Origin of the sequence: Photobacterium swingsii (assembly GCF_024346715.1) — a bacterium.
Lineage (GTDB): Bacteria > Pseudomonadota > Gammaproteobacteria > Enterobacterales > Vibrionaceae > Photobacterium > Photobacterium swingsii.
This window is the reverse complement of sequence record NZ_AP024852.1, coordinates 2,422,084-2,479,754: the sequence shown is the minus strand read 5'-3', so window position 1 is coordinate 2,479,754 and position 57,671 is coordinate 2,422,084. Positions and strand designations below refer to the sequence as shown.

General features: G+C 43.4%; 44 protein-coding genes (1 of these 44 running past the window's edge). 22 read left to right on the top strand and 22 right to left on the bottom strand.

Annotation, left to right across the window (positions count from 1 at the left end; all coding sequences use genetic code 11):
* Positions 1-172: 172 nt before the first annotated feature.
* Entirely contained in the window at positions 173-1,006 is an 834-nt protein-coding gene (locus OCU77_RS11310) for a pirin family protein (RefSeq protein WP_048899511.1), read from the bottom strand.
* A 308-nt stretch (positions 1,007-1,314) separates the two neighbouring features.
* Here OCU77_RS11310 and OCU77_RS11305 point away from each other — a divergent pair, with 308 nt between their 5' ends.
* The 3 genes from OCU77_RS11305 (at position 1,315) to ydiJ (ending at position 7,771) form a co-directional block, all read left to right on the top strand.
* The gene (locus OCU77_RS11305; RefSeq protein WP_280523522.1) at positions 1,315-2,772 is read left to right on the top strand and encodes an NAD-dependent succinate-semialdehyde dehydrogenase; all 1,458 of its coding nucleotides are present in this window, start codon (positions 1,315-1,317) and stop codon (positions 2,770-2,772) included.
* Positions 2,773-3,062: 290 nt separating this feature from the next.
* Positions 3,063-4,577, top strand: a complete 1,515-nt coding sequence (locus OCU77_RS11300; protein ID WP_107302526.1) for a bifunctional NUDIX hydrolase/phosphatase PAP2 family protein — start codon at positions 3,063-3,065, stop codon at positions 4,575-4,577.
* Positions 4,578-4,690: 113 nt separating this feature from the next.
* Positions 4,691-7,771 (top strand): D-2-hydroxyglutarate dehydrogenase YdiJ, encoded by a 3,081-nt coding sequence (gene ydiJ / locus OCU77_RS11295; protein ID WP_107302525.1) that lies wholly within the window; start codon positions 4,691-4,693, stop codon positions 7,769-7,771.
* A 126-nt stretch (positions 7,772-7,897) separates the two neighbouring features.
* On the opposite strand, the gene aqpZ is transcribed toward ydiJ, so the two are convergent.
* Both aqpZ and OCU77_RS11285 read right to left on the bottom strand, forming a co-directional pair.
* Positions 7,898-8,593, bottom strand: coding sequence for an aquaporin Z (aqpZ, locus tag OCU77_RS11290; protein ID WP_107302524.1), 696 nt, complete (start codon positions 8,591-8,593; stop codon positions 7,898-7,900).
* Positions 8,594-8,760: 167 nt separating this feature from the next.
* Positions 8,761-9,651 carry a LysR family transcriptional regulator gene (locus OCU77_RS11285; RefSeq protein WP_048899514.1) on the bottom strand — a complete coding sequence of 297 codons (891 nt, stop codon included), beginning with the start codon at positions 9,649-9,651 and terminating at the stop codon, positions 8,761-8,763.
* Between the two features lie 165 nt (positions 9,652-9,816).
* Here OCU77_RS11285 and OCU77_RS11280 point away from each other — a divergent pair, with 165 nt between their 5' ends.
* Complete coding sequence (locus tag OCU77_RS11280) at positions 9,817-10,509, top strand: cation transporter (RefSeq protein ID WP_048899588.1); 693 nt, start codon at positions 9,817-9,819, stop codon at positions 10,507-10,509.
* 145 nt (positions 10,510-10,654) lie between these two features.
* Here the strand turns inward: OCU77_RS11280 and OCU77_RS11275 are convergent, their stop codons facing one another.
* The gene (locus tag OCU77_RS11275) at positions 10,655-11,134 is read right to left on the bottom strand and encodes a LabA-like NYN domain-containing protein (RefSeq protein ID WP_048899515.1); all 480 of its coding nucleotides are present in this window, start codon (positions 11,132-11,134) and stop codon (positions 10,655-10,657) included.
* Positions 11,135-11,273: 139 nt separating this feature from the next.
* On the opposite strand from OCU77_RS11275, the gene OCU77_RS11270 reads away from it, so the two are divergent.
* On the top strand, positions 11,274-12,026 hold the full coding sequence (locus tag OCU77_RS11270; protein WP_048899516.1) for a YggN family protein: 753 nt from the start codon (positions 11,274-11,276) through the stop codon (positions 12,024-12,026).
* Positions 12,027-12,217: 191 nt separating this feature from the next.
* Positions 12,218-12,373 carry a hypothetical protein gene (locus OCU77_RS11265; protein ID WP_160314723.1) on the top strand — a complete coding sequence of 52 codons (156 nt, stop codon included), beginning with the start codon at positions 12,218-12,220 and terminating at the stop codon, positions 12,371-12,373.
* 95 nt (positions 12,374-12,468) lie between these two features.
* On the opposite strand, the gene OCU77_RS11260 is transcribed toward OCU77_RS11265, so the two are convergent.
* Complete coding sequence (locus tag OCU77_RS11260) at positions 12,469-14,838, bottom strand: YgiQ family radical SAM protein (protein WP_048899589.1); 2,370 nt, start codon at positions 14,836-14,838, stop codon at positions 12,469-12,471.
* Positions 14,839-15,336: 498 nt separating this feature from the next.
* Here OCU77_RS11260 and OCU77_RS11255 point away from each other — a divergent pair, with 498 nt between their 5' ends.
* Positions 15,337-16,044 carry a spondin domain-containing protein gene (locus OCU77_RS11255; RefSeq protein WP_053111840.1) on the top strand — a complete coding sequence of 236 codons (708 nt, stop codon included), beginning with the start codon at positions 15,337-15,339 and terminating at the stop codon, positions 16,042-16,044.
* Between the two features lie 752 nt (positions 16,045-16,796).
* On the opposite strand, the gene dcuC is transcribed toward OCU77_RS11255, so the two are convergent.
* Together dcuC and OCU77_RS11245 are read right to left on the bottom strand one after the other, a co-directional pair.
* On the bottom strand, positions 16,797-18,155 hold the full coding sequence (dcuC, locus tag OCU77_RS11250) for an anaerobic C4-dicarboxylate transporter DcuC (protein WP_048899518.1): 1,359 nt from the start codon (positions 18,153-18,155) through the stop codon (positions 16,797-16,799).
* 330 nt (positions 18,156-18,485) lie between these two features.
* Complete coding sequence (locus tag OCU77_RS11245) at positions 18,486-19,358, bottom strand: LysR family transcriptional regulator (RefSeq protein ID WP_048899519.1); 873 nt, start codon at positions 19,356-19,358, stop codon at positions 18,486-18,488.
* A gap of 101 nt (positions 19,359-19,459) precedes the next feature.
* Here OCU77_RS11245 and OCU77_RS11240 point away from each other — a divergent pair, with 101 nt between their 5' ends.
* Positions 19,460-20,686, top strand: coding sequence for an MFS transporter (locus OCU77_RS11240; RefSeq protein WP_048899520.1), 1,227 nt, complete (start codon positions 19,460-19,462; stop codon positions 20,684-20,686).
* A gap of 18 nt (positions 20,687-20,704) precedes the next feature.
* On the opposite strand, the gene OCU77_RS11235 is transcribed toward OCU77_RS11240, so the two are convergent.
* Positions 20,705-22,591, bottom strand: a complete 1,887-nt coding sequence (locus OCU77_RS11235; protein ID WP_048899521.1) for a methyl-accepting chemotaxis protein — start codon at positions 22,589-22,591, stop codon at positions 20,705-20,707.
* 241 nt (positions 22,592-22,832) lie between these two features.
* Between OCU77_RS11235 and OCU77_RS11230 the strand changes: the two genes are divergently transcribed.
* Positions 22,833-23,903, top strand: coding sequence for an agmatine deiminase family protein (locus OCU77_RS11230; RefSeq protein WP_084711819.1), 1,071 nt, complete (start codon positions 22,833-22,835; stop codon positions 23,901-23,903).
* Positions 23,904-23,977: 74 nt separating this feature from the next.
* Here OCU77_RS11230 and glpC read toward each other — a convergent pair whose 3' ends face one another.
* The 4 genes from glpC to OCU77_RS11210 form a co-directional block, all read right to left on the bottom strand.
* Positions 23,978-25,189, bottom strand: coding sequence for an anaerobic glycerol-3-phosphate dehydrogenase subunit GlpC (glpC, locus tag OCU77_RS11225; RefSeq protein ID WP_107302523.1), 1,212 nt, complete (start codon positions 25,187-25,189; stop codon positions 23,978-23,980).
* Positions 25,186-26,520: a glycerol-3-phosphate dehydrogenase subunit GlpB gene (gene glpB / locus OCU77_RS11220; protein ID WP_107302522.1), complete on the bottom strand. Its 1,335-nt coding sequence runs from the start codon at positions 26,518-26,520 to the stop codon at positions 25,186-25,188. The genes glpC and glpB overlap by 4 nt, the downstream gene beginning before the upstream one ends.
* The gene (gene glpA, locus OCU77_RS11215) at positions 26,517-28,283 is read right to left on the bottom strand and encodes an anaerobic glycerol-3-phosphate dehydrogenase subunit A (protein WP_107302521.1); all 1,767 of its coding nucleotides are present in this window, start codon (positions 28,281-28,283) and stop codon (positions 26,517-26,519) included. Before glpA ends, glpB begins: the two co-directional genes overlap by 4 nt.
* A gap of 464 nt (positions 28,284-28,747) precedes the next feature.
* On the bottom strand, positions 28,748-29,926 hold the full coding sequence (locus OCU77_RS11210; RefSeq protein WP_162845610.1) for a GGDEF domain-containing protein: 1,179 nt from the start codon (positions 29,924-29,926) through the stop codon (positions 28,748-28,750).
* A gap of 238 nt (positions 29,927-30,164) precedes the next feature.
* Here OCU77_RS11210 and OCU77_RS11205 point away from each other — a divergent pair, with 238 nt between their 5' ends.
* On the top strand, positions 30,165-30,830 hold the full coding sequence (locus OCU77_RS11205; RefSeq protein ID WP_107302537.1) for a hypothetical protein: 666 nt from the start codon (positions 30,165-30,167) through the stop codon (positions 30,828-30,830).
* Between the two features lie 43 nt (positions 30,831-30,873).
* On the opposite strand, the gene OCU77_RS11200 is transcribed toward OCU77_RS11205, so the two are convergent.
* Complete coding sequence (locus tag OCU77_RS11200) at positions 30,874-31,491, bottom strand: PEP-CTERM sorting domain-containing protein (protein WP_048899525.1); 618 nt, start codon at positions 31,489-31,491, stop codon at positions 30,874-30,876.
* A gap of 219 nt (positions 31,492-31,710) precedes the next feature.
* Here OCU77_RS11200 and OCU77_RS11195 point away from each other — a divergent pair, with 219 nt between their 5' ends.
* Positions 31,711-31,899: a DUF4250 domain-containing protein gene (locus OCU77_RS11195; protein WP_048899526.1), complete on the top strand. Its 189-nt coding sequence runs from the start codon at positions 31,711-31,713 to the stop codon at positions 31,897-31,899.
* Positions 31,900-31,985: 86 nt separating this feature from the next.
* On the opposite strand, the gene metR is transcribed toward OCU77_RS11195, so the two are convergent.
* The gene (metR, locus tag OCU77_RS11190; RefSeq protein WP_048899527.1) at positions 31,986-32,897 is read right to left on the bottom strand and encodes an HTH-type transcriptional regulator MetR; all 912 of its coding nucleotides are present in this window, start codon (positions 32,895-32,897) and stop codon (positions 31,986-31,988) included.
* A gap of 233 nt (positions 32,898-33,130) precedes the next feature.
* Here metR and metE point away from each other — a divergent pair, with 233 nt between their 5' ends.
* Positions 33,131-35,458, top strand: a complete 2,328-nt coding sequence (gene metE, locus OCU77_RS11185) for a 5-methyltetrahydropteroyltriglutamate--homocysteine S-methyltransferase (protein WP_048899528.1) — start codon at positions 33,131-33,133, stop codon at positions 35,456-35,458.
* A 183-nt stretch (positions 35,459-35,641) separates the two neighbouring features.
* Entirely contained in the window at positions 35,642-37,252 is a 1,611-nt protein-coding gene (locus OCU77_RS11180) for a CHASE domain-containing protein (protein ID WP_107302519.1), read from the top strand.
* Positions 37,253-37,378: 126 nt separating this feature from the next.
* Here the strand turns inward: OCU77_RS11180 and OCU77_RS11175 are convergent, their stop codons facing one another.
* Entirely contained in the window at positions 37,379-37,807 is a 429-nt protein-coding gene (locus OCU77_RS11175) for an META domain-containing protein (RefSeq protein ID WP_048899531.1), read from the bottom strand.
* A 270-nt stretch (positions 37,808-38,077) separates the two neighbouring features.
* A complete protein-coding gene (locus tag OCU77_RS11170; protein WP_048899532.1) occupies positions 38,078-39,769 on the bottom strand; it encodes a mechanosensitive ion channel family protein in 1,692 nt (563 codons plus the stop codon).
* 408 nt (positions 39,770-40,177) lie between these two features.
* Here OCU77_RS11170 and OCU77_RS11165 point away from each other — a divergent pair, with 408 nt between their 5' ends.
* Positions 40,178-42,133 (top strand): SEL1-like repeat protein, encoded by a 1,956-nt coding sequence (locus OCU77_RS11165; RefSeq protein WP_048899533.1) that lies wholly within the window; start codon positions 40,178-40,180, stop codon positions 42,131-42,133.
* Positions 42,134-42,367: 234 nt separating this feature from the next.
* The gene (locus OCU77_RS11160) at positions 42,368-42,724 is read left to right on the top strand and encodes a VanZ family protein (RefSeq protein WP_048899534.1); all 357 of its coding nucleotides are present in this window, start codon (positions 42,368-42,370) and stop codon (positions 42,722-42,724) included.
* Between the two features lie 123 nt (positions 42,725-42,847).
* Here OCU77_RS11160 and pstB read toward each other — a convergent pair whose 3' ends face one another.
* The 4 genes from pstB to OCU77_RS11140 all read right to left on the bottom strand — a co-directional run bounded on the left by pstB (position 42,848) and on the right by OCU77_RS11140 (position 46,310).
* Positions 42,848-43,597, bottom strand: a complete 750-nt coding sequence (gene pstB / locus OCU77_RS11155) for a phosphate ABC transporter ATP-binding protein PstB (protein ID WP_107302518.1) — start codon at positions 43,595-43,597, stop codon at positions 42,848-42,850.
* A gap of 17 nt (positions 43,598-43,614) precedes the next feature.
* Positions 43,615-44,481 carry a phosphate ABC transporter permease PstA gene (gene pstA, locus OCU77_RS11150; RefSeq protein ID WP_048899535.1) on the bottom strand — a complete coding sequence of 289 codons (867 nt, stop codon included), beginning with the start codon at positions 44,479-44,481 and terminating at the stop codon, positions 43,615-43,617.
* A 5-nt stretch (positions 44,482-44,486) separates the two neighbouring features.
* Positions 44,487-45,395: a phosphate ABC transporter permease subunit PstC gene (gene pstC / locus OCU77_RS11145; protein ID WP_048899536.1), complete on the bottom strand. Its 909-nt coding sequence runs from the start codon at positions 45,393-45,395 to the stop codon at positions 44,487-44,489.
* A 90-nt stretch (positions 45,396-45,485) separates the two neighbouring features.
* The gene (locus OCU77_RS11140) at positions 45,486-46,310 is read right to left on the bottom strand and encodes a phosphate ABC transporter substrate-binding protein (RefSeq protein WP_048899537.1); all 825 of its coding nucleotides are present in this window, start codon (positions 46,308-46,310) and stop codon (positions 45,486-45,488) included.
* Positions 46,311-46,714: 404 nt separating this feature from the next.
* On the opposite strand from OCU77_RS11140, the gene OCU77_RS11135 reads away from it, so the two are divergent.
* The 4 genes from OCU77_RS11135 to OCU77_RS11120 all read left to right on the top strand — a co-directional run bounded on the left by OCU77_RS11135 (position 46,715) and on the right by OCU77_RS11120 (position 51,607).
* Positions 46,715-48,343, top strand: a complete 1,629-nt coding sequence (locus OCU77_RS11135) for a methyl-accepting chemotaxis protein (protein ID WP_048899538.1) — start codon at positions 46,715-46,717, stop codon at positions 48,341-48,343.
* 92 nt (positions 48,344-48,435) lie between these two features.
* Positions 48,436-49,374, top strand: a complete 939-nt coding sequence (locus OCU77_RS11130; protein ID WP_048899539.1) for a LysR family transcriptional regulator — start codon at positions 48,436-48,438, stop codon at positions 49,372-49,374.
* A 271-nt stretch (positions 49,375-49,645) separates the two neighbouring features.
* Complete coding sequence (locus OCU77_RS11125; RefSeq protein WP_048899592.1) at positions 49,646-50,866, top strand: NupC/NupG family nucleoside CNT transporter; 1,221 nt, start codon at positions 49,646-49,648, stop codon at positions 50,864-50,866.
* A gap of 465 nt (positions 50,867-51,331) precedes the next feature.
* Positions 51,332-51,607, top strand: a complete 276-nt coding sequence (locus OCU77_RS11120) for a hypothetical protein (protein WP_048899540.1) — start codon at positions 51,332-51,334, stop codon at positions 51,605-51,607.
* Positions 51,608-51,631: 24 nt separating this feature from the next.
* Here OCU77_RS11120 and OCU77_RS11115 read toward each other — a convergent pair whose 3' ends face one another.
* On the bottom strand, positions 51,632-52,438 hold the full coding sequence (locus OCU77_RS11115) for a family 16 glycosylhydrolase (protein WP_053111842.1): 807 nt from the start codon (positions 52,436-52,438) through the stop codon (positions 51,632-51,634).
* A gap of 112 nt (positions 52,439-52,550) precedes the next feature.
* A complete protein-coding gene (locus OCU77_RS11110; protein WP_107302517.1) occupies positions 52,551-54,107 on the bottom strand; it encodes a DUF3131 domain-containing protein in 1,557 nt (518 codons plus the stop codon).
* A 290-nt stretch (positions 54,108-54,397) separates the two neighbouring features.
* Between OCU77_RS11110 and OCU77_RS11105 the strand changes: the two genes are divergently transcribed.
* The 3 genes from OCU77_RS11105 to OCU77_RS11095 form a co-directional block, all read left to right on the top strand.
* Positions 54,398-55,060, top strand: a complete 663-nt coding sequence (locus OCU77_RS11105; RefSeq protein ID WP_053111848.1) for a hypothetical protein — start codon at positions 54,398-54,400, stop codon at positions 55,058-55,060.
* 84 nt (positions 55,061-55,144) lie between these two features.
* Positions 55,145-56,878 carry a type I secretion system permease/ATPase gene (locus tag OCU77_RS11100; protein WP_048899541.1) on the top strand — a complete coding sequence of 578 codons (1,734 nt, stop codon included), beginning with the start codon at positions 55,145-55,147 and terminating at the stop codon, positions 56,876-56,878.
* A protein-coding gene (locus tag OCU77_RS11095) for an HlyD family type I secretion periplasmic adaptor subunit (RefSeq protein WP_239686015.1) crosses the window boundary here: on the top strand, positions 56,871-57,671 show its 5' portion. It continues 507 nt past the right edge of the window; only the first 801 of its 1,308 coding nucleotides appear in the window; the start codon lies at positions 56,871-56,873; the stop codon falls past the right edge of the window. Before OCU77_RS11100 ends, OCU77_RS11095 begins: the two co-directional genes overlap by 8 nt.

Genomic DNA, 57,671 nt, shown 5'->3' with positions numbered 1-57,671 from the left:
TTTAAATCCACCGCTTTATTAAGGGCATACATGCGATATAAATATAAATAAATACTCAAAAGGAATTTAAAGTGTATTTTAATTATTATGCTGGAAAATTTCATTCATAAAGGTGTTGAAATTGAGTCTTTAATGACACATTTGTTTTGTTGGGTACTTGTTATTACGATTGTTAACTTTCGACTTTTTTTAATAATTGTTTGATATGTAACGCTGAGTGTTGCTGGTGAGTAATGGATGAGTGAACAGACGTGGAAGTTGCAATAATCGGCTGTTCAAGAGGTTCGCCAATTGCGAGCAAAAGGCGACAGCCGTAATAGCTGGTTCTAATTTCAATTTTGTCTTCAGAGGGCGTGAATATTGCCATTTGGTTTTTGTTTACTTCAGTGTTACTGATAAAAGCCTTTCCTGAATGTACAAACACAAACCCTGAGCTGAGTTTTTTATTTGGCAGCATCTCCCATTGACTATAAGGAGCGATAGCAATGTCGAGCACTAGTACAGGTGAGGGTGATGTGATTGGGCTTTTTATATTATCAATTTCGCCAATGAGGACTTTTGCCACTACGTCATTTTTTTCGACAAGCGGTAGGTCACTTGCGGTGAATTTAAAGCTGGTTGCATCAGACATTTCACCGTTTGTTGCAGGGAGTAAAACCCACAGAGCAAAGGTTTCAACAAGTCCATCTATTGGCTTTAAGGTATCTTTGTGTATGACGCCATTACCCGCCAGCATCATTTGAACATCTCCAGGCGCAAGTAGAGTTTGGCTCCCTGTAGAGTCTACATGGCGTAAGTTGCCACAGATTGGATAGGTCAGGGTATTGATGCCTGAGTGGCCGTGAAAATCTAACCCAACGGGTTGGCAGACATTTTTAGCCTGATAATGATCCCACAAGGCAAACGGATTGAGTTCTTTTATATCGCCACTTTGTATGTAGGCTGTCATAGATCCTGATTTCAGACCGTAGCGAATTTTTTTGATTGTTCTTGTTTTTGCTGCCATGGCTGCTTCCCATGAAGGTGTACTTATACAGAATAGACCTAGGTCTTAACTTCCTCCATGCGAAACTGAGAATTTATACTAGCGTTTACTGTTCATCATATGGTCGCGAATCCCAATTGAGTGATGGCTTTAAATATTCTATTTGTTTGAAAAACAGGCAGGGGGCGTTTTGGGGAAAATAAGACGGGTTGAATAGGATGAGCTTGTGCCTGAAAAGTATTCTGAGAAGTATTTTGGACCTTTTTACACTGGCTATATAGTGTTTATGGAGTAATATATTTGTATAACAAATAAAGAGGGTGACGCAGGTGAAACAAGTAAATCTACAACAGCATGCCATATTTAAACAGCAAGTTTATGTGGCTGGTGAATGGTGTGATGCCGACTCACATGCCAAAACGCCTGTTTATAACCCTGCAGATGAAAGCATACTTGGTTATGTGCCTGAGTGTGGCGCAAGTGAAACGCGACATGCCATTGATGCCGCTGAGATTGCGTCTAAGTCATGGAGAAAAACGACGGCAAAAGAAAAGGCGTTAATCCTACGTCGTTGGTTTGACTTGATCCAACAGAATACTGATGCTTTAGCTGAGATTTTAACTGCAGAGCAAGGTAAACCGCTGGCTGAAGCAAAAGGTGAAATAGCCTATGCAGCTAGCTTTATTGAGTGGTATGCCGAACAAGCTAAGCGAATTCAAGGGGAAATTATCCCCAGCCATAAGTCTGATGCGCGGATTTTAGTGAGTCATGAGGCTATAGGTGTCGTTGGGGCGATCACACCGTGGAATTTCCCAGCGGCGATGATTACACGCAAATGTGGACCTGCTTTTGCTGCTGGCTGTAGCGTGGTCTTAAAACCTGCACCAGACACCCCTTTTACGGCATTAGCCTTGGCTGCGTTAGCTGAGCAGGCCGGATTACCCAAAGGCTTATTTAGTGTGGTAACTGGCGATGCTGTCGCAATAGGCAGTGAGTTAACCAGCAATAAAAAAGTACGCAAAATATCCTTTACGGGCTCAACGGCAGTAGGCAAGTTGCTTATGGCACAATCAGCGGCAACAGTGAAAAAAATGTCGTTAGAGCTCGGTGGTAATGCCCCATTTATTGTATTTGAAGATGCCGATTTAGAAAAAGCGTTAGCGGGCTATATGGTGGCTAAATTCCGCAACGCAGGGCAAACTTGTGTTTGTGCTAATCGCTTGTATGTACATGAAAAGGTCTACGATAAATTCATGAATATGCTGGTGGACAAAGTGTCATCGCTTGTTATGGGAAATGGCTTTATTGATGGGGTGACGATTGGTCCTATGATCAATCACGCTGCAGTGCAAAAAGTGGAATCACATATTGATGACGCTTTAGCCAAAGGAGCAACCTTGTTATATGGCAGTGAAGACAAGTCATCGACACATTTTGTGCAGCCAGCTGTTATTCGTGATGTGAGCGATGAGATGTTAGTGGCAACGGAAGAAACTTTCGGCCCTTTAGCCGCCGCTTTTTCCTTTAGTGATGACGACGATGTTATTGCCCGTGCAAACAACACTGATTCAGGCTTGGCCGCTTATATTTACACCCAGTCCTTATCAAAAGCATTCCGCATGAGCGAAGCCTTGGAATACGGCATGGTCGGCGTGAACGAAGGGCTCATTTCAACTGAACTCGCTCCGTTTGGTGGTATTAAAGAGTCAGGCCTTGGCCGTGAAGGTGCAGCTCAAGGTATTGATGAATATTTAGAAACCAAGTACACCTTGATGGGGGGCTTGTAGATATTAAATTATGGCGATTTAAATCTATTTCAGTGTAGGTAAGGGAGCTCTCGCAGATTAACTCTGTGAGGGCTTTTTTGTTTAAGGGCATTCTCTATTTGGCTGATAAATGGTGTATAGAAATAATGCGCTGCTATTGATGGATATTAGAAATAGGTAGTAAACCGCAATAATATTCTTTTTACTGGCTGCTATTCCTTATATGGTTTATTTTAACCTAGAGTGGTTTTCTAATTGCATGTTAAATCGGCAATAAACGGCAAATATATCAAGTTAAAGTGAGTGTGCGGGTGGGTAGTATCCAAAAGATCATGGCAAAAATCATTCTTAGTTTGTTTTCATTACTTTTCGCTAGTGCCTTGTATGCGACCCCAGCTAATGCGGTAAAAACTGATCAAGTTGAGCGTAGCGTAGTGGGTGCCGTTTGTGTTATCCGTGCTGATGATAAACTAGTTATGCTGTCAGAAGTCATTACTAAAAAAATATCATTGCCTGGTGGCTACATAGAAGCGAACACGACGCCGGAAGAAAGTGCTGTTCGTGAGGCTTTGGAAGAAACCGGCATTCATGTTGAGGTCGCGCATTTAATAGAACAACGTGAGCGAGCCGTTATTTATGCTTGTGTCGCAAAAGATCCAATATTAGTGTCGACGACAACAGACTCTTTAGGGTATCCCGTTGTCGAATCATGGTTTGCTGAGCATTTTGGTAAAGAAGTGCGTCGTGTTTATTTAATTGGCCCTGATGAAATAGCTGCATCCGATTACCGTTTCCCGAAAGATAAACCATTCTTAGCACAATGGTTAGCAAAAACGCCTGCAAGTCAGGTTGATTATTACTCGGATTTAAGCAATCGCGTTAATTTACTGCATCAATATGAATTACAGTTGATTGGTCAATTCCAACAATGGGTAAAGAGCGGGTCTCCAGAGCAGCAATCTCGTTTTGAAATGTTAATCACCGTCTTAAATTTGCCTGGTGAAGTGGCATTTATCACCGTTTTACTTGTTGTTACTGCCACCTTATTCGGCGCTAAAAGTGTACTACGTTTAGCCATTATACTATTGAGTATTACCTATATTGCCTCAATGCTGAAATTAGGCATAGGTTCGCCACGTCCTTTCTATATTATCCCTGCATTAAAGCAAGCGAATGCCTATGGCTTTGGTTTTCCGAGTGGACACACCTTGATGGCAACGGTTTTATGGGGGCTAACTTGGTATTACTTCTCTCGCCAACGCGGGTTACAGATGATGTTTCTCTTATTGCCGATTGCGTATTGTTTGGCATTTGGGCAAGCCATTGCGCGAGTTTGGTATGGTGTTCACTTTATAACTGACACTATTGCGAGTCTGATCCTTGGGACGGGCATGGTAGCGATTTATATTGCGTGGCTGAATGCAGAAAATTACTCTTTAGATGATTGCATTGTCAGTAAGTGGTTCTGGCTATCGATGTCCTTGGTTATAGGGGTCACAGCAAGTATTAGCCACGCACCAGAACATGTTTATTTGTTTGCGGCCTCGTTAGGCGTATTTTTAAGTTTAGATTACGTGAACTGGGCGCCGTTCTCTTTTCAACAGGTTACAAGCCGACAAAAGGTCGGAGTCATTATTTTTTGTGCTGTTGGCTTGTTATCTGTGGGGGGCTTAATTGCTTGGGTAACGCATTGGTTGGCATATCAATCGACGGTTAGTTTGATAGTACTTTCTATTCGATCGGTCGGTTACTGCGTGGGAGCTGTATGGTTAGTTGCTGGTACTACCCTGATCCGAAAAGTAATTTCAACAAGGTTGGCAATATAATTGGCTCTACCTCACGCTTTAGTTTATGCAAAGCGTGAGGTAAAGTGATGGGTAATAATGATTGAGATAACCAGATGCCGTAGGATTCGGCAGTAAACTGGAAAAGGAGAGCAATGTTACCCGCACTGACGACTCAGAGCAGTATCGACAGCGTCGTACTGGACTACCTGAACGAACTCGACCAAGCCGGCTTTCTTGGTGATATCGAAACCACTTATGCTAGCAGGCTTGCTGTGGCCACAGATAACAGCGTTTATCAGCAATTGCCACAAGCCGTGATATTCCCTACTAATATCGACGATTTATCTTTAATTGGTCAGATTGGCGCATCTGAACTTTTCCGTACTGTGACTTTTTCTCCCCGTGGTGGTGGTACAGGCACAAATGGACAGTCTTTGACTCAAGGTGTGGTGGTGGATATTTCACGCCACATGAATCAGATTCTAGAAGTGAACCCGGATGAAGGCTGGGTACGAGTGCAAACTGGTGTTATTAAAGATCAGTTAAATGATGCGCTACGTCCACATGGTTACTTTTTCTCGCCTGATCTCTCAACCAGTAATCGCGCCACGATAGGCGGTATGATTAACACCGATGCCTCTGGCCAGGGATCACTTAAATACGGTAAAACCTCGGATCATGTCTTATCGCTGACTGCGGTATTAGCGGATGGCTCTGTGCTGAATACGGCGCCTATGTCGGCCGACGAGGTTGCTGCTCAAACTGCACTAAATACACCTTCTGCGGATTTTGCCACTCAAGCCCTACACGTGAGTGAGCAAGTCTGTCGTGATAAGCGGTCGCAAATTGTTAATAAATTCCCACCGCTGAACCGCTTTCTGACTGGGTATGATCTTAAAAATGTGTTCAATGATGACCTTACTCAGTTCGATATCGCTCGTTTGTTATGTGGTGCAGAAGGGTCATTAGCATTTATTGCCGAAGCAAAATTGAATATCACGCCAATCCCGCAAGCGCGCACCTTGGTGAATATTAAATACAATAGTTTTGATTCTGCTCTACGTAATGCCCCTATGATGGTTGAGGCGAACGCCTTATCAGTAGAAACCGTGGATTCTCGTGTTTTGAATTTAGCTAAACAAGACATTGTGTGGCACACGGTAAGTGATTTGCTAACGGATGTACCTGGTAAAGATATGCAGGGCATCAACATGGTGGAATTCGCTAATCACTCAGTGGCGGAAAACCAAGAGCAAGTCACTGAGCTTTGCCAGCGTCTTGATGTATTGATTGCCAATAATGAGCAAGGCTTGATTGGTTATCAGGTGTGCGATGATCTTGCGAGTATTCAAAAAATTTATGCGATGCGTAAAAAAGCGGTGGGGTTATTAGGTGCGGCAAAAGGGGCGAAAAAGCCTATCGCGTTTGCTGAAGATACCTGTGTTCCGCCTGAAAATCTCGCAGACTTTATAGCTGAGTTCCGTCAGCTATTAGATGATAAACAGCTGAATTATGGCATGTTTGGCCATGTGGATGCGGGGGTTTTACATGTACGCCCTGCTTTAGATATGTGTGACCCTGAGCAAGAAATGTTGATGAAAACCATTTCTGATCAAGTGGTCGCGTTGGTGGCAAAATATGGCGGTTTGATGTGGGGCGAGCACGGCAAAGGTTTTCGTTCTGAATATGGCCCCGCGTTTTTTGGTGACGAACTGTTTACAGAGCTGCGCCGAATAAAAGCCGCGTTTGACCCTGATAACCGGATGAACCCCGGCAAGATTTGTACGCCCATTGAGAGTGATGCGGAACTGGTTAAAGTCGATGGTGTGAAGCGAGGCTTTTACGATCGACAGATCCCAGTAAAAACCCGCGATAGCTTCAAACAAGCGATGGAATGTAACGGTAATGGGCTCTGTTTTAACTACGATACTAGCTCTCCTATGTGTCCATCGATGAAGATCAGTGCTGATCGTCGCCATTCACCAAAAGGGCGAGCAGGCTTAGTGCGTGAGTGGTTACGTCAACTGGCAGAACAAGGCGTTGATCCTCTTGTGTTAGAGCAGAAGCTGCTTACAACGACACCGAGTATCAAACAAATTATTGATAGGTTGAAAAATACTTATGGTAGTCAACGTGCCGCTTACGATTATTCGCATGAAGTAATGGAAGCGATGAATGGTTGTTTAGCGTGTAAAGCCTGTGCCAGCCAATGTCCAATCAAAGTCGACGTTCCAAGTTTTCGTTCACGCTTCATGCATATGTATTACAGCCGCTATCAGCGTCCTGCCAAAGATTATTTAGTGGCGTATGTTGAGAGCTATCTTCCTGTGATGGCAAAAGCCCCTGTTATGTTTAATGCCGTGATGCGGCCGCAATGGTCAAAAACCTTGACTGAAAAGACCATTGGTTATGTTGATATGCCTGCGCTGTCTGTTCCAACGTTGCAAGAAAGATTAGATGGACATCAAGCCACACGTTTTGATTTAACTTGGTTGCAGGCGTTATCAGCGCAAGAACGTCAGCACTATGTACTGATAGTGCAAGACCCTTTCACGTCTTTTTATGACGCGGATGTGGTCAGCGATTTTGTCATGCTGGCTGAAAAGTTAGGTAAAAAGCCAATCATTGTGCCGTTTAAGCCAAATGGTAAAGCGCAACACGTAAAAGGTTTCCTACGTCAGTTTGCTAAAACGGCCAAAAGTACGGCTGAGTTTTTGAATCAACTATCAGCGTTAAATATACCTCTAGTTGGTGTTGATCCTGCTCTCGTGCTTTGCTATCGCGATGAATACAATGAAGTGCTTGCGGAGCAGCGCGGTGATTTTGCTGTATTAACCGCCCATGAGTGGCTGTTACCCTTATTGCCTGATCTTCAGAAGCTAACGGCGCTGGAAAAATCAGAGCCTTGGCACCTTTTTGCACACTGCACTGAAAAAACGAAGTTGCCGAACGCAGAAAAAGAGTGGGGCGCAATATTCACTCACTTTGGTGCAGTACTCGAAACTGTGCCTGTTGGTTGTTGTGGTATGGCGGGAACATTTGGTCACGAGAAAGACAAACTTGAAATGTCCAAAGGAGTGTATGCGCTGAGTTGGCAGCAAAACCTCGCGCAGCGTGATCCAGAACGTTGTTTGGTCACAGGTTATTCTTGCCGTAGCCAAGTTAAGCGTTTCGAGCACCGGAAATTGAAGCACCCTGTACAAGCCTTATTGCAGATCGTTAAGTCTTTATAATCTTACTTATCGACAATCTGTATCGCAAAAAAGCCGCGACTAAGTATGACAACGCTATGGTGTCACTTTAGTATCGCGGCTTTTTATTGTGCATTTTAACGAGATATCGATACGGATTTAACGGTTTTACTCATCGTCTTGCGGGCTTAGCCAGCGGTAGACGATACCTGCCACTAGAGCGCCTAGCAGTGGCGCAAGCCAGAATAGCCATAACTGAGAGACCGCCCAGTCGCCAACTAAGAGTGCAGGGCCTGTACTTCGCGCAGGGTTAACAGAGGTGTTTGTGACAGGGATACTGATCAAGTGGATTAATGTGAGTGCCAAACCAATTGCTAGCCCTGCCATCGCAGGTGTCGCAAGTTTATGGGTCGCACCCAAAATGACAATCAAGAACATAAAAGTCATGACAAATTCGGTCACAAAGCCAGAGACTAAACTGTACCCGCCAGGAGAATGTTCACCGTAACCGTTAGAGGCTAAACCGCCTGCTAGATCGAATCCAGCTTGTCCGCTGGCAATAACATAGAGTACATAGGCACCGACGATAGCACCAAGTACTTGAGATAAAATATAGGGAACAACATCAGCAACAGGAAAGCGACCGCCAGACCATAAACCCACAGTGACTGCGGGGTTTAAGTGACAACCTGAAATATGACCAATCGCATAAGCCATAGTGACAACGGTTAAACCAAAAGCGAGTGATACCCCTAAAAGCCCGATACCAACATCAGGAAATGCTGCGGCGAGTACTGCACTACCACAGCCTCCGAGTACCAACCAAAATGTGCCAATAAACTCCGCGACTAGCTTTTTAAACATACTTCATCCCCTTCATCCCTCCAACACAAAGGCAGGAGAGTTAGCGCAAATAAGTGATAGAAAATTGCCTGTCAGTGGCAAATTAATGCTTATGTGTTGCTAAAGTATAGGTCTAAGGTGTCATAGACATGTTTCAATAAAGAGACATGAAGCAATATAAAGACGGGTTACTCTGCCCCTGAATGATCCAATAGATAGTCTTCAAGCTGATCTGATAGCCATTGCACAACGGCCCCACGGCGTGACTCTTGTTCGACGATTTCACCGTAAGGTTGCCAACTCATTGCGCGGTTATGTTTAATGACTTTCACTGTACCATCGCGCAACCTGTCTTTGATTAATAAGTCAGGGACATAAGACCAACCAGTACCGTCTACCACGGCATTGCGTAAATACTCGTAAAAGGCGAGGGCAATATAGTTGGTTGATTTAGGTGATACAGGTTTAAGGCTTTCATCATCGATATAGGCTAACGCAATTTCGGTATAACGTTCTAAATCTGCGCTGTGTACTTTACGTAACTGACTGAGAGGGTGATCTTTATGTGCGACAGACATCATGCGGATTTGCCCTAAATCAACATGGTGTAATCGAGGGGCACGGTGATTTGCTGGGAGTAAGCCATAAGCCACATCAATGATATTTTGCTCGACCATATCTTCTAGCTCAGGTGGCGGCGCCACATACACAGAAATGCTGGTTTTGGGAAAGGTTTGTTTGAGTTTTTTGATGAGATCTCGCCATAGTGTTTCAGGTAATGCATCGTCACGTGCAATTCGAATAGCAGACTCAACACCTTCAGTGTGCTGTGCACATTTGGCCTTAATTTCATTGGCTATCATGGCGAGGCGTTCACAATCGTTAGCGACCGTTTGACCTATGTCTGTCAGTAAAATGCGGTTGCCCGTGCGCGTCAGCAGTTTGACCCCTAAATCATCCTCTAATGCGCTTAAAGCTGCACTCACCGTTGTTCTACTTTTATTGAGCTTTCTTGCGGCTTCGCTGATAGACCCTGTTTGGCTGGCCTGTAGAAACATTTCTATTTGCGATATTTTCATTCTGATTTGACCTGCGAATATAGGGAAGCCTCTAATGATTTGGCTTTAGTGACGAAAAACTCGTCGCTCAGAGATTATAACAATGCTGAAACCCGCGTTACTATGAAGGTGATTACAAAAGAAGTGTATATATCGACGAAAAAGCTGTCGATTATTGAGGTTTATATGTCATGCAATATTCAGTTAGAGCGTAAGCTACTCCAGTTTTCTACGCTATCATCATTCATTTTTGCCGTAATGGGTATTGGTTTAGGTTTGTGGCTAGGCTCATTAGTTATCGTTTTTGATGGTGCGTATTCATTCGTCAGTTTAGCCTTGACCCTAGTGTCTTTAGTGGCTGCGGCGTATCTACATCGTGGCAAAAAAGGTGCGCAAGCTGAGGTGAAATCGACGGCTTATTCCCAGACACATGCGCAGCAAGTTGAATCCAGTGTGATTGCCTTTAAGGGAATGGTCATTACCGTCATGTGTCTTGTTTCTTTCTATAATGCCATAGAAGCGATTGTGAATGGTGGCCGTAATATCGATACAGGCATCGCATTGGCTTTTGGGGTTATCAACGTTATTGGCTGTTTTATTAACTACAAAGTGATGGCGATATACAGTGGTAAAGCAGAGTCTGCCTTAGTTGACGCAGAATCAAAGCAATGGCTGATGGATACCGTTATTAGTGGTGCTGTGTTGATTGGCTTTACGATAGCAACTGGGTTGAAAATGTCAGATTATGCTCACTTTGCCCCGTATGCCGATCCTATTATGGTTGTGATTGCATCGGTTTACTTTGTGATTGTACCGCTGCAAATGACATGGGGGGCACTTAAGCAATTACAAGCAACCCGTCAGGTAGTGAGCGCTTAAAGTGAATAAAGCTTGAGTAGCCTAAGCTGCAATAAAAGAAAGATGAGTGATACCAATACCAGTCATTAATGAGCAAAAATGGTTTGATAATGTATGGGACGGTATTAAGCGCCCAATGTGATATTTAGCATTGGGCGTTTTATTTTTATCGGCCGAGCAGCAATGTTTGCTCGATTTCCCTGAAGAAGTTTGCCGTATTTTGCAGCGAGGTGGCTGTTAACCCAGGGACACCGTAAATTTCAACATCTGCCTCAAATTTGGTTTGAACTTTATCGACTAGCAGGTCGAAATCGCCATCGCCAGAAAGCAGAATAACGCGATCAACGTCGGGTGCATGTTCAACAACATCCAGTGTGATACCGACATCCCAGTCGCCTTTGGCTGAGCCGTCACTGCGTTGAATAAAAGGCTTCAATTTCACCTCAAAACCAATACCACGCAAGATGTTTTGGAACTGACGCTGCTTTTCATCGCCACGGTGAATAGCATAAGCATAGGCTGCTACCACTTCACGCCCTTGGGTTGCTTCTGCCCAAAATGCATTGTAATCGAAGTTACAGTGATACTTTTCTTTGACCGTGTAATAGATGTTTTGCACATCGACAAAAATAGCGACTTTTTCCACAATGAATCCATTTAGATAAGTGACCACTCAAGCTTACCCTTTTGCTGCTGAAAAACAAAGCAAAGTGCCTAAACTAGCTGTTGTAGATGCTTAGCGGTATAGTAACGACATAATTAATCGTAAAGGTTATTCAATACGAATGAAAAAGTTAGTCTTAGCATTTACTGTTTTAGCCGCTTCAGTCAGCGCTGCGACGGTACAAGCGAAAAGTTGTCCTGTAGATGTTCAACACGAGGTCCGTATTGCTGGTGATCAAGTTTCTGTGTACGAAGCGGGTCAACCTAAACTGCTTATTGATGAAAACAACAATGTATTCGTGAATGGCAAGCAGTTGGATTTAAATGACATGCAGCAACGCGCGTTAGATGCCTATTCTGAGTCGGTAAAAGAGAATTTACCTAAGATGGCTGATTTGGCGAAAGATGGTGTGGGCGTGGCAAACGATGTACTGGATGAGGTTTCCGCTGATTTTGACTCCAAGGAATCTTTTGCCAAGGTACAAAGCTTAATTGATGAGTATGCAGCCAAGGCGAATGATAAATTCTATCCTGAGGGTGAATTTGTGATGCCAAAAGACTTGTTCGATGAAATGGATACCAGCTGGAAAGCTGAGTTTGAGCAAGCACTAAAACATGTCAGCATGGAATCAGCATCAGCCATGTTTGCGGCACTATCTGCAGAGATGAAAGACGGTGATTTGAGCTTTTCAGAGTTGCAAACCAAGTTTTCTGATCTTAAAGCACGGTTAGAGGCACGTATTCGTTCGCGCTCAAGTGAAATGGCAGTGAAAGCCAATGATTTGTGTGATTCGATGAAAGGACTGGCGCAAGAAGAACAAGAAGTGCAAAAAGTGATCCCAGAGCTTAAAGACTATCAAGTCTTTGAGATCTAGTGCTTAATGGAAATAACAGTGCGAGTTTAGAGTGATAAATTGACCTAGGTTTGATTGCATATGAGTTACGTATGGTACGTTGAACGTATGTATCGATATTGGTTATCGTCTTGAGCGGTAGGTCTGCTTTAGCATTATGCCCTTGTTGATCCCATGGACATAACTGCCATCACCTTTAGGAGTTTGCACCTATGCTAAAAATTGCGGTTATTATTGCTTTGCTTTTTCTCGCATTTATTGCGGTGAAGTACCTTAATGAAACCCAGCAAAAGACAATCATTAAGCTGCTGTTGGTGGTGCTTGGTGGAGTAACGCTTTTCTTCCTCGGTTCAGAACTCTTTCGTTAGACATTTCAATTCTAGTCTTAGCTGAAACTAAACAGCCCACGCAGTCGTGGGCTGTTTTGTTTTATGTCGTTGTCACAAGCTTTAAGCTGCCTGTTTTATACTCTTGAGCGACTACGATTAGGCTTTTTACCACCGTTGCCAGCGCCATTACGGCTGGCTGGTTTACCGCTGCCACCACGCGCGCCTGGGCCATTACCCGTATTATTACGGTTGCCTGATGATTGGCCAGTTGGCTTTCCACGTTTACCGCTATTGGGTTTATTGCCGTTGCCGTTGCCGTTGCCGTTGCCGTTTTGCGGTCGGTTTCCACCATTGCTACCCTGTTTACCATTGCGTTTGCCATCTTTACGGATGTCTGGCTGATTAGGGTGTTTGGTCGCAAAGCGTTTTGCGCCATGGCGACCAGAACCACGACGCTGCGCTGGTGTTAGCTCTGCATCACTGCCTTCTTCTGGAACCAAGCAGTTAGGACGATCACCAATCAGGTATTTCTTACCCATGTTGACCAGTGCTTCACGGATCAAAGGCCAGTTCACAGGATCATGGTAACGTAGCAATGCTTTGTGTAAGCGGCGCTGACGTTCACCTTTTGCAACGAATAAGTCTTCACGCTTCTTGTATTTAACACGCTTCAACGGGTTGGTTTCAGAGTGATACATCGCTGTTGCATTACACATTGGCGATGGGTAGAAGTTTTGTACCTGATCACATTGGTACTCGTTCTGCTTCAACCAAAGTGCAAGGTTGAGCATGTCTTCATCTGTTGAACCTGGGTGCGCAGAAATAAAGTAAGGAATAAGATATTGTTTCTTACCTGCCTCACGGTTGTATTTCTCAAATAGCTCTTTAAAGCGATCGTATTTGCCCATACCCGGCTTCATCATCAGATCAAGCGTGCCTTTCTCTGTATGTTCTGGAGCAATTTTCAAATAACCACCAACGTGGTGAGTAACGAGCTCACGAATATACTCTGGTGATTCGATGGCTAAATCGTAACGCACACCTGATGCGATCATGATCTTCTTAATACCTTTCACTTCACGTGCTTTACGGTATAGATCGATAGTGTGCTTATGATCTGTGTTGAGCTTCTTACAAATATCAGGGTAGATACATGCAGGACGACGACAGTTAGCTTCGGCTTTAGGATCCGAACAACCAAGGCGGTACATATTCGCTGTTGGGCCACCAAGATCCGAAATTGTGCCGGTAAAGCCAGGGACTTTGTCGCGAATTTCTTCTAACTCGTTAATGATCGACTCTTGTGAACGGTTTTGGATAATACGTCCTTCGTGTTCTGTGATAGAACAGAATGAGCAACCACCAAAACAACCTCGCATGATATTTACCGAGGTCTTGATCATGTCATAGGCTGGGATCTTTGCTTTGCCGTACGAAGGGTGTGGTACACGCGCAAAGTACAGGCCAAATACGTAGTCCATTTCTTCCGTTGTTAGCGGAATAGGCGGTTTATTGATCCATAGCTCACGATCAGCGTGTTTTTGGATAAGTGCACGCGCTGAATGCGGGTTCGTTTCTAAGTGCATTACACGGCTTGCGTGTGCGTACAGAATACGGTCATTACGCAGTTTTTCATACGAAGGTAAACGTACCGCTGTGCTATTTGAGTCATGGCGAGATGGCTGAATGTGAACCACTTGCTTAACAGGCTGTGCGTCTGCTTGCTCTTTTTTATTGGTTTCACACACTTCTTCAGTCGCATATGGGTTCGGCATTTGCATGGCGCGGCCCGGCTTTTCAATGCGACTTGAATCGATTTCTTTATATCCAGCAGGTAGTTCGCGCATCATTACAGCCGTTCCTGCAATGAACTGCATTTCTTCTAGCGTTTTACCGTCAGCTAGGCTGTGTGCGACTTCAACCAGTGCACGTTCGGCGTTACCAAATAGGAGAATGTCTGCTTTTGCATCCACTAAAACAGAACGACGAACTTTATCAGACCAGTAATCGTAGTGGGCAAGGCGGCGTAGGCTCGCTTCAATACCACCCAGCACGATAGGGGTTTCTTTGTAGGCTTCACGACAACGCTGAGAGTATACCAATACGGCACGATCAGGACGCTTGCCCCCTTCGTTGTTCGGCGTGTAGGCATCGTCGTGGCGCAGTTTACGGTCGGCAGTATAGCGGTTGATCATGGAGTCCATGTTACCCGCAGTGATACCGAAGAACAGGTTGGGTTGCCCAAGTTCCATAAAGGCATCTTTGTTATCCCACTTAGGCTGGGAAATGATACCAACACGGAAGCCTTGCGCTTCTAGTAAACGCCCAATGATCGCCATACCAAAGCTAGGGTGATCAACATAAGCATCACCTGTAACAATAATTATGTCGCAGCTATCCCAGCCAAGTGCATCCATTTCTTTTCGAGTTGTCGGTAAAAATGGGGCGATGCCATAGCACTCAGCCCAGTATTTGGGATACTCGTTAATTTTGTTTAAATTCATAATCTTACAATATTGTTTATTCATCAGGGGCATGGGTTAGAGGGCGTTCTTGCCATCGTTACGGTTCAGCAAATCCAGCTGACCCTAAGTGGGTTTACCACTCAGTGACTCTATGTTTTGTAAATGGTTTCAGCATTTGAATGCCCCTGTTAGGTCGGTGATGATCGTTTAAGCCTATTACTTCAATGGTTATCTTGCTCTGCAGCTAGAACGAAAGCATAAGGCGTATAAAATGGGCATGAGTTTACCATGTTCATGAACCAATACATCATTTTCTGTAATTGAGTATATGAATGTTAGCTGCTTTGAGCCGTTCTGCTGCGGTAATTAGTGGATTATCGATTGAGCGTGGCGCTATTTTGATTTGTTAAACGCTGGATGCATGCCTTCTTTAGCCAGAAAATGATTGGTAACGGGGCGTGAGTAATAAAAATTGAAATTTAAATATTCTTCCAAGGTCATGTAAATGATGTGTTAAGTCGTAAAAAGGAAGAATCAATGAAAATGTTTAAATTTATTGCTCTGAATTTGTTTGTTTTAGGCTTAAGTGCTTGTGGTGGAGATGGCGATGGTAGCGGTAGTACGCCTGATTTGAGTGATTCCGATGCTGTATACGAGTTAGAGTTTAAAACAAATTGGACAGCAGCCAACTTTGCCACCAACTTTCCCAGTGATAGGCATTTTTCTGGTCTGATTGGGCTTACCCATAACAGTAATGCCAAGCTTTTTGAAGCAGGTACACTTGCTTCTAATGGTATTGTTAGCATGGCTGAGACCGGTGCGAAAGGGACATTAAAAGCTGAAATTGAAGGTTTACAAAATCAAGGTGATTCACACTCAACGGTGGATGGTGGTGGGATACCTGCAAGTGCGTCATCTGTTAACTTAACCTTTGGTATTTCACAAGATCACCCACTCGTGTCTGTTGTTACTATGATAGCGCCAAGCCCTGATTGGTTTACAGGCATTAACAGCGTACCTTTATTTGTTGATGGTAAGTGGGTCGAGGAGCTTGAAATTCAACTCATCTCTTATGATGCAGGCAGTGATAGTGGTGTTACCTTTTCTTCTGCCAATTTAGCCACTACGCCGCGCGCCACTGTCACTAAACTAACGACAGACAGAGCCGATACTGATTTTGAGAACGGTGTCCATGCTGTGACCTCGCAATCAATAGGAACCTTCACACTGAAAAAAGTGAATTAATCTCACTAGGCTCAGCATTCTTCAATGAATGAGCATGGAGAATGCTGGCTGATCGCGTGCATTGTTATTTCACTTCTTTAATTCTCTATATTCGAATGATTGCATTTACAGTATGTTGATCTGTATAATTGTCGTATTTGATTGGTTTAGTGTTGTAGCAAATAGAGATGATTATAGGAGAGACATATTTGTGGGAGTCCTGATAACGTTAAGGTCTTCAGGGGTGAGAATTATGGATATAGCTTTTATATTAAAGCTGGTTTTATTGCTGTTTTTTGCTCTCATTTATCGGTGAAAGTGTTCATCCTATAAGGTGAATGCGATACGATAGTCAGGCGATTAACCGAATCAAAGGCTATATGTATACTATTTTCTCATTACTCAAGTGGGTTGTTTTGATTTATCTAGTCAAGACAGGTCGTATCCCTGAATCGGTGCTCATCAAGTGTCAAAAATTTACGGTTGCTGCAATGACGATGTTTATTGTCCATCTTGCTGCACTAAGTCATGTTGTTGAGTCTGTCGATCTAGTGAGCAACGGAATTGCCGAAGGATATATCCAGCGAAGAGTTTAACGCGCTAACCATATCAAGATATTTATAGGGATATACACCCCTGATGTTAAATAGCAGACTTGATATAAAAGGAGGGGCCATGCCTCTCCTTTTTCTTTTCTAATTATCCCGACCTAAACCGTGGAATAAAAAAGCCCGCACAGGGCGGGCTTAATAAGTGCTTGTTTAAGCTAGTAATTAAACAGCTGTCGGTACCATGATTTGCGTTGCAACAATCACGATAACAATACCCACCAGTACTGGCACTGAAGTACGTTTAACGACTTCAAACGGTGACAGTTTAGCCATGCCCGAACACGCAACCACAACACCAGAAACCGGTGATACTGTGCGGCCTAAGTTCGATGCTTGTAGCATAGGAATAACAAGATACGCTGGGTTAATGCCCATTTTAGCGGCTAGGCTAGGGATCAGTTCTACGAATGCGTAGAACGGTGCGTTACCCGAACCTGTTGTGATTGCCGCAATGGTAGTGATAGCAACCAGAAGAATCATCAGGAAGATACCACCCGCACCAGCCACTTCAGCTAAGTGAAGTAGGTTGTCGATGAAGCCAACTGACTTCAGACCTTGTGCAAACACACCCGCCGAGATAAGTAGCATTACCACGCCAGAGAAAGCATCTGCCATGCCTTTGTATGCAGCATCTAGCCCTTCAAATACCTTGCTTGACTCACGGTGACGAATAAGCTCGATAACGGCAGCTAGGAACATACAAATAACCAAAATGGTTACGATGTGCAGCTGTGGGAATAGCTTACCACTGAACAGTAGTACACCGATGATAGGTGTAAACGGTAGAATACAGAAGAACTTAGGTGCGTTAACTTCAAGCTCAGAGACATCTAAACGCTCATGAACAACACCTTCTTTGTCATCAAGGTAACGCTGCCAGAAGAAGTGTGCAGCTGCCATACCGATGATCGCAACAATAGAGATAGGTAGGGTTGTTTTGAATGCAAAATCAATCAGTTCCATACCAGCAGATTCGGCTGCAACAACCACATCACCCGATGTTGGTGAAAGAATGATAGCTGCTGGAGATGCACAGATAGCAGCTGCGGCACCACGACTAATACCCATATTCACCATTAGAGGGAATAAGGTCGCCATCAGTAATACACCTAGGCCAGTTGCTGAAGAAACGGCTAACGACATGAGACATGCCACAAAATAGGTCGCAACCATAAGTACATAAGGTGATTTGATAAAGCGAAGTGGGCGAGATGCCATCATCACAACCATATCGTTGGCACCGATCTTGGTCATATAAGCGGCAAAACCACAAAGCATCATGATCATCATACCTAAGCCGCCTGCGCGGTACATTAATAGGTATTTGATGTATTCAAAAACGTCGGTTAATGGGTTACCTGTAGAGGTAACACCTGATGGTAAAACATCTTTACCTAACGCTGCGGTAATCGCCAATAGAATAATACCGCCTGTTAAAAGCACTCCAGTTGCTGTGTATCCTTTAAAGATGTATCGACCTACACCTGCTGCAACCAGAAGACCAATTACTAACTCCAACATGGAAAATGTCCTCTTAAAACTACAAATAGAAAAAATTAAAATCTGTGAATAGTTGTATAATTTGCTTACACATCGTTTAGCAGCAATGTACCTAAAAAGGGCTGGGGGTACGATAGTTAACAAACTATCTTATGATCTAAAACATAATTTTCTGTGTGATGTTAATTTTGTGCTACTGAATTGCTGTTTTTCATCGTTAAGCAAGTAAATATAAGATTAAGAATGGCTTTTTGTTTAAGGATAATAGGTGCACATGTTAACGGTATAAGTGTGACGTGGCGTCGATGTGTGAAATTGATGTGACGTTAAAATCGCATTTATAAAATTGGTTTATCCGCAACATTTTTTAACATATTCTTTAAATGCACGATCTGCGAGCGATAAATATCCTTGCTTTCGCCATGCAATGGCAATATCTAAATAAACGGGTTCTTCAAAAGGAATAGGCAATACACCGTGTTCGTGCTCTGTCACCATTTCGAGTAATGCACTAATTGCGAAGTCACGCCTCACTATGTTTAAAATCATTGGGAGTAAGTTTGTTTCAAAGGAAATGCGCGGTTGGAGCTGCTGGCTATCACATACTCTGTCGATGAACTCGCGGTGAAAATAACCTTTTTTAAACATTACCAATTCTTGCGCAAAGAATGTTTTGAAGTCGATACTTGCTTGTGGTGCAAAGGGATGATCTTCGCCTACCACAGCGACCATTTGCGAGGTAAGTAAGTGCTCTGTCGCAAGCGCTTCGGGAACGTTATGGTTAATGATAACGCCTAAGTCTAGCTCTCCATCGATCAGCATTTTTCGAATTGATTGTGCACCACCTTCAACCATGGTTAATTTAAGGTTGGGGTATTGGCTCTTAAAGCCCATTAATATTTCAGGAAAGAAGTAAGAACCTAACATACTCGGCACACCTAATCGGACTTCCCCTTTCTCTAATCCTCGCAACTCCGCCATTGCTATTTCGGCGTCGTTTAATTGTTGAAGCACTAGGCGTGCATGGGGCAGTAATACTTCCCCTTCGTGGGTTAAGGTGATCTTTCGCTCGTTACGATGGAAAAGGTCGAGTTCTAGTGAGGCCTCGAGCTTTTTGATCGCAATACTCAAAGCCGGTTGAGCAATATTGAGTTGCTTAGCAGCTGCTGTGAAATTACCTATCTCAGCGAGTGTCACAAAGTATTTAAGCTGACGAATGTCCATAGTTATATCTTTTATTTATCATCCTTATAGTTTCAATATATTTTCATTATTAATGGCTGCTTGCTACTGTTTTGTCATCAATTTAAGAGGTGACAAGCTAAATGATTCAGGTTGGAACTACGCGCTATAAAAAAGCGACCTTTGCCCTCGCGCTTGGTTCGTTTTTAGTTTTCTGTAATTTGTACCTATTCCAGCCCGTATTACCGGTAATGGCTGAGCAATTTTCAGTGAGTGCGACTAAGATCAATTGGCTTTTAGCGGCTGGTACATTTAGCCTTGCGATAACCTTAGTACCTTGGGCGGTCGCCTCGGAGTGTGTGGGACGTTATCGCATCATGCTTGTGAGTTTGTTTCTATTGCCTTTGGTCGGTTTGTTGATGTTATGGGCCGATACCCTCTTTTTATTATCGGTAGCGCGGGCACTCATGGGGATAGCGTTAGCTGGGTTTGCCGCGGTGGCTGTTGCGTATATGGCTGAGGAATTTTCAGCGAAGGGATTGATGATCGCCGTAGGGACTTACATTAGTGCCAATTCTTTGGGGGGGATTATTGGGCGTCTATTTGGTGGTATCGTTACTGAGTATTGGGGGTGGCAGACTGCCGTTATTGGTATGGCGATATTTAGCTTTATTGGTGCTTGCGCGGTTTGGTCTTTGCTGCCTAAACAGCAACACTTTACGCCACCTGAAAAAGGCTTTGGACTCAGTCAGCTCCGCGCGCAACATCGTTTTATTGTTCAGCATTTAAAGCAGCGATCACTATGGCTGGCTATGCTCATTGGCGGGATTAATTTTGCTCTGTTCGTTAACTTATACTCGGTGATGGGATTTCGCTTAGTCGCACCGCCGTATTCGATGCCGCTGAGTATTACCTCGATGATTTTTTTATGTTATTTGAGTGGCACCATTACCGCGAAGCTGAGTGGTTGGTGGAGCCAGTCCTTTAACGCAACCTCGGGGATGTTATTGGGTTCAAGTGTGAGTCTCGCGGGAATGTGGATAGCAGCAGTTGAATCTATCCCTGCAATGTTGCTGGGTTTATTACTGATTAGCTCGGGTGCTTTTTTTACTCACTCGTTGGCTTATGCTTGGGTTAGCCGAAAAGCAAAAACGGCAAAAGCCACAGCAACCGCGTTATACCTTGTGCATTATTATGTTAGTGGTAGCTTAGGAGGCTTCTACCTTATTGCTTGCTGGCAGTACGGTGCATGGCATGGGGTAGTGGCTGGTGGCATGGTGTTATACGTAGCACTATTTACCTTGTGTTGCTGGTTACGACGCTATGAAATACAGGTTGCGAAGACAGATAATTTGTCATCCGCAACCTAATATCGAGTGATTTTGTGTTTAGTATTTGAATTGATTAACCACTTTATCTAATTGTTCGGCCATGGCTGAGACCTCGTGGCTACTTTCTGCTGATTGTTGGATCATAGAAACAGTGTGCTGCGCCAGTTCAGAAATATGGGTGATATTTTTATCAATCTCAGCCGATACCATGGCTTGTTGTTCTGACGCTGATGCAATTTGTAAGTTCTTATCTAAAATACCACCGATTGCGTCACCGATACGATTCATAGCGAGTACGGCTGATTGTGTCTGTTCAACCGTGACTGTAGTTTGTTCTTGGCTCTTATGCATGATAGCCACAATTTCTTCAACGCCATTATGTAGGTCTTCAACGGTTTGCTCTATTTCCTTAGTGGAGTGATGAGTATTCTGTGCTAATTGACGTACCTCGTCAGCAACAACGGCAAACCCTCGTCCTTGATCGCCAGCACGAGCCGCTTCGATGGCGGCATTCAATGCCAATAAGTTTGTTTGATCCGTAATATCACGAATGACTGAAATAACTTTATTGATGCTTTGGCTTTGCAGCTCTAGCTGGGTGATGAGTGTTTGCGATGCTGTAATATCTGCGGCTAGACATTGCAAGCTGTTACCTGCCTGTTGGCTGATCTTTTGGCTGGCGAGTGCTTCATTTTGGACATCTTCTACCGCATGCGCCGCATCACCAATATTGGCTGCTATATCATTGCTGGTTGCGAGTAGTTCATTAACAGCAGTCGCAACTGAAGCAGACTCAGCTTGTTGCTGTTCGGCATTGGTCATACTGTGCGTCGATGCTTGATGTGAGTCTTTAGTTGTGCTTGATAGTTGCTGGGCGATAAGGGCAACGTCACGGATAATAGCTTGTAATCGTGCTGTGAATTGGTCGAAAGATTGACTTAATTGGGATAGCTCGTCTTTACCTTTATCATCCATACGAACGGTCAAATCACCTTCTCCAGCTGCAATACTGGCCATGATGGCATTCACTTTGGCTAACCGCTGGCTAATTTGGCGGCTAATGATCAACAAAGCACCACTGATGAGTAATGTAAAACCAAGGCCAATGACGGCGAGTATTATCTCCTCTGTTTGTACGCGTGCACTAATGCTTTTCAGCGTTGTTTTTTCAAGATCTTTTAAGTCTGACTCGACATTGTGAACGGCCGTTCTAAGTTGGCCATATAACCCTTCCGCAGGTGTTAATCCTATGGTCTGATACCCCGCGCTTAATTCATCAAACATGGTTTTATACATCAAAATACTGCGCTTGAGGGGTTGTTTGTCACTGCTGGCTATATGGCTTGCTGAAATAGCCGTCAGCAGGGTGTCAGCGTTATTATCAAATGCGGTGACATGATCGATGTTACTGGTAAGCAGGAAGTCTTTTTCATTACGCCTTAGGGTTAGCAACATGCGACGAAGACGATCATCTGCGGTTAAAAGTATTGCTTCTTCTGCAGCATCGGCCGCTTGGTGAATTTGCCCTTGTAGTCCTTGATCTGGAGTTAATCCGATAAGGATCCTCTGATCGGTGATGAGATTAAATTGGGTGGCATATTGATTGAGAAGTGTGAAGATTTCTAGAAAATCAGCTTGGTTCGCGAGTTCGTAATAATGCAAATTTGACTCGATTTGCTGTAATCGTGTAACTAACGTTTGATAAGTTTGATTAAATTGAACTATGTATTTAGGGTCAAGGCGGCTGAGGAAGTCTTTTTCATATCGACGTAGGGTAAGTAAATCATTTTGGCTGCGTGTTGTCTCTTGGGCTGTGGACTGTAATGTACTTAAATTATCAAAAGCCATTTTTTCGATGAAGCCAAAAGCGATAATACCGCTAACAAGTAATAGCGCGAGGCTAAGTAATTTCCCACGGATTGAATGAACTGAAAGTGCCCTCATAAGCTAACCTTGTTGTCATATTATATATACAACTATAGGCGCATTTTTTATTTTGATGGTTTTGTTTATACCAGTTCTTTGCTGTGGCCGCTCTAGTCTGAGTTTGCTGAAGGGTATTGAGGCTGTACTCGCTGGAAAGCCCTTGGCTATAAGCTTTTCGTTATAGTGAGTAAATTTTTTAAATTCTTATCGCAAGCTACTATCTCCCTATCGCAATAATTGAGTCTATGGAGACAATAGTATGAACCGTAAATCGTTACTAAGTGGACTAATCACAACCTCACTGCTGTTCGCTAGTCTAAGCGCAAATTCAGCCATTGCAGATACTCATCTGGAGGCGAAGAAGAATGAATTGATCGTACTGTCAGCACCTATAACTGGTGATACTTATTACGAAGAACAAGCTGATAATATCTTTGATTTTCATGTGAATTATGCCAAGAAGATTATAAGTAATGGCGATGAGGTCAAGGTTTTGGTTGATGATGGCGCTTACGCCAAGTATGTGAAAGCGTTAGGCAAAGAACATGTTGAAGTGTACCCCATGCTAGATATTTGGATGCGTGATTTTGGTACATCAAATGTCGAAAATGCGGCCATGTTTCGCTATACCGCTGCAGGTCAAGGAGGGGGCAAAAGTGGGCAACGCAAAGCGGATGAAGTACAAGAGGAGTATGCTGAGTTAATTGATGGAGCAGGGTTAGCATTTATTGAAACTGACTTGCTCAATGATGGCGGTAATTTGGTTGATGATTACGCGGGGAATGCAGTGATCAGCCGTAAATTTTTACGAGATAATAAACTGACGGAAGACCAAGCCAGACAAGCACTACAAAAGCTGTTAGGGCTTAAGCATGTCGCGTTTATTGAGTCGGATGAGCAAGGTGGCTTGGAGCACTCCGATGGTGTGGTCGCCTTTGTTGCAGAGAATACCTTGATTGTTAACTCCTACAGTGAAGATCCTGAGTATGCGGAGCAATTAAAAGCCGATTTAAGACGTGGCTTACCGAATGTGAAAATACATGAGATAGTCACTCCGTACGATGCGAGTCATATTTATGATGAGAAATTTGGTAGTGCTTGCGGCTTATATACCAATGCATTGGTTACCCCTGACACTATTTATTTACCACAGTTTGGTATCCCTGAAGACAGCATTGCACTAGCCACTGTTCAGGGCATAACGAACCGTAAGGTGGTGCCTGTTTCATCGGCGGGTATTTGTGCGATGGGTGGAGGGGTGCGCTGTATGTCGACTCAGCTTCGCGGAGTCAATAAGCAAGCATTTTTAGATTATTTCTCCCGAGATTAATTTACTGCCTATATAAGAAAAGCCAGTGTGATACTGGCTTTCTTTGGTATAACAAGTTGTGCCTCGGTTCGATATTAATCGATCGCCATCGCAAGCAAAGAAACAGGGTGAATTGTTTCTAAGTCGGTGTTTTCCTCAATTTGCCATTTACAGGTTTCACAATCGGTAATCGCAAAATCGGCATTGGATTGGCGAATTTGCTTAAACAGTTTTTCACCAATTGCCATCGATGTGTCGTAGTTTTCAGTTTTAAAGCCGTAGGTTCCCGCAAGGCCACAACATTGGCTATCGAGCACGACAACTTCAAGGCCTGGGATCATTTTAAGAAGCTCAATTGTGTATAAGCTGCCACCCGTTCGTTCTAGGTGACACGGGGTATGGTAGACAATTTTCTTATTGATTGGCTTCATTTTTGGCATATCACCATTCATGAAGGCTTTGAGTAAAAAGCGCGTGACGTACTCAATGTTATCAGCCACTTTGCTGTTATCCACTTTAAGTACGTGAGGGTATTCCTCGCGTAGCGTAAATGAACAGGTTGAAGAGGTTGATACGATAGGCGCATCGTACTTTTCAATCGCTTCAGCAAATTTCTTCACATTGAGCTTGGCGTTTTTCTTTGCTTTATCAAAAAAGCCATTGGCGATCAGTGGTACACCACAACATTTCTCTTTATCAAGTAATTGGACACCAATGCTCATGGCATTCATGACTTTGACAAAGTCTTTACCCAGTTGCGGGTGGTTATAGTTTACAAAGCAGCCGTGGAAATAGTGTACTTGTTTTGGGTATAACGCTTGGCTGGTACAGTTTTGTTTGTACCAACGGCGGAATGTACCGTGTGAGTATTTCGGCAGTGATTTATGGTCATGTACGCCAATGGTATGGTGCATGGCTTTTTTCACAGGCTTCAAGCCAGTCACTGCATTTACGATAGGGGCAAAGGGGGTTGCCACCGAGCCCATTAAATCTGTATGACTAAGCACGTAATCACGGATTGTTTTGATGTTCAGCGGCATTTTTGCGTGCTCATCACGCGCTACTGCAATTAAATCACCAATTTTTACGCCAGATGGGCAGGCGGTTTCGCAGCGTTTACAGTTAGTACAAAGCTTGAGTGTTTCATCGTAAAACTCAGGACTTTTCATGCGTAAGCGTTCGCCATCGGGACCACATTGTTTAGGGCCTGGGTATTCTGGGTTCGCTTTTGCTACTGGGCAGTAGACAGTACAAACGGTGCATTTAATACATTGATCGAAGCTAGTGTCTTTTTTTGGAAGGCTCATGCGATAGTCCTTTCTTGTTGTTCTGGTACGTTTTCAATTTCACGTGTGTGGTGAGCTATCATTTGCTCGGCAACAAAGTGGCCAGTACTGATTGCAACACCGCTGCCGCAACCTTCTGTGACAGGATCGTAGTGAGACAGTAATGCGCCTGCACAGTAAAGGTTTTCGATAGCTTGCCCTTGGCGAGATGGCTGTAGGGAGGCATTCGCTTTAACACCCATTTTCATGAAAGGGTGGGCTTGTGGGCTAAAGAAATCGTGTTGATACCAGTTATCGCGATGTGGGATTGTGGATAAATCCAGATTAAAAATAGGTTCAATCACCGCTTGACGTTGTGCTTGCATGCCATGGCTGAAAAAGCTGCCTGTAGCAATCAGAAAGTGGTCAGCAACCAGCGGCATGTCGCGGTGATTTCGGGTATAGATTCTGGCTAATTTGCCATCTTTAAACTCACCTCGTTTCACTTCATCACCCGCTAGGATCAATCCACCAAGGGCTTTGTAGCGAGATTTCATTGCTTCTTCTAAACGTATGCCGAGCAGTGATGGTGGCATGGTAGGTAGCTCACAGATTGTGAAGCCAGTTAAGCCTTCGAGTAGCTTGATGGTTGCTGCGCCGTCACCATTTCCAAATACGGAAGGGAGGACAACCAAATCTGCTTGGCCAACTTGTTGAATTAATGATTTAGCAAACGCGTGCAGTTTAGATTCATCACGTAATACACGTGAAATATCAATTGAACGGAATTCGCAAGGGTTACGCTGCATGATTTCAAAATCAGGCAATTCTACGGCTGCTGTGGTAATTGCAACGTCGGCAAATTGCGGGATTTTTGATAGGTTATCTGCGGTGAGTTCTGGCTGGAAATCACGGAAACCATCTAGTGTAACCAGCGCAATACGGGTTAAGCCTTGCTGTGGTTCAAACATAGGAAACGGATGCACAGTTTGCTGAGATAGCCAAGTTGCGCGAAAGGTACCCATAGGGGTTAGGCGCAAATGGTTGGTGTCATCATCTTGCGCGGTCAGTTGCACACCGCATTCAGCCATCATAGCTTGATACCAATCAAGCGCCGTTTTTACGTTTGATTGGCCTATTTTACAGTAAGGGTGCTCAGGTTGCTGTTGCTCTAAGGCAGCAAACGCTTCGAATGGGTGCGTAACTAACTCACCATTTGGTAAGCGACCGAGTAGATCGATAGAACCCGATGAAAAGTGTAGGGCACTTTGTCCAGCAGCAATAACGGCTGTTTTTAAGCCCGCTTCTGCACAACGAATGGCACAGCTTAGGCCAGCAACACCACCGCCGATAATTAAGCTATCAAATTTCATTGTGCAACCTCACTTTGTGCTTCGATCTTATTGTTCTGTTGGTGGGGCGTACCCACGTCTTTGTTGGTATTAGCTGTTTCGTTATTTATTGCAGTCGCTGGGATATCACCGTTCGGGATATCACTGTTCGGGATATCATGGCTTGCGCTGCCATTGGTAGGGATATCGCTGCCGCCAAATAGGCCTTCATAAATCCAATAGGTGAATTCACCTTCACGTAGCGCATCACCCCAGAAGACAGGTTTAATACCTTTCCAGCGCTCTTCGAGAAATTCGTTTAAAAGCTGACTCGATTGGTTGCCTGTGGTTTTGCCATATTCCGAAAATAGCCCAGCTGCGCGGTAGGAACATAACTCGCCTTGGCATGGCCCCATGCCTACACGTGTACGGCGACGTAAATCCACTAAGTTATGAACGTTTAATTCTTTGATGGCATACTCAACTTCACCGCTGGTGACCATCTCACATTCACAAATAACGGCTTGGCTTTTCTTGTCATTTTTAAGGAATTTATCAGCGCGTTCACCGTGACGGTAATAAGCCGACTGATAAACGGGTTTGGCGAGGCTTGCAGTCTTCTTAACGGTTTTAGATGCTTGCTCAGAACCTGGTAGTGGTACTTCATGAGTGCTACAGGCTGTGGTATTACCGAGTTTCTTAGCCACTAAATCTGTGGTCCATTCAGCCATCATGCGGTAGGTCATGAGTTTACCGCCGGTAATGGTGATAAAGCCTTCCATACCATCACGCTCAGCGTGATCCAGTAATACGATGCCACGGCTAATGTTACGGCCACTGGTATCGCCATCGACGGCAACCAGAGGGCGCACACCAGCATAAGCACGAAGTACGCGAGTGTTAGCCATGATAGGGGCAAGTTTGGTGCCTTCTTCTAGCAGGACATCAATCTCTTTGCTGGTTACATGAAGATCGTCAATTTTATCGTAGTCAATACGCTCAGAGGTGGTACCGATAAGTGAAATGGTGTCACCGGGTACAAGAATGTCTGCGTCTGATGGCTTACGACAGCGGTTGATTACTAAATTGTTAATGCGGTAATCGAGAATAAGCAGTGAACCTTTGGCTGGGAACATCTTGATGTTCAAATCACCATATTCACAAATTTGTTGGCCCCAGATCCCTGCGGCATTGACCACTTGTTTAGCATAAATGTCAAAGCTTTGGCCTGTAGCTGTGTTTAAGCATTTCACGCCTTTGACTGTATCGCCATCGCGAATAAGGCCAGTTACTAGGGTGTGATTGAATAAGCGAGCACCACGTTCAACCGCATCTAATACGTTGGAAGACGCTAAGCGGAAAGGGTCGATTGTGCCATCGGGGACTTTAACAGCGCCGATCATGCTCGGGTTACAGTTAGGTTCAAGGCGCAGTGCGTCTTTAGGTGACAGCTGCTCTACATCAATATCGGCACGTGTACAGGCGTTGATGAAGTTAGCTTGGAAGTCTAGATCATCTTCTGGCAACGAAATGAAAAGGCCTTGAGTATCTTCCACGCAGTGACGGGCAATCTTTTTTAGGATGCGGTTTTCTTGAATACACTCACGGGCAGATTCTTCATCCGTCACGGCGTAGCGAGCACCTGAGTGTAATAGGCCATGGTTGCGGCCTGTCGTGCCGGAAGCGAGATCATCGCGCTCTATTAAAATACATGGAATGCCACGGAGCGCACAATCACGCATGATGCCTGTGCCTGTCGCGCCACCGCCGATGATAACAACGTCTGTTTCATACCAATTATTCATGCTCGTTTTCGCTTATTCTTGTTATTGCCACACCTAAATCACGGAGAAAAAGAACTCAATTACAAGGTAGGGGGGATAAATTCCTTTTCTATGGGGGTAAATATGCCACTTTTTATGCGGGTATTATTTGATCTGTTACACATAAATGAGCGAACGAGCATTCGTTCGCGCTTTATGTGATGGTGAGCGTATCAGGCTTGTGGATATTTGAGCGATTAGGCGGATATTTGTTCGTGCCTGTAAAGGAAAGAGGGTGGAGAGGAAAATTTGAATAGCAAAACGCCTAAATTTTCACCTGGTTTGAATGGCGGGCACTCATAAGATTGGCAATAATTAGGCGCGGGCAGGTAGTAAATGTGATATTGACGGCCAAATGGCAGTTGTGTTGCTAAAAATATCGGATGTATTAGGGGTATTGCAGCATGGTTTCACTACCAACACCTTGTTAAGTCGGATCTTGGTGTTTAAGCAACGGCCTTTCTTCGTTCGTTTTGGCTATACACGTACCCTAATGGGTGAAAACGAGCACAGTCACGTCCTGCGTCTTTACATTCATATAGCGCACGGTCTGCACGTTCGATTAATGAAGATAAACTATCACCTTGGCTCAAACTGCTAATGCCAACAGATGATGTGATGCGGAGTTTTGTATCCATGATGTCGATATCTAACTCTAATGCGCGGAGAGAGTCCAACATGCGATCCGCAATTTCTTGCCCAGTTTGGTGATCGCAGTTAGGTAAAAACAGGATGAACTCTTCCCCACCATAGCGACCAAATAAGTCTGTTTTACGTATTTTTTCTTGTATGAAGTAGGTAAACGCTTTTAAAACGTCATCCCCAGCACCATGGCCCCAAGTGTCATTCACCCGTTTAAATTTATCGATATCAAATAAAAGCACGGTAAAGGGCTGTTTGCTTTGCTCGCATGCCTCTAATGATTTTTGGGCCAGTTGCAGCAACATACGGCGGTTGTAGATCCCCGTTAATGGATCGAGTGTGGCTTGGCGATAGAGGCGCATCAACATATACAGTTTGGATTGTTGCGACCAAATAACCATCAGGGCTAATACGTTTTGTAGCCAGTAATCCGCCATTATCTCGGACGTAAATAAGCGCTGGGCTTTTATATCCACCCCAATTTGGCACACCGCAGTAATAGCAAGTAATCCCAAACTTTCTTTGAGCGTGATAGGTAGAATGGTTAGTACAGCAACATGAAGGATAGGCAGTAAGGTATAACCGTATTCGACACCACTATAAACTTGCGGGAAATCGAGTACAGAGATGCTGTAGATATAGAAGAAATTGATCATCAGCACCAATAACACCATGCTCCACTGTGCTTGATACAGCCTAACGTGATGTTGTGAGTGCCATGCAATTAAGAACAAGCCACCACCAAGCATCAGCCTCGCAATCGCTATGGGTGTACCTTGGTTTTCGGGCAAGAAAAATAAGTCAAACGGGATCCATAAAACAATCAGTATGCCCCACACAACCCCTAATAGCGTGATGCGGCTGCGTAAGTATCCACTACGGGTATTTCTAAAGCTGGTGCTATGTGCAGCGGTACTCCACAAATCAGGTAAGTAGTGTTTTACTGTTCGAAATACCTGATTGATATTTTCATGCATAACCATTCGGCGAGAGATTTCCTTTTTCTTGCGATGAATGAGACTTAGCAAAATGATGTAGATTTTAAGTCTAGGATTATTCACCAAATTGAATAGACTAGCCGTGATGTTGATCCAAAAAATGGTTTGTTGATTGGTCATTAAATAGTGAAAGGGTGATTTGGCAGCGCTTTGCGTCGCTAGTTTGTTATCTGAGAAGCAGATATAATCCTGCACTTTGTTAATACTGATGCCGATGCAGCCGATGCCTTATATTATTTTTCTTATCCCAGCTTTGCTAACAGCTCAGCTTATTTTTACTCTTGTTTTGACTAAAGGCGAGATCTGCCCTGGCCAGCGTGGTCGTGTTCATAAAACGCTACCTGTGTTGTTATTGGGTTGGGTACTGGTGATCCTTCAGTTGCCATTAGCCCTTTTGCCTTTGCTCGCGTTAGCTTACTTCACGATCAAAGTGAAGACAGGAAAAACGCGTGATGCGGGTCCACTTAATATGCTTTCCTTTGCTAATGGCTTAGCAGGCTTAGCTTTATTGTCTGTTCTGTTTCGTGTGAATTTACCGATGGCGGGATTAAGCCTGACATTAGGTGCAGCGCTTGGTGCCTTGTTAGCACATACCTTATTGACTCAAGCGCGTACGCGTTTACAAGCCTTTCACCGTTTACTGCCATTCGGCGGTTTCGCTGGTGCCATTGTGTCGTTGCCGTTTCTCGTTTGGTATTTGTCTCAGTTCGATGAAGCAGCTCTAGCGCCTATAACTTCAAGTGTGATTGCAGCGCTTGTGTCGATGGTTGTTGCTTTGCTTGTTTGGACTGGTCATATAATGCTTAACAAAAAAGCTAATCGCTGGCAGCTACTCGGTTCATTGGGTTTGCTGGTGGTCTCTAGCGGACTGCAACTAAGTTTGTTCTGAATCGAGTTAGATGAAGAAAGCCAGCTGACAATTAGCTGGCTTTTTATTTAGCCGACTTTCTTATAAAACCAAATCCGATGAGCCCTAAAGAAAAGAGCAGGAGTGCGCTTGGCTCTGGTACAAACTTCACATTATCCATTACATAAAAGCCACTGCCGGTTGAGCCGCCTGTAATATTGACACTTGAAAATGCAGTATCAGAAATAAAGCCAAAGAAAGTAATTCCTGAGAATGTGATTGGAAGTGATTGACCTAATACGTGTAATGTAATCCCATCAGCGTCACCTTCTGCAAAATCTGCCGCGAATGCAGATATATCATTGAAAAAGTTAAGGGTTTGGAATTGTGGTTCGGTTCCACCTACAGAGTGAACATCACCAAAAAAGCTCTTGGTACCACCAATAATTGGACCCGTACCTGAAGAATCAATTTCTATAGAGCCGTGATTTTTGTCAATGACAATTTCAAAATCATCTAAAGTAAACGTATCACCAGCTTGTGATGCTGTGACAGAGGGTGACATTTCAAAATCTTCTTGGGAATAAGAACTGACAGCTGCTTCCCATAAGGCGCTGTCAGTAAAGGTAGTAATTGTGACAGAGTGAGCTGTGCTAGATAATAGAGTACAGCTTATTAATAAAAATTTAGTGAATAAATTCATCAGTCTTACCTTTAATAATTGATATTGATATAAACTAAGCATGTAGTGTGCCATTAATTTATCTGTTTGATTTATATCGTTTTATATTTGGTCTGTAATAGCTGAGCATCTAGCGGTGTAAGATATGCTGACAGTTGAGCCTCTGCTTTATTTGGCGAACCATTTAAAACTCACTACCCTTAAAGTGAGTTTGATTCTGAGACAAGGGGTGGAGGAAGTATGGAAATTAATAATCTGCTCAAGCTGGATGGGCACATAGTGCTTGGCATTGTGAACGAAAAACTGCGCTTAGAATGCAACTCAGTTGATGAGTTACTAAGCCGTTATGAACTCGATAACGATGAACTGATGGAAAAAATGGCGGAGTTGGGTTTTCAATACGATCCGATTAATAATCAGTTTAAATAGTTAAAGCGCTAATGAAGATAATGGGCAAAAGCCTCTCTTGTTCTTGTGTTAAGTAAACAGAAGAACAGTAGAGGCTTTATTGTTGATTACGCAGCTTTTATTCCTTCTAAATGCGTCTGGCACTGCTGTCTGGCTGTCGCAAAAAAAGCCTGCAAGTAATGGCGTTGGTTTTCTGATGCGCGAATAGCCGCATACAAGCGTCGCCATAATCCCTTGCCTAACGGTTTACTGACGATCAATCCCTGCCGTGAAAAATCATGAATCGCCCAGTTAGGCAACGCAGCGACCCCGAGATCTGCCGACACCATCTGTACCAACATCAGGGTATTATCTGCTTGTTTCCATCTCTTCGGTTCTATATTGGCTGGTTGTAGAAAGTGTCTCACCACATCCAGTCGATTTTTTTGAACAGGGTAGCTCAGCATGGTTTGGTCAAGAATGTCTTCTGGTTCGATAAAATCTTTATCGGCTAATGGCGATTGTGGCGAAACGACCAAGCGCATTTCAAAATCGAACAGGGGCTCGTAGTGCACTTCGTTACGAGGCTGGATATCTGACGTAATCACCAAGTCTAATTCGCCACTGGTTAACGCAGGTATGGGCTCGAAGCCAAATCCGGAGGAAAAGTCCAGTGATACTGAAGGCCAATGGATCTGGTATTCCTTCAACGCGGGCATGAGCCATTGAAAACAAGAATGGCAGTCAATTGCCATGTGTAATCGGCCATGGGCATCTTCTTTTAAATTGGCGAGAGCGTGTTCAGCCTTGGTAATACGAGGAAATATTTCATCAGCCAGCTTTAACAGAATATCGCCTTCAGGGGTGAAGCGAACAGGACGAGTTTTACGCAAAAAAAGTTGTCCGCCTAAGCGTTGTTCTAAATCTTTCAGCTGATGTGACAGAGCCGATTGCGTTAAGCAAAGCGTATTCGCGGTCGCAGTTAACGAGCCTGTATCGCGTAACACCGATAGGGTGCGGAGATGCTTTATCTCGATCATTAGCTTTCTTCAATATCCGTTTGAATAAATTAATCAAATTCAATGTAACTGTATTTTATAGAAGTGTAAACATCCAGATGGCTATATATGGTGCGGCTCAATATGAATGCATTGCATTATGCTTGTGGTTGATTATGAATTTTATTCAATTTGAATGTGAGTGATTCGAGATTGTCGAAATTGAGTGGGTACGGCATTGTTTAGATATCCAGACTTCTGAAGGAATTAGAATAATGACAACGAACTCAACAGTAACGCCAGCAGCAAAAGATGCAGCAAAAACAGTAACGCACATTCTTGGTTACCCTCGTATTGGCTCTCAGCGTGAATTGAAATTTGCACTTGAAAAGTATTGGCGTGGTGAGATTGATCAGAATGAATTAAAAGAAGTTGGTAGCTTACTGCGTCATCGCCACTGGAGTGACCAAGTGGGTGCTGGCTTGGATTATGTAACCGTGGGTGACTTTGCTTGGTATGATCATGTGCTAGGTACTAGCATGCTTTTAGGTCATATTCCACAGCGCCATAATAATGGCTTCCCCGATTTAGATACCCTGTTCCGTGTGGGACGTGGTAAAGCACCAACGGGCTGTGCGTGTGCCGCATCAGATATGACAAAGTGGTTTAATACGAATTACCACTATATTGTGCCTGAGTTTACCAAGGAGGATGAATTCAATGTCAGCTGGCAACAGCTCTTTGAAGAAGTGGCTGAAGCGAAAAAAGCGGGTCACGATGTAAAGCCTGTTCTGCTAGGCCCTGTCTCTTACTTATGGCTAGGTAAAGAAAAAGAAGAAGGTTTTGATCGTTTATCTTTATTGCCGCGTTTGCTCACAGCGTACCAACAAATCCTCAATAAGCTATCAGGGCTTGGCGTCGAGTGGGTACAAATTGATGAACCTGTGTTGGCACTTGAATTACCTAAAGCATGGTCCGATTCATTTAAATTGGCTTACCAAGTTTTAAAAGGTGATACCAAATTACTGCTAACAACCTACTTCGACAATATTACGCACCATCTGGATAAAATTGTTGAACTGAATATTGATGGTCTGCATCTAGATTTATCAGCATCGCCTGAACAGTTGAACGATGTGGTGGCAAAGCTTCCATCCTCTTGGGTGCTATCAGCTGGTGTCGTCAATGGTCGTAATGTATGGCGTGCCGATTTATCAGCGCAACTTGAGCGCTTAGCACCTGTTAAAGCAGCATTAGGTGAGCGCCTATGGGTGGCCAGCTCCTGTTCTTTACTGCATAGCCCAATTGATTTGGATTTAGAAACCGAGATTGAACCTGAGGTCCGTCAGTGGCTGTCATTCGCTAAACAAAAATGCCGTGAAGTCACCTTGCTTGCACATGCACTTGATGGTGATGCCATTGCAAAAGCTGAATGTGATAAATATAGCGCACCGATTAAAGCCCGTGTAACCAGCGAGCGCGTAAACAATGCAGATGTTCGTCAACGCACAAATGCAATTACCGCAGCGTTGGCTGAGCGCAAAGCGCCGTATAGTGAACGTGCTCGCCAGCAGCGTAAAGCTTTGGGATTACCGCTATTGCCGACGACGACGATTGGTTCGTTCCCACAAACTAATGAAATTCGTACACAGCGTCGAGATTTCAAAGCAGGGCGACTGACAGAGGCGGATTATAATACTGCATTGAAAGGACATATTGCTGATGCGATAGCGCGTCAAGAAGCGTTGGATCTCGATGTCTTCGTCCATGGTGAAGCTGAACGTAACGACATGGTGGAATACTTTGCAGAATTGCTCGAAGGGTTTGCTGTAACCCGCTTTGGTTGGGTACAAAGCTACGGTTCTCGCTGTGTTAAACCTGCAGTAATAGTGTCAGATATTTATCGAGCACAACCAATGACAGTTGACTGGGCAACGTATGCACAATCGTTAACCGAGAAGCCAGTAAAAGGCATGCTGACAGGCCCTGTCACTATTTTAGGTTGGACTTTCCCACGTGAAGATCTCACCCGTGAACAAATTGCCAATCAGATTGCCTTAGCGTTGCGTGATGAGGTGTCCGATCTTCAACAAGCTGGAATTAATATTATTCAAATAGATGAGCCAGCGATACGTGAAGGTCTACCACTGAAAGCGAGCCAGTGGCAAACATATCTAGACTGGGCAGTGAATGCTTTCAAGATTTCAGCGGCTAGTGCTGAACCTGAGACGCAAATTCATACGCACATGTGTTATAGCGAATTTAACCACATTATTCAGTCTGTTGCTGCGCTAGATGCGGATGTGATTACGATTGAAACATCGCGTTCAGACATGGAATTGTTAAAAGCATTTGAAGAGTTTGCTTATCCAAATGAAATTGGTCCTGGTGTTTACGATATTCACTCACCAAATATCCCATCAGTTGAGCAAATTATTCACTTAGTTGAAAAGGCTGAAGGACTGATCCCTGCAGAACGCTTATGGATTAACCCAGACTGTGGCTTGAAAACTCGTAACTGGGAAGAGACAGAAGCTGCACTGAAAAATCTAGTAACAGCTGCTAAAACCTTACGGAAACAATGGCAAGCAAAAGCGGTTTAACTCCGCGATTATAAAGGTTATTTACTATCGTGGCCTTAAGTTTAAAAGACGCACTTATTGTGCGTCTTTTTTATTTATTAGTAAAAGAAAAGTGCTAGTGATAGCAAAAAACAGAAACATGGGACTGGTAATACATTTTTTTTGTTCTAACAATGGAAAGATAAATGAATAAAAAGGGTTCCAATGGGAAAGCGACTTTACAGAATAACCTTAATTTCAGCTATCATGGGGGTCATAATATCCAGCGTGTTCTTTTGGTTGTTCTATCAGGTAGAAACAAAAAACATCGAGCGTGAATTTCAAGATGAAATAAACGATAAAGCGCTTTCATACTATAAGGGATTAAAATTTAATATTGAGTCTGTCTATGCGCTCAAAGCTCACTTTGATAATAACGAAATAATTTCATCATCATCTTTTGCCGCTGAATCCGCTTATATATTAAGTCGTCATACTAAGGTACAAGCACTGGAATGGATCCCGCGTGTTTCTCATGATGAAAGGGCTGCCGTTGAGGCGCAAGGTCGTGCGCATTACAATGGTTTTCAATTTACTGAGCGCTTAAGTTCAGGGGAAATGGGGGTAGCAACAGAGCGTGATTATTATTACCCCGTTTTTTATCTTGAACCACTAGAAATGAATGAAGCGGCAATGGGGTATGATCTGAATTCAAACTCTCGTCGTCGTGAAGCCATGTCCAGGGCAATAAATACGGGGGATGTGCAACTTTCTGAAGGCATAAAGTTGGTTCAATCTCCCGATGATCGAATAGGGGTGCTTGCTTTAGTGCCTGTTTTTAATATACCGATTAAGGCAAATAAAGAAGAATCGTTACGGGGCTTTATCTTGGGGGTTTTCGACATTCAGTCGATATTTTCTGCAATATACAGAGGCGGTGAAGACCAAGAAATATCCATTACGCTATGGGATGCCACGATACCGGCTAATAAGTCAGTGCTATTTTCACGAGACATAGTGAGTAGTGCCCATGGTGAGTTGCTATCGCACTATCGCTATACGCGGTCGGTAATGAATTATGCTGGGCGTCGTTGGGTACTTGAAGCCGTACCAAGTCGACAGTATTTCTCTGCTCGTAGAACACAAACACCTTGGTGGGTATTTATTCTCGGTAATGTTTTCTTTGGTTTATCAACGTGGATGGCGTTTGTTGCGGCAAGAAAAAATGAAGCGATGCAAAGGGCTTTAGATGAAAAGAATGCGCAACTTAATGAAGCCAATGAAAAGTTAGAGCGCCTAACCAAAACAGATGCACTCACTGGCATCGCGAATCGACGCTATTTCGATGAGTACTTCGAGAAAGAGTTTTTACGCTCTAAACGAGAATCTAAGCCGTTAGCCTTGCTTATTTTTGATATAGATTGCTTTAAGCAATTTAATGATACCTATGGACACCAAGCTGGCGATCGTTGTTTGCGGTTAGTGGCGACAGAATTAGAGCGAGTATTAAAGCGCCCAGCTGATCGTATAGCGCGCATTGGTGGTGAAGAATTTGCTGTCTTGCTGCCGAATACTACCCGTGGAGAAGTCGTGGCAAAGCAATGTAAAACAGCTATAGAGCGGATAGCGATTGAACACAAAACGGCAAGCCATGCCAAGGTTGTGACTGTTTCGGTTGGTGTCGTGTCCGTGATTAAGATCGATAACCAAACACCAGATTCGCTTTTTAATCTTGCCGACTCGGCTTTGTATCAGGCGAAATCAGCTGGTAGAAATGCAGTTAGGTGTATCAAGGTGCTTCCTGAGGTAACTTCAGATCTTGTGACATTATGCTGACAGTTAATAATAGGGTGTGACCACGCGGCATAAAAAAAGCGAAGCATAAAAGATGCTTCGCTTTTTTATGTCATTAGAAAATATTGAGTATAGCGATTCAATATTTTCAGTACTCATTACAGGATATTATTTAGCGTCACGCTCGAATGTTAGCGTGTGCTCAGCACCTTTTAGCGTCAGTTGGTTGCCGCTAATTGTTGCTTCACTCCAATCACTCAGTGTTTGTGCGAAAGTGTTTTCTAGTGCCATTGCAGGCTCTGGGCAAGCCATCATAGTCATACCCATTTTATCTAGACGTACTTTACCTTCTTTGTATTCAGCTTGGCCAAAGAAGCGGTTACAGCCAGCAAGGCCATTTGCATTCATATCAGCGCCTAGCTCTAGGTTAGGGGCTTTCATTGGCTCTGGCAGTTCAAGCGTTTTGCTATCAACTTGAGTTAATACCCAGTTGTTATTGATCAGTGCTTGTTCTGATGCGACTTGAGCTGTGTTGTTGCTTGCACATGCCGCTAAAATTACAGGAAGAGCAAGGGCTGCTAAAAAACGCTTTTTCATAATAGGTTTCCCCAATAAGTAATGGCTAGCCATTAGATAATAAAGTTTCTCACAATGAGAATGGACATCATTATAACGTTAAATGTTGAATAATTGCTTGATGAGATAGCAATTAATGACTAATAATTTTCAACACAACAATCAGTAATATTGCTTTAAAACCACTTATTTATAATGTCTAACAGATGAAAACACTATGGCATGGCTTTTTATCTGTTTTGTTAGCACTGAGTCAATTTTACAATGTTCATCATCTTAGATGGCGCAATCTTAGTCGCGTTTTACTTTCGCTAGGCTCGCAGCTTCAGCATCCGCGACATGTAAGTGTACGTCTTGTTGGGGGAAGGGAATCGAGAGCCCAACTTCATCAAATCGACGTTTTACTTCACGTGTGACATCCCAGTATACGTCCCAGTAGTCTTCTGTTTTCACCCATGGCCTTACGATATAGTCCACAGATGAGGTATTAAGAGTGTGTAGTTTGATGGTTTTTTCCGGTTGGCGAAGTACCATAGGGTGCTCGTCGATGATGTCGTTAAACACTTTTTCTGCGAGCTCTAAATCATCGCTATAACCTATACCAAATATCATATCCACCCGACGAACACGCTCATGCGTGACGTTTTTGATGGTATCGCCCCAAATTTTACTGTTAGGAACAATTAAGATCTGGTTATCAAAGGTCTTGATGGTGGTACTGACTAGGCTCATGTGACTAACCTTGCCTGAAACGCCACCGGCTTCAACAAAATCCCCGACATCAAAAGGGCGATAAATCAATAGCATCATGCCAGATGCAAAGTTTGAAAGGGTGTCTTGTAATGCAAAACCAATAATGACACCAGCAACCCCGAACCCCGTTAATATTGGGGTTAAATCGAGCCCGATTTGCGATAGCGCAATCAGTAAACCGATACAAAATACCCCTTTGCCAGACATAGACACAAAGAACTCTTGCATCAATTGAGACATGCGTAGGTTAGGGGATGAGACGGCTTTTTTAACCATTTTACTGGTGATGTTTTTCAGAATGCGGAAAACAGCAATGATGATGATAAACACAAACAGTTTGAATAACATTTGTGGGGCGTTATCAACCACCCAGTGGCTCAGATCTTCAAGGTTGTTACGGACAATAGAAAGGAGCACTGCAACGTTGAGTAAATCATTTGTCACGTTACCTGTTTGCTCAAAGATTTGCTTTTTATAATCGGCAGTATCGACAGACATTTGATCGGCCAGCTTGATGAATGCCTGCATATTGGTGAGATCACTGGCGAGCTGACGTTCAGATAATATATGCAGAAGCTGCAATGACCCTTTTTCACTTTCTGTCGCGGCTTTTAATTGTTTATTCAGTGTTTGCTCTTGCTGGCTATTAAAAGTCAGAGAGGCAGATAAGTACTCTAATTTATGTTCAATGTTATTAACTAGCGCGTTTTTTTGTTTACTGGTATCTATGCCTAGATCGGCAAGCCAATGATAATTTGTCCATTGTTGGCTTAGTAGGCGCTGAATATAACTGCGAATCTCTTGTACTTTCTTTTGGGTTAGTAACTTTTGCTCATCGCCAAGCGTATCGAGTTTTTGTTCATCAGCGTTAACTTTTTTTGTCAGAAAAACAATAGCTTCTTCGATGAACTTAACTTGGTAATTGACCTGTTCAAGCACGAATGAATGATAAGGTTTGATTGTTTCATCATCTTGCTTTGAACGGTTAACCAAGTCTGCAATAACTTCACGTAGCTCTTCATTTTTGTTGATCAGCTGTAGGCTAACAACATTTTGAGCTGAACCTGTAGAGGTTTTTGATTCACTCAGTAGTTCTTTTAATTCCGTATTTAATGTTTTTATTTGAGTAATTGCGGCAGGTTTCTGGTCAGGCGGCGCTGCTGATGTTTCTTCCGTATTTGCCCACACCCACGATGAAAACATCAATAAAAGAATGCAAATCAAACGCATGAAATGGTACTCCTAAAAAACCCGAACAATTAATAGCATATCAAGCGAATGCTACTGGTTAGTCAAAATTCTACGATAACGATTTTTAGCATAAACCAAGTGCTTACATTATTACTTGGGCTTTGCTGTGGCTACTGCATTGGCTAGATTTTATTAAGTTAAGCAGACCTAGGTGTTTTTGTGATATCGATTCAAGTCAAAGAGTACAAATATCACTCTATAATTTATGGCCTGCGATGGGTGAAAATGATGATAGTGATCAAAATATCCATAATTAATAATACCTTAGTCACGTATTTTTACCTTGTAAGAAGAATTTTGCTATTGGTGTCATTTATACTTACAGGCTTAATTATAACAATATCATCTGTCAACATGAGATAGAAAAACGTTAGTAGGTATAGGTACATGGAAAAGTTATTTAAAAGGCAATTATTAGTCTTATTGTGTTCTGCTGGTCTGTTGGGGGGGTGTGCATCAACTTATGAAGATGGCCTATCAGCATTACAAGATGGAGAACCTGCAAAGGCACAAGAAATTTGGTTAGAGCTTGCAGAGGAAGGCAATGTTGATGCCATGTATGGCATCTATGATCTAGCAAGTAGCCGTTATAATCGTGTTTCTGACTCTGATATCGAGTGGTTGAAGAAAGCTGCCGATGCCGGTATGGCAAAAGCACAGTATCAATATGGTCTTATTACTTTTAATGACAAGCAGTTTTCGAAAGGCCATCAGTATATTAAACAGGCGGCAACACAGGGGCAGCCTGAGGCTATTAAGTTTGTCGAACGCTATAAGCCAACGCTCAAGACTTTCTTATCGGCAGAGAAAGGAAATCGTGTTGCTGAGTATAACTTAGGTGTGCATTACGCCAATGGTACTCAAGGTTTAAATAAAAACAGTAAAGAAGCAGCGAGTTGGTATTTAAAATCAGCCAAACAAGGTTATGCATCTGCTCAAAATAACCTCGGCATTATGTATGAAGAGGGAAAGGGAGTTACTAAGAATGCTACAGAGGCCGTAAAGTGGTATCAAAAAGCTGCCGATCAAGGGTTGGCCTCGGCTCAATTTAATCTGGGTGATCTTTATGAGAAAGGCCGTGGCGTAAGGCGCGACTACCGAAAAGCGGTAGAGCTTTATATGAAAGCTGCCGAGCAAGGGTTAGCCGGTGCGCAAAACCAGCTTGGTAATCTTTACCTCGATGGGAAAGGTGTTAAGAAAGACGGGAAAAAAGCACTTGAATGGCATACCAAATCTGCTAATCAGAATCTCGCTGCGGGGCAATACAATCTAGGACAATCCTATTACTTTGGCTATGCAGGTACAGTGGATAAAAAAGCCGCAGCATATTGGTTCAAGCAAGCGGCGTTGCAAGGTCATGTTAGCGCACAAGGTAATATGGGGGTTTTGTATAGTAATGGTGAAGGGGTTGAACAAAACTACCAGCAAGCCGTTAAGTGGTTAACCAAAGCGGCTGAGCAAGGCAATAGTAATGCGCAGTATGTATTGGGTAACCGTTACTACAACGGTGAGGGGGTTAATAAGAGCCTTTCATCTGCAGCTAAGTGGTATGGCAAGGCGGCTAAACAAGGTCACGTAGATGCACAATTTAAATACGCTAATAGCTATGCATTTGGAGATGGCAATACTAAGAGCAACCGCACGGCATTCACTTGGTACAAAAAAGCAGCAGAACAAGGACACACTACGTCACAATATAACTTAGGTGTTATGTATGACAATGGTGAGGGTACTGCTGAAGATAATCAGGCTGCGTTTAACTGGTATAGCAAAGCGGCGAAGAGTGATCATGCTTCTGCGCAAAATAACCTAGGGCTGCTATACAAAAAAGGTCAGGGCGTTAAGAAAAACTACGCGTGGGCAGCGTATTGGTTTGCGAAATCCGCGAAGCAAGGTAATAAGCTAGCTAAGAATAATATTAAAGACGCATTGGCTAAGTTGAATAAATTTAAAACCAATGCGTCAACAGTGAATATTTTGTCTGCAACCAACACTAACAGCAATGTGGTGAAGAAGCTGTCAAAAGGGACATATGTCTATAGCCTAGGCAGTAACGAGACTTGGACGGAAGTGCTTGATATAAACAATTACACCTTGGGTTATGTCAAATCTGATCAGCTAGTGAAAAATGTGCCTGTGAAGCCGAAGAAAACAGCACAAGTTAGCTACGATCCATACCCGGCTAAACCACGTGCTAAAGCGGGCTTTGTCACTTGTAATACTAAATGTACTAACGGTAACTGTTACCGTACTTACTCGGATGGCCGCAAAGTACATTTCCAAGCCAAACAAAAATGGAATGCGTTTACTTCACAGTTTGAATGGGATTCAGGTGGCTGCTAATCGATATACAGGTGTGCGTCATCATTGATGCGCCACGTGAATGAGTTACCTATTAGAACGGCTTTCTTCGGAAAGCCGTTTTTGTTTTCAAAAAGAAGGGAAGATTGCGAGATATATTGCGTATTGTGTACGTATAGCCGCGAAGACCTGATATGAAGGCATACTTGTTTTGCATTAATCTGCTGTTTACACTGCAAAAAGTAAGAGTCCATGTTTTCATTTGGAAAGTATTAAATGCAGCTGTTATTCAATTTCATTCGTCGGTATTGGCTAGTTATTGCAGCAATCAATTTAACCTTGATTACTGTGTTGTCATTGACTCCTTTAGCTGAATTGCCGACCGTACCCGGCACCGACAAAACTCACCATTTCATCGCGTATGGTGCGTTGATTTTTAGCGTAGCCCTGAGAAGACCAAAACGTTGGTTATGGATAGCTTTGTTCTTCTTTTGTTGGAGTGGCGTAATTGAACTGCTTCAACCCTATGTGAACCGCTATGGTGAATGGCTGGATTTATTAGCCAATGGTACGGGCTTGCTGTGTGGCATTGCGTTAGCGTTTATCGTTGAAAAGCTGTTTTTAACAAAATAAAAAAAGCCCCCTTACTAGAAGGGGGCAATAGTACCATCGCTTTTATTATTCGTTTCAATACGGCAACTGAGGAATAAAGAAGACCAGTGCTGAATAGTCAATGGCCTTCAAATCAGTGGATGATTAGCCGAAATCACCATTGACGTAACCGCGGGTACGGTCATCGCCTGGGTTGTTGAATAGTGCTTGTGTGTCATCGTGTTCAACCAGCTCGCCCATCAGGAAGAAGGCTGTACGGTCTGAAATACGACGTGCTTGCTGCATGGAGTGGGTCACGATAACGATGGTGAACTCTTTTTTGAGTGACTCCATCAAATCTTCAATCTTCTTGGTTGCGATTGGATCCAGTGCCGATGTTGGTTCATCCATAAGGATAACTTCAGGCTGCATAGCAATCGTACGAGCAATACACAGACGTTGTTGCTGACCACCTGAAAGACCAAAGGCGTGCGATTTAAGACGATCTTTTACTTCATCCCACAATGCTGCACCGCGTAGTGATTGTTCAACCACTTTGTCTAATTCTTTCTTATCTTTAATGCCTTGAGCACGTAGGCCGTAAGCCACGTTTTCGTAGATGCTCATAGGGAATGGGTTCGGCTTTTGGAACACCATGCCAACTTTAATACGTAGCTGAGAAACATCGATGTTGCCGTAAACGTTCTCGCCATCCATGGTTAGGTTACCGTCGATTTTTACGCCTTCGATCAGGTCGTTCATGCGGTTTAAGCAACGAAGTAGCGTTGATTTACCACAGCCAGATGGGCCAATTAATGCTGTTACCTGGCGGTTTGGAATTGGCAGGTTAATCTTTTTAAGTGCTTGGTTCGAACCGTAGTATAGGTCTAGATCTTGGATATCAAATTTGTTCATGGTTTTCTTCCTCAAAATTAGTAAGTCGCAGTATTGAAACGGCTAGCAATCAGTTTGGTTAATAAGTTAATAACAAGAACAATTACAATCAGAATGGTTGCCGTTGCGTAGGCTTGTTGCCATTCGTGAATGGTGTAGAGCTCTTGGGTCAACTTGTACAGGTGAACGGTTAGCGTACGGCCAGAGTCGAAAACGCTCTCTGGTACGCGGGCAACCATGCCTGCTGTCATGAATACCGGTGCTGATTCACCAATTACACGACCAACGCTGAGGATGATAGAGGTTACGATACCAGGCATAGCACTCGGTAAAATAAGTCTCCAGATGGTGTAGATTTTTGAAGCGCCCAGACCATAAGAACCTTCACGGTAAGTCTGAGGTACTGCCATTAACGCTTCTTCCGTAGTACGGATAATTACCGGCAGAATAAGAATACTCAGTGTTAATGCACCAGACAGAATCGAGTAGCCAAAGCCAAGTACAACAACGAAGAATGTCATACCAAACAGGCCGTAGATAATCGACGGAATACCTGCCAACGATTCAGTACAAAAACGGATAACTTTAACTAACTTACTGCCTACTTTTGCGTATTCAGTTAAGTAAATTGCCGTCATGATCCCCAGTGGTGCAGCAACTGCGATAGAAGCCGCAACCATATATAGGGTTGAGACGATCATTGGCCAAATACCAGACTCTTGACCTATGGTGGTGTAGTTAGAAGTAATGAAAGACCAATCTACGTACGATAGGCCGTTACTTAGGATGTACCAAACAACCCAAAGTAAGAAGCCAACGGTTACTGCCGCTGATGCCCAAATAACACCTAACGAAATTTTATCTTTAAGCAGCTGATGTGCTGTATTCGTTGCTTGTAAAGCCATAATAGTTACCTCGCGCGCTCACGGTTTAGGTAAAGAAGCGCAGCGTTCAACGTCATGATGAAGACTAAAAGAACAATACCCGTTGCGTACAGTGCACTTGCGTGAACACCTGTTGCGTATGACATCTCAATCGCGATGTTTGCGGTCAGCGTTCGTGCTGAATCTAGCAAGCCTTCAGGCATAGCTGGCGAGTTACCCATTACCATAATAATCGCCATGGTTTCACCCAGAGCACGAGCGATACCCAAGATAACGCCAGTCATGATGCCAGATCGTGCTGCTGGAACGAGCAGTTTGAAGATGGTGAACATCTGTGAAGCACCTAACGCCAAAGAACCTTCTTTGTATGTGCGAGGCACAGCGCGAATCGATGTTTCAGAAACGGTAATTACAGTAGGAAGAATCATCACTGCAAGGACGATAATACCGGCTAGTACTGTGTTACCAGCAGGTACTGAAAACACATTTTGAATCAGAGGAACGATAATCACTAGGCCGAAGAAGCCGTAAACTACCGATGGAATACCCGCCAATAATTCAATCATTGGTCGAATGATGTTTGCTAGGCGCTTAGGGGCAACTTCTGCGATGAAAATAGCCGTAAGCACACCGATTGGTACACCTAAAATAACGGCACCCGCTGTCGAGACCAGCGAGGCAACAATCATAGGGGCAATACCGTAAAGTGCTGGTGGTAACCAGTCGGTGCCTAAAACGATGCCAGAAACACCAGCATATTTAAACGCATCAATACCTTCACGGAAGATGAAATAAGCAATTGTAATCAGAGACAAAATACCTAGTGCAGCACTAAGCATAAAAAGGTTCTTGAAGAATAGTTCACGCCAATCGATCGTTTTCTTCGATCGTAGTGACGACATCTTCGTCGTTTTTTCAATATTTGCGATGGTCATAATAACAACTCCAACTGCCAGCGATATAAGCGGCTGACATTGAGGCAAAAAATAACGCTCAGTAACCACCGAGCGTTATTAAAGGGTTACTTAGTTAACAGCGATGTAGCCTTTACCTGAAACGAGCTTTTGTGCTTCTTCAGTTTGCGTCCAGTCTAGGAATGTCTTAGATGCTGGAGAGATTTTTGTTGTTTTGTAAAGTACTAGGAATGGGCGTTGTACCTTGTACTCACCAGAGTTAATAGCCGCCACTGATGGAGCATGGCCGTCTACAGACACAGCTTTAAGAGAGTTATCAACAGTACCTAGAGAAATGTAACCAATAGCAAATGGGTTATTTGCAACCGTTGTTTTTAGCTGGCCGTTACCAGATGCAACTTGTGCGCGTTGAGAAATTGCAGACACTTTCATGTCGTTAATTTTCTTTTTAAGGCTCATGATGTCTTCAAATGCACCGCGAGTACCTGATGCCGTATCACGGGTTACCACTACGATTGGCTTGTCTTCACCGCCAACTTGTTTCCAGTTTGTAATTTCACCTTTGTAAATTTTAGTGATGTCTTCTTTCTTCAAGTCTTTTACTGGGTTGCTGTTATGAACAACAACGGCGATACCATCACGAGCGACAACCACTTCTTTTAGTTCGCTCGATTTTTCAGAATCTTTTAAGTTACGAGAACTCATACCTAGGTCAGCCGAACCGTCATTTGCTGCACGGATACCCGCCGATGAACCTGGGCCTTGAACTTCAACAAACACAGATGGGTTTGCTTTGCTGTATGTTTCACCAAAAACTTCCATGAGTGGTGTTACTGAGCTAGAGCCAACAACAGAGATTGTTTCGTTTGCAACTGCAGCTGCGTTAAAAGCCATTGAACCTGCAAGAGCTAGTGCACCGATAACCTTTGTTTTCATTTTCCTGGTCCTTTACATGATGGCGTGATTGCCAATTGGGTTTGTATGAACGAAGCCAAGATTAGGAGAGTTTTATGACAATCATGTTTCAGTAGTTTGAACACTGTATGACGGTAGTCATAATTGCTTCTTATTTGTGCCATTAGGTGGGCTTTTGACTGCTAACCCCTTGGAATGGAGATGGTATTGATATAATTGTCAGTTTTTTGTCGTAGATTTTTAGTTGTTTGACCAATTATTTGTCGCGGAAATATGCATTTTCTTGCTGTAAATGGTATTTAATTTGTGATCTAGATCTACCTTTATGCTGACTTATAGGCGATAATGCAGCCCATTGTCGGCTTTATAAAATTATAAATTCAGGCCGAATATAATATGTTACAGCTAGTTATTTGAGGTTTTTGATGAATTTTTCTTTAAAGAATCTATCAATTCGCACACAGGTACTATTACCAGTGCTATTGATGGCCGCTGTTCTTTTCTTGTCTTTGCTATTTACTAAAGCTGAGTTAGAAAAAGAACAAACACATGTTACACAGAATACAAACGCACTGATCGAGTACAAAGATACGCTTGCTAATATCGATGATCAGGTTTATCCACTACGTATCAGTGCAGTTTACGCAATTTATGATGCAAACCGTCGTGATTCATTCCTTACTGAGCTAAACAACGGTGCACGTAAGATTGCAGCAGATCTTCAAGACATTGATCAAGTTCCTCAGTTTCGTGATGATGCAAAAAATGTAAAAAATGCGATTGATGCATACATCCAATACTCTACCCGTGCTGTTGATTTCTTTAACCGTTACGACACTGGTGTTGTATCGCAAGATGAATTCGATCGTTTCATTGCTGACTACCGCACAATTGGTAATACCATGGTGGCGACGATCAACAAGCTTTCTCAAGATGTGAATGCTTACGGTACAGCAAGCATGAAACAAAGCGCGGAAGATAATGCAGCTGTAATGCTAAAAGCGTCAATTGCGATTTTAGCGGTATTTATCATCGCTATCTTTGGTGCGTGGTGGCTATCAGGCTTAATTGTTAACCCAATCATTAAGCTTCAGGCTGTAATGCGCGAAGTGGCGGGTGGTAACCTACGTGTTCAAGCTGATCAAGACGGCGAGAACGAAGTTGCACGCTTAAGCGCTGATGTGAACAGCACTGTAACTCAACTGCACACGACGGTAGATGCATTAATCCGCATCAGTGAAGATGTAGCTTCTGCTTCAACAGAGCTTGCAGCGGTAATGACGCAGTCTGAAGCAAATGCTCAGCAAGAACTTAACGAGATCGACCAAGTTGCCTCTGCGGTGAATGAGCTTTCAAGCACAGCTGACAACGTAAGCGATAACGCAACTAATGCCGATGCGACTGCGAAGCAAACAGATGATCTAGCGAAAGAAGGTTTGAACATCTTTGAGCAAAGCAATGCAGCTAGCCAGCAGATGTCGAATACGCTCGAAGAAGCGGCAGGCGTGGTAACGCGTCTAAAAGACCAATCTGAGCAAATCAGCAAGGTTATCGAAGTTATTCGCAGTATCTCAGAACAAACTAATTTACTAGCATTGAATGCGGCGATTGAAGCGGCACGTGCGGGTGAATCTGGCCGTGGTTTTGCCGTTGTTGCCGATGAAGTACGTATGCTTGCAGCACGCACTCAGTCTTCAACGCAAGAGATTCAAACGATTATCGAAGAGCTTCAGTCTCAGTCTGGTAATGCGAATGAAAGCATGCAGCAGAGCCTAGAAATGCTTCAACGTAACCAAGCGCTTTCTAACCAAGCGAATGATGCGTTGATCGGTATTACTGAATCTGTTGTTCAAATCAGTGATATGAACACACAAGTGGCAACAGCCGCTGAGCAACAGTCTCAAGTGACGCAAGACATTAACCGTAATGTGACCAACATGTCTGAGATCATCAACCAAAACGTTGCTGGTATCAGTCAGAGTGCACAGGCAAGTGCTGAGCTTTCTCAACTTGCAGAGCAACAAAAACAACAGCTGTCTTTCTTTAAACTATAAGTAAAGCGGTAGATAGTTAATAAAAGCCTGTCTTTGACAGGCTTTTTTCGTTTAGGCTGAAAGAGCCGTAATGATGAACAGTGATAGTCGCAATGATAAAAAAAGCCCAACAGATGATCGTCTTTAATGCGCTGACCAAGCAGCAGAGCTTCACTAAAGCCGCCCAGTTGCTGGATATCTCACGTACTCAGGTGAGTAAGCAAATTCAACAACTGGAAGAGCGATTAGGGGTGCAGCTAGTGCAGCGTACGACACGCTCTTTTGCCTTAACGGAAGAGGGGCAACGCTTTGCTGTTCACTGTGAAAATATAGCCAGTGAGATCAATGATGCTGAAAGTGAACTGCTTGAAGTCAGTGATACTATGCAAGGTTTATTACGGGTTGGTATTGCACAGTCATTTGCACGTCATCATATTGCGCCTTTTATCTCAGAGTTTCATGAAAAGTACCCTCAACTCGATCTTGAGTTGAGCCTGTTTGATCACCGGGTTGACCTTATTGCTGAACAGCTCGATCTCTGGATTGGTATGACGGACTCTCCACCAGAAGGGTTTGTTGCTCGCCATTTGGCCGATTGCCATTTTGTGCTAGCGGCAAGTCCTGACTATCTTGCACGTAATGGGGTGCCATATACACCTGAGGATCTGTCTGATCATAACTGCATTACTTACTACAGCCGCGAGCGGAAAGACAACGTCTGGAGCTTTACTAAAGCAACGACAGATGATCAAGAAAATACAAACGTCCAATTGAAAGTAAAAGGTAATTTCAGAGTCGATTCTGCCGATGCTATTTTAGATGCCACCCTGACGGGGAATGGGGTGGGTTATCTGGCGACATATTTGTTAGAGAAAGAATTTAGCGAAGGGAAATTGGTACGGTTACTGCCTGATTGGACGCTGACTCAGCACATGCCTTTATATGCGGTATATCCGAGATACAAGTTTTTACCGAAGAAAGTGCACGCATTTATTGAGTTTGTTCGCCATCACATTGGTGAACCTGTCTACTGGGATAACGTATTGCGATAACGTTTGCACGAGATCTTGTGCAATATATCACCACGAGCAATGTATTTATGCAGCTTAATAATGTGATCATTGTCACTTGTGGAAACAAGAGTATCCCATATACGCACCAATCAGGTTGTTTTCGTTTGCTTTGCTGATAAAAGCATCAAAAAATCGGAATTGTGTGTCCAAAGTGTAAATGGGTGTAACAATCTGATCCTTGTCACACTTTGTAATATGAATAGAATGCCTCCGCAATCGTTTACTAAAAAAACTACTGTGGAGAATGACCTTGAATTATTTGGTCAGCATTTTAGGCGTATTTACGCTTTTTGCGGTTGCTATCTTATGTTCAGAAAACCGTCGCGCAATTAATTGGCGCACTGTGGGTGGCGCTTTTGCTATCCAATTAGTGTTTGCGGGATTCATTCTATATGTACCTGTTGGGCGCGATATCCTTAACAGCGTGTCAAATGCAGTATCTGGCATCATCGACTACGGTCGTGTTGGTACCGAGTTTCTTTTTGGTGAACTAGCTCAGTTTAAACTTGGTTTCATTTTTGCGGTTAACGTACTGCCAACGATTGTTTTCTTCTCTGCTCTTATTTCTGTGTTGTACTACCTTGGCGTAATGGGTTTCATCATTCGTACTATTGGTGGCATGTTGCAACGCATTCTTGGAACAAGCCGTACAGAATCTATGTCTGCAACAGCAAACATCTTTGTGGGTTCAGTAGAAGCACCACTAGTTGTTCGTCCTTACCTTGCTAAAATGAGCCGTTCTGAATTATTTGCCGTAATGGTAGGTGGCTTAGCCTCTGTTGCTGGTGGTACTTTGGTAGGCTATGCCGGTTTAGGTGTTGATATTAGCTACCTTGTGGCGGCAAGTTTTATGTCTGCACCTGCTGGTCTTATGATGGCTAAAATCTTGGTTCCTCAAACTGAAATGGTTGATGAGGAAAACCAAGCATCTGATGACGGTGAAGATGATGAGCCTGTAAACATCATTGATGCAGCAACACGCGGTGCGTTAGGTGGCCTACAAATCGTAATGGCAGTTGGTGCGAGTTTACTTGCTATTATCAGCTTGATTGCACTTATCAATGGTGGCCTAAGCCATGTTGGTGACTGGTTAGGTGTGAATAACCTAAGCCTTGAATTGATCTTTGGTTACTTGTTTGCTCCTGTGGCATGGCTGATTGGTGTACCTTGGTCTGAAGCGACAGTGGCTGCAAGCTTGATTGGTAAGAAAATCGCAGTTAACGAATTTGTTGCTTTTGCAGACCTTATGGCCGTAAAAGATCAACTAAGCGCACACTCACAGGCAGTTGTTACGTTTGCATTGTGTGGCTTTGCTAACTTGACTTCTATTGCCATGCTAATGGGTGGTCTTGGTGGCGTAGTGCCGAGTCGTCGTCCTGATATTGCACGCTTAGGTTTTAAAGCGATTTTTGCGGCAACCTTAGCGAACTTGATGAGTGCGACCATTGCCGGTGTGTTCTTGTCTTTCTAAGACTCGTATTACTCGCTAGATAATGAATTTTAAACAGAGAGCCTCGGCTCTCTGTTTTTGTTTAAGAAACGATTAAAAGCTAGGCCAAAGTAAATTGGCATCAATATTGCTGTATTATTGTTAGGTGGTTAAGTTTGGATTATCGAGTGGATATCTTCTGGTCTCACTTACTGCATTTCTCTGTTTAATTAGGCGTGAACATGAGAAACCTATGTGGTAACTGATTCAGAAAAGCTGTAGGTAGGGAAGCGCTGCCCGAATACACGGGCAACGGTAAGACCTAAGAGCGTTACATATTATCAATATAAAAATACCGAGAAGCGTTTTGTATTGATGGTAAAAGTATAGTGAAGAATGGCATTACACTTTCTTAAAAGTGATACCATTTTGTAAAGCGAGCGAGGTGAAGAAGCTAGCCTTTCTCAGAGCACTCTTTTTTTTCAATAAGTATTGGTTGCCTTAAGCATGAAATCACCCGTAGATAAACTTTTAACTAAGCATGAAAATCTTATTCATTCTGATGGTAAAAAAGTGTTGTCACATACGCAGAGAGATGACGGTGAGTGGGTACTGCATACCCTCATGATTGAAGATTGCGATGCCCCTTTTAAATTTCGCAGGACAAAAAGGTACCGTACGCTAAAAGGGCAACAAGTTAACTTAACCTATTACCCAGATAGCGAAAAAGTGGCAGGTTTTGAGATAGAAGTGATGCGCGTTGTGCGAATAAAGCTGCATTAATAGTTTGAAAGCTTTAAGCATTTTCTATTGTGGTGTTATTTCGCATTTCGCCCCTTGGGTGTAGCGAATATTGCGGAAGTAAGCTGTTGGTGTTTGCCCAGCCTCTGTGTATTCGCCTGCCCAATTTGAAATTCTTGAATCGGTCAGCCATACATTAGCCATAATGCGTAAGGTCGAATCTTTTGCTGATGGGGTAGGGGTTTCCGGTGTGTTTTTTTCGGTATGTACCAGCTCGCCATCGATATACCACTTGATCCGTTTTTTTGTCCATTTAATGGCGTAGTGGTGATAATCTTCCGATGCATCAAAATTTAAATAAATCAGCTTCTCGTTACTGTTTTCGTAACGATCATCATTCGTCCAGTAATTGATTTGAACGGCGTTGGTGTTATCGCCTAAAAACTCAATATCTATTTCATTGTGCATACCATTGCTGTTTTCATCTTTATCGTAAGGCCCTGCGAATAAAAAGAAAGCACTGACCACTCCCGGTTCATTAACCGGCTTTATTTCGGCTTCAAAACAGCCATAACGATAAAAATCATGGCTGCGCAGTTCGCCAGATTGATAGTCACTACTGCCGTCACTCAGTGGTGTTTTACTGAGGGTAATTGCCATTCCCTGATCTTCTGAAAAGGTGATTGCTTCACCTTCCCAGCGGTTTACGAAAGGAAAACCATTACTCCAACCGTCAGATTTCCACCAAATCTCTGAGTTTAATGTCTCGAGTGGATCAAGGAAGTTGTTATTCGTGTTGGCTGCAAAAACAGAAGATGAAACGAAGCTGCAAGCCATAAGGGCAAGCGGAGTTAATGATTTAATTGTCAGCATAACGGTATCTATTTGTAAAAGGCGTACAATCAGTGTAGCTACGATATATAAAACAATAGGCTGGGTTATGTATCAGTATTAAGACAAAACGCATTTTTGATACGCAATACATTCAACGATGACTTAGGTCACTAGACTTATCGCTAGCGCTAGGCGGCATATAATCAAAGATAGGCTTGTAGCCCCGTTGTTTATACCATAAGGCTATCAAGATAAGAGAGTTGGTATTGATGTTATAAGCCGTGTTTGGCGAGCCAGCTTTGTATAAACCAGTTGGTACAGAGCGGTTATTTAAGCTGTTATTGACCACGGTGTTGTACAACAAACGGCTATAGCTATCTTTGTAGATAACACTTAACCCAAAGGCGACTTTGTTACTGAAGGTTTGTCCATTTTCAATCGGTTTACCTCCTGGTGAAGTGGAAAGCCAGCTTTTCCCATAAAAATAGATATTGTTGTACGCAAACCATGGGCGTTGGCTTAGTGCATCTTCTGCAAAGATGATGAGTTTCTGGGATTGGTCATAGCGGTTCTTATGCAGGCTATAAAGGGTATCTAACTGGTTCCACCATAGATCGTGATATCCCAACTCTATCGCCTGAAGTACGTAGGGATCAGTGGTAAAGTAGGGCAAGTTACGAATATCTATGTACACTTCTTCTTTATCTACTATGACATGCTTACTAAATTTGGGACCAAGAGCTTCCGAGACATCCAGTTTCTCCATCGCAAACCCTTGAGCGGCATATTGTAAATAGCCCAATCGACCTTCTTGGCGATAGGATGTTAATTTTTTAGATTTATGTTCGCCAAATAAAGTACCGTTATTCACTGAACGGGCAATATCCCATTGCGTCGTAATGGCCTCGATTTGATCAACGAATTCAGGCTTATAACTTGCCACAATATTAAGCCAAATAAGTAACCGACCAATGTCTAAGGCTGACCACCCATCTCCATTTGACTGTGTTTGGCTGAGCGGGCCTGATGGTTTGCCTGTCTTGGTATTGTATTGTCGATTAGGCAGTATGTCCTTATACAGGGGTAAATCAGCTAAGGTTGTTAGTGTTTTCTCAAGCATGACGTTTGCTTGTAGGCTCGTGTATTCCCCTAGATGTTCCAACGCCAAAATTGCGCCAATACTACTACCAACGTCCCACATTGTTGCGTGTGAATAGCCTTGTACCGAATCGATTAGACCTGTGGTGTTATTCCAATTTCGGTCAATATAATAGCGTGCTTTTTTTATTAGCAGTTGGTCTTCACGGCTGAGCTTAGTGGCTTCAGAAGATAAGTGCATTCGGTGAACCGATTGCTTCTCTGAATGTTCAACGCTGGTGGTATGGTTAAGCTCTAAAGTGTCAGCGTCTGATTCTGCTGCGGATATATCTGTTTGTGTGGTTGTAATAATTGCCGGTGAGATGCTTCGGCGCTGAAACTCGATAACACTGGCTTTACTATTATCAACCGCCTGAGTCACAGCGCGTCCCCCAAAGAAGCTGGGTGCTTCCGTGTTAGTCGTAGTGGGGGTTTCCACGGAATGAGTTGTTGCAACCTTAGCCGTGGTGTCAGTGGAATAAGTATTGGCAAAGCCAGATGGTGTGCCCAGTACAAACCCCAGCACCAAGGCTGTAGTGATATCTCGAAGGCTGTACGGGAACCATTTCATTTTTAGGCAAACCTACATCAAACGTATTCATCCATGAATTAACTAACTATATGTTAAATAAAAGCTAAATCAAGTTTGATACAAGATGCTGTGATATGAAATATGATGAGCTTAATAAACGGCGTTTCCTACTGGTTTTCTTATCTATGAGAATAAAGCGATAAAAGGCAATATTGGGTAAAAGGTCAGCATGAGATGCTTGTATAATTATCATGCTATTCGTTACAATCTGCGCAAAGGATCGTATTTAGCATTTCAGGGATGTGACTTAATTTAAATAAGGTTACCCTGTGACTGCACCGCATATTGTTGAGTTTCTTTCTGATATTCCACATCAATTACAGATTGGCTGTGATGCTTTAGCGTTACGCTTGGCTGCGGTTAATACTCCTATCAGCTATGCTTCTCGCCGTTACGTATTGCCTCGCACTTCGGCAATGATGGTCAAAACATATCTTTCTCAAACACAACTATTTCTAGAACCTTATGGTGAAGTGGCGGACGCAGAAGTTGTACTCGCTTTCTCATTTGGTGATGCGCCTGCGGTCAATAAAGAATTAGCCAAAGTCGCGCAAGATAGTGTGATAGCACATCCCACTATGCCGTTATTAATGCAGCAAGAAATTGCGATTCATTCCGCGGCAACGAATAGCGCATCACTTTTTAGTATTCAAGCGACGGCTTACCAGACAACGGCTGATGTGGCACAAGCTGCGTTAACGTTAACGAATAAGCGTAAAGTTTTGGTGGTGGCGCAAGCTTGGCACGCGCAACGGTGTATCGATACCTGTGCATCACTGGGGTGGGAGGTTGTTGGGTTGCGTTGTTCTTCTGCTTTTCCTGAAGATGATCCACAGCCTTGGGTACGCCACCCGCTAAATTGGATAATAAAAGAAAGCCATAGAGAACAAGCCGCTGGATATGAAATTAGTGAGCGATTTCAATTAATTTAGTGATATTTGCTAGTCTAAAAAAGCTAACATATCAACATTGATGTCTATACTTCATATAATACTAGTGGAGTATGGAGAAGGAACTTGCTGCTCACTCATCTCAACAAGGCATTTGCAGATTGTAAGAAAGACTTGGCTTTTGTCGGGCTATTCAGTCTGGCGATTAACTTTTTAGTCCTTACTCTGCCTATTTACAGCTTACAACTTTTTGATCGTGTACTCAGTAGTGCTAGCTTAGACACCCTTTTTGCTTTGCTGGTTATTGCTGTTCTATTACTTTCTGCACAAGCAGTCATCGAGCATGTCCGTACACAGTTATTGCAAAAGTCGGGCTTAAAGTTAGATGTATCGCTGAGCCCTTCGTTACTCGCCGATAGTATCCGTCAATCTTCTCAGCAAAATCGTATTCAAAAACGTGGCTTACAAGATCTTGCAGAACTACGTAATTTCCTTGTTACGCCTTCAACATCCGCCATTTTTGATATTCCGTGGGTGCCTGTCTTTTTACTTATCCTCTTTTTACTTCACCCTTATATCGGTGCGGTTGCTCTTATTGGCAGCGTAATTTTTGCCGTATTGTCTGTATTAATGATGTATGCAGCACGAAAGCCAAGTGGGCATTCGCAAGAGTTAGCCGCTAAAACCAGTATGGAGTTGAATGATTACTTGCGGAATGCACCGACCTTACGCGCGATGGGCATGGCTGATAACGTGGGGAATATTTGGAACCAACGTAATAGTGAACAACTTAACTTGCAATGGAAACTGAACTCTCGAACAGGGCAATTACTTGCAATCAGCCGTTATTTTCGAACATTGCTGCAAGTGGTGATACTGACTGTGGGCGTGATGCTTGCCTTAGATCAGCAAATCGGTACCGGTGCGATTATTGCGAGTTCTATTCTTATGGCTCGAGTATTAGCGCCATTTGAACAAGCGGTAAGTGGCTGGAAAGGCTGGTATAGCGCCTATCAATCTTACCAACGTTTAAAAAACCTAGAATGCAGCAAGTCAGAGTTAGCAAAAACAGCCTTACCAGAACCTAAAGGTGAGCTGCTCTTAAAACATGTTGGATTGAAATTTGATGGTCAGAAAGAACCTGTTTTGCAAAATATTAGCTTTAAGTTAGGGGCTGGAAATGCTCTGGCAATTATGGGGAATAGCGGTTCAGGAAAATCGACTTTAGCAGCATTGATTATGGGTATTCATAAGCCGTCGATGGGGTCAATAAAGATTGATGGGGCTGCATTGGAGCTTTGGCCTGAAGAGCAGTTTGGCCGCCATATCGGTTACCTGCCTCAAGAAGTAGGTCTATTAGCAGGGACGGTTGCTGAGAATATTTGTCGATTTAGTGAAGCCCCAGCAGAAGACATTATTCATGCGGCAAGATTAGCGTGTGTACATGAGCTGATCATTTCTTTGCCTAAAGGGTATGACACCTATTTAGGTGAAGGAGGCATGCAGCTTTCTGGGGGGCAAAAGCAACGGATTGGATTAGCGCGTGCTATTTTCTCTAACCCAAGTGTTCTGGTGCTGGATGAGCCGAATTCAAATTTGGATCCTGAAGGCGAAGTCGCACTGGCGATTGTGCTGCAATATTGTAAAGAAAACAGTATTACAGTGGTGATGATAAGTCACCGTCCTGGTTTCTTACGGCAGATGGATTGGGTGATTGTACTTAAAGATGGAAAGATCGAAAAAGCCGGTACTTGCGATAAATTCTTGGGGGCTATGTCTGAAGTTGATGGTGCCGAAACAGTAACGGCGAATGCGAGTCGCTCTTCATCAGCAGCACAAGCAGGGGGTGCACGTGGATAGTTCAACTTTTGACACTAAGCGATTAATTATCTTTGGCTGTGTTTTCGTATTACTCACTGTCGGTATATTCATTTCGTGGGCTGTTACAGCCAAACTTAATGCAGCCTCTATCGCATCAGGCACTCTGGTTGTGGAATCGCAGCGTAAGAAAGTTCAGCACTTGCAGGGGGGCTGGGTAAAGGCGATTTATGTTTCCGAAGGGCAGCAAGTCGAAGCGGGTGACATACTGCTAGAACTGGCAAACAGTAAGGCAGAATCGGATTTTAGGCGTTTAATATTGCGTGCGGTTTCCTTGCAGTCTCAGCACGATCGTTTAGATGCCGAGCTAAATAAGAGTAAAGCGGTTGATTGGAGTGTTAAGCGTTTGCCAATTTTGTCAGAACTCGATGAAGTTGAATTAAGTAATATTATCAACACTCATCAAATGCAGTTTCAGCAGGCCTCCTTGCGGGATGATTTACGCTCAGGTCAATTTGAACAACGTAAACTGCTGTTAGACGAACAATTACGAGGGGCTAAATTCCAGCTTCGAGCAATTCGTCGACAGCTAGAACTAGTGAAACAAGAAATTGAAATGACGGCGGGGCTACTTAAAAAAGGGTTTGTAGCTAAAACTAGAATGCTTGAGTTACAACGCCACCAAGCCAGCATTGAAGCACAAATTGCGGAGCTGGACTCTGAAAAAGAAGTCTTGGCACGCCAGTTGGTGTCGCTAGAGCAAGACTATGACACGGAAACTATTGAAATTCAGCAGGGATTGACGGCACAACTTGAGCTTACAGACAAAGAATTA

Coding starts and splice junctions, on each gene's coding strand:
- OCU77_RS11310 (WP_048899511.1), bottom strand. CDS start 1,006: ATGGCAGCAAAAACAAGAACAATCAAAAAAATTCGCTACGGTCTGAAA.
- ydiJ (WP_107302525.1), top strand. CDS start 4,691: ATGTTACCCGCACTGACGACTCAGAGCAGTATCGACAGCGTCGTACTG.
- aqpZ (WP_107302524.1), bottom strand. CDS start 8,593: ATGTTTAAAAAGCTAGTCGCGGAGTTTATTGGCACATTTTGGTTGGTA.
- OCU77_RS11285 (WP_048899514.1), bottom strand. CDS start 9,651: ATGAAAATATCGCAAATAGAAATGTTTCTACAGGCCAGCCAAACAGGG.
- OCU77_RS11280 (WP_048899588.1), top strand. CDS start 9,817: ATGTCATGCAATATTCAGTTAGAGCGTAAGCTACTCCAGTTTTCTACG.
- OCU77_RS11270 (WP_048899516.1), top strand. CDS start 11,274: ATGAAAAAGTTAGTCTTAGCATTTACTGTTTTAGCCGCTTCAGTCAGC.
- OCU77_RS11265 (WP_160314723.1), top strand. CDS start 12,218: ATGCTAAAAATTGCGGTTATTATTGCTTTGCTTTTTCTCGCATTTATT.
- OCU77_RS11260 (WP_048899589.1), bottom strand. CDS start 14,838: ATGAATTTAAACAAAATTAACGAGTATCCCAAATACTGGGCTGAGTGC.
- OCU77_RS11255 (WP_053111840.1), top strand. CDS start 15,337: ATGAAAATGTTTAAATTTATTGCTCTGAATTTGTTTGTTTTAGGCTTA.
- dcuC (WP_048899518.1), bottom strand. CDS start 18,155: ATGTTGGAGTTAGTAATTGGTCTTCTGGTTGCAGCAGGTGTAGGTCGA.
- OCU77_RS11245 (WP_048899519.1), bottom strand. CDS start 19,358: ATGGACATTCGTCAGCTTAAATACTTTGTGACACTCGCTGAGATAGGT.
- OCU77_RS11240 (WP_048899520.1), top strand. CDS start 19,460: ATGATTCAGGTTGGAACTACGCGCTATAAAAAAGCGACCTTTGCCCTC.
- OCU77_RS11235 (WP_048899521.1), bottom strand. CDS start 22,591: ATGAGGGCACTTTCAGTTCATTCAATCCGTGGGAAATTACTTAGCCTC.
- OCU77_RS11230 (WP_084711819.1), top strand. CDS start 22,833: ATGAACCGTAAATCGTTACTAAGTGGACTAATCACAACCTCACTGCTG.
- glpC (WP_107302523.1), bottom strand. CDS start 25,189: ATGAGCCTTCCAAAAAAAGACACTAGCTTCGATCAATGTATTAAATGC.
- glpB (WP_107302522.1), bottom strand. CDS start 26,520: ATGAAATTTGATAGCTTAATTATCGGCGGTGGTGTTGCTGGCCTAAGC.
- glpA (WP_107302521.1), bottom strand. CDS start 28,283: ATGAATAATTGGTATGAAACAGACGTTGTTATCATCGGCGGTGGCGCG.
- OCU77_RS11210 (WP_162845610.1), bottom strand. CDS start 29,926: ATGGTTATGCATGAAAATATCAATCAGGTATTTCGAACAGTAAAACAC.
- OCU77_RS11205 (WP_107302537.1), top strand. CDS start 30,165: ATGCCTTATATTATTTTTCTTATCCCAGCTTTGCTAACAGCTCAGCTT.
- OCU77_RS11200 (WP_048899525.1), bottom strand. CDS start 31,491: ATGAATTTATTCACTAAATTTTTATTAATAAGCTGTACTCTATTATCT.
- OCU77_RS11195 (WP_048899526.1), top strand. CDS start 31,711: ATGGAAATTAATAATCTGCTCAAGCTGGATGGGCACATAGTGCTTGGC.
- metR (WP_048899527.1), bottom strand. CDS start 32,897: ATGATCGAGATAAAGCATCTCCGCACCCTATCGGTGTTACGCGATACA.
- metE (WP_048899528.1), top strand. CDS start 33,131: ATGACAACGAACTCAACAGTAACGCCAGCAGCAAAAGATGCAGCAAAA.
- OCU77_RS11180 (WP_107302519.1), top strand. CDS start 35,642: ATGGGAAAGCGACTTTACAGAATAACCTTAATTTCAGCTATCATGGGG.
- OCU77_RS11175 (WP_048899531.1), bottom strand. CDS start 37,807: ATGAAAAAGCGTTTTTTAGCAGCCCTTGCTCTTCCTGTAATTTTAGCG.
- OCU77_RS11170 (WP_048899532.1), bottom strand. CDS start 39,769: ATGCGTTTGATTTGCATTCTTTTATTGATGTTTTCATCGTGGGTGTGG.
- OCU77_RS11165 (WP_048899533.1), top strand. CDS start 40,178: ATGGAAAAGTTATTTAAAAGGCAATTATTAGTCTTATTGTGTTCTGCT.
- OCU77_RS11160 (WP_048899534.1), top strand. CDS start 42,368: ATGCAGCTGTTATTCAATTTCATTCGTCGGTATTGGCTAGTTATTGCA.
- pstB (WP_107302518.1), bottom strand. CDS start 43,597: ATGAACAAATTTGATATCCAAGATCTAGACCTATACTACGGTTCGAAC.
- pstA (WP_048899535.1), bottom strand. CDS start 44,481: ATGGCTTTACAAGCAACGAATACAGCACATCAGCTGCTTAAAGATAAA.
- pstC (WP_048899536.1), bottom strand. CDS start 45,395: ATGACCATCGCAAATATTGAAAAAACGACGAAGATGTCGTCACTACGA.
- OCU77_RS11140 (WP_048899537.1), bottom strand. CDS start 46,310: ATGAAAACAAAGGTTATCGGTGCACTAGCTCTTGCAGGTTCAATGGCT.
- OCU77_RS11135 (WP_048899538.1), top strand. CDS start 46,715: ATGAATTTTTCTTTAAAGAATCTATCAATTCGCACACAGGTACTATTA.
- OCU77_RS11130 (WP_048899539.1), top strand. CDS start 48,436: ATGATAAAAAAAGCCCAACAGATGATCGTCTTTAATGCGCTGACCAAG.
- OCU77_RS11120 (WP_048899540.1), top strand. CDS start 51,332: ATGAAATCACCCGTAGATAAACTTTTAACTAAGCATGAAAATCTTATT.
- OCU77_RS11115 (WP_053111842.1), bottom strand. CDS start 52,438: ATGCTGACAATTAAATCATTAACTCCGCTTGCCCTTATGGCTTGCAGC.
- OCU77_RS11110 (WP_107302517.1), bottom strand. CDS start 54,107: ATGAAATGGTTCCCGTACAGCCTTCGAGATATCACTACAGCCTTGGTG.